We start from the raw sequence: 51,312 nt of genomic DNA on the forward strand, positions 1-51,312 counted from the left end.
CTGAAAGATGATCAGGTTGATAGGTCAGAGGTGGAAGCGTGGTAACATGTGGAGCTGACTGATACTAATCGTTCGAGGACTTAACCAATTTTTAAGGCATACTCGTTTTTACAACTTCTTCTGCATTATCTAGTTTTGAGGGAATGATACCTCAAAAGAAAATAGTCTGGCAGCAATGGCGAGAAGGTCACACCCGTTCCCATACCGAACACGGAAGTTAAGCTTCTCAGCGCCGATGGTAGTTGGGACACGCGTCCCTGTGAGAGTAGGACGTTGCCAGGCACATCTAAGACAACCAGAAATGGTTGTTTTTTTGTTTGTCATCTGTAAGGACAATGACAATAGTAAAAAAGTACGAAGTGTTTTCAAAGAAATTACAAATAGACATACACCCAAATGCTAATTGTTACATAATATATTAATTAAGATGACGGGGAAAAGATTATTCAAAAAATTGTATACAAATAGGCACATGAGGGCAGAATGGATGTATGGAGGTGGAGGGATTGAGTTCATTTTTAGCACAGAAGTATCATGAGGAAACGTGCGTTATTTGTGAAAACCAAAAACCAAAAGGCATACATCTATACACTTCATTTATTTGTACAGAATGCGAAAATGATTTAATACAAACAGATACAAACGATCCAAAATATAAATACTTTCTCAAACAACTGAAAAAAATAACCACACCAGAAATTTTTTCATAAAAGTCCATTATGGGCTTATTTTTTTGCATTCATATGAGATTGGGCACTGATTTTTTGTTAGAATGAAGTGAAACTTCCAGCAGTGGGGGTTTCTTGCCGGCCAATAAGGCTGAATAAACGAAGCTCTTAGAAGGAAGTAAACAAATGAATAATCAATTAAAAACACCTTTGTATGATGTGTTAATCGACCATGTCAAAAAGAACCCTATCTCCTTTCATGTCCCTGGACATAAATATGGTACTATAAATCAACCAGAAGCAAATCGTTATTTTAAGCAAATTTTACAAATTGATGCGACGGAGTTATCGGGATTAGATGATCTACATTCGCCAGAAGGGGCGATACTTGAAGCAGAGTCACTACTAGCTAGCCTATTTCAAACCCAAAAGAGTTATTTCCTTGTGAATGGTTCCACCGTAGGCAATCTAGCAATGATTATGGCAGCTTGCTCAGATGGAACAAAGGTTCTTGTTCAAAGAAATTGCCATAAATCCATTTTAAATGGACTAAGCTTGGCAAAAGCTGACCCCGTGTTTCTCGAGCCTGAATTTGACCAGGAGTGGAAAGTCCCTTCTGGTATACGTATAGAAACGGTTAAAGAAGCTATTAACTTATATCCGGATGCAAAAGCACTCATTTTGACTTATCCGAACTACTATGGAATGGGATATGATTTACAAGAAATAATCAAAGAAGCACATCTGCATGATATCCCTGTGTTAGTGGATGAGGCACATGGACCACATTTTATCCTGGGAGCTCCTTTCCCGCCCTCAGCCCTTCAATTGGGTGCAGATGTTGTGGTTCAATCAGCACATAAGACGCTTCCCGCGATGACGATGGGATCCTTTTTACATGTGAATAGCCAGTTGATTAATGGCAATAAGGTAAAGGAATACTTAGCCATGTTCCAATCAAGCAGCCCGTCCTATCCGATTATGGCATCCTTGGACCTGGCCAGAAATTATTTAGCTACATATAAACCAAACGATTTAACCTTTCTTTTGAATGAGATCCAACGCTTTAAAGAGATGTTGGCGGAAATTCCAGCAATCCGGGTGTTAGAATACCCAAATGATAACGGCGATCCTTTAAAATTAACCATCCAGTCCCGCTCAGGGTTAAATGGCTTTAAGCTCCAAAGAAGATTAGAAGAGGGATCCATTTATACAGAATTAGCCGATCCACATAATGTGCTCTTTATTCTTCCTTTATTAAAAGAAAGACAAAGCTTTCCTTTGGAAGAAGCGGTCCTGAAAATTAAGAAGGCGCTAGCTGGTTTACCTTTAAATGATGCTCAAGAGGTGTTTGAGGTGGCTAGTCAAAAAATCTCAACGTTAGCGATCCCTTTTAAAGAAATGGGTAATTTAATGGTAAAAGAAGTAGATATAACTGCAGTGATAGGTGAGGTATGCGCTGAAACGATTATTCCATACCCTCCGGGTATTCCCTTGCTGATAAAGGGTGAAAGGATAACCAAAGATAAACTCAGTCAACTCGCCAGCCTGTTAAAATCCGGCGCAAGATTTCAAGGCGGCTCCCGATTAAAAGATGGTCTTATAAAGACCTTTTACACAGCTTAAGAGATAGATACAGTTTTGGAGGTTTTATTTAAATGGATAAAGGAATATTTATAACATTTGAGGGCCCGGATGGTGCGGGAAAGTCAACAATTATTAACATGGTAGCCCAGCAGCTTGGAAACGTACTGCTAACGCGAGAACCAGGCGGGATTGATATCGCGGAACAGATTCGTGCCGTGATTTTAGATAAAGAAAATACTGCGATGGACCCGCGGACAGAAGCCTTACTCTATGCTGCTGCAAGAAGGCAGCATTTGATAGAAAAGGTGAAACCAGCCTTAGCAGAGGGGAAAATCGTGTTGTGTGACCGGTTTGTTGATAGTTCTTTGGCTTACCAAGGCTACGCACGCGGGTTAGGAATTGATGAAGTTTTTGCAATCAACCAATTTGCGATTGAAAATTTGATGCCTGAGTTAACAATCTACTTTGATATTGAACCAGAGTTAGGCTTAAAGCGAATCAACAAAAATAAAGGCAGAGAGATTAATCGACTGGATTTAGAAAACCTGGAATTCCACCAAAAGGTTAGCACAGGATATCATCTATTAATCGAACGCTTTCCAGATAGAATTCAGTCTATTGATGCTTCCGGCACAGTGGAAGAGGTTTTTCAAGAAACCCTAAAAATAATAGTAGAAAAATTAGCAAAAAGGAAGCCTTCCCTGTAAGGCTTTTTTTTATCCTAAAATAAATATGTAGCCGTCCCTGCCATTACGAATGTAAGGAACTCTGTTACCTGTTATAATATAGGAAACAACAAAACTAGAATGGGATAAAAAAGAGAGGGTGGTTCGGATGAAACTGATCATAGCTGTTGTACAGGACCAGGATAGCAATCGGTTATCAAAGGCACTAGTAGATAACAATTTTAGGGCAACAAAACTAGCGAGTACAGGTGGATTTCTGAAGTCAGGTAACACGACCTTTATGATTGGTACTGAGGATATTCGCGTTGACCGAGCCCTCCAAATTATTAAGGACAACTGCAGATCCAGAGAACAGTTAGTTGCCCCTGTTTCACCGATGGGTGGAAATGCAGACTCGTATGTCCCTTATCCCGTTGAAGTTGAGGTTGGCGGGGCAACCGTATTTGTCCTTCCAATTGAGCAATACATGCATTTTTAAGCATAGTGAATGTCGGATAATTTTTAATGTAAGTGAGTGATGAGCTTGGTAAAATCATGGGAACAGCTAGAAGAGCTTCAGCCAACTGTGTTAAATATGCTAAAAAACAGTTTAGTGAAAAATCGAGTGGCCCATGCGTACCTTCTTGAGGGCATTAGAGGGACAGGTAAGCGGGAAATTGCGTTGTTATTAACGAAGTCCCTATTTTGCGAGTCCATCATTGATCGTTATAAACCTTGTGAACAATGCAAAAATTGTCGTCGAATCAATCATAGCAATCATCCTGATGTTCATATTGTTGAGCCGGATGGATTATCCATTAAGGTTGACCAAATTAGAAGCCTGCAGGTTGAGTTTTCCAAAAAAGGATTAGAATCTTTGAAAAAAGTTTATTTGCTTGTTCATGCAGATAAAATGAGTGTCAGTGCATCCAATAGTTTACTGAAGTTTTTAGAGGAACCCAATCCTGGGACAGTTGCCTTTCTATTAACAGAACAGCCGCAGAAAATTCTACCAACGATTCTTTCGAGGTGCCAAATACTAACATTTCATCCATTATCGCCTCTAGTTATGATTAAACAATTGGTGGAAAACGGCGTAGAACCGCTAAAGGCTCCGTTACTTGCTCAATTGACCAATAGCTTGGATGAGGCACATAAATTAAATGTCGATGAATGGTTTGCACAAGCTCAAAAAATAGTGGTAAAATTATATGAGGTGTTGAAAAAAAATCCGTTGGAGGCTATGGTAACGCTTCAGACTGACTGGTTTCCACACTTTAAAGATAAAGAACAAATTCACCGTGGTTTAGACCTTTTACTTCTTATTTTTAAGGATTTACTATATATACAATTAGATAGGCAGGAGCAAATTGTTTTTCGAGAGGAAAATAAACGGCTGCAACAATTTGCACTGCAAACATCTGGACGGCGCATATCGGATCAAATGTCAGCTATTCTTGATGCAAAAAGAAAGCTTGAGAGGAATATGAATCCTCAGCTGATGATGGAACAGCTTGTGTTAAAATTGCAGGAGGGATCTTCATTTGTATGATGTTGTAGGAGTACGCTTTAAAAAGGCGGGGAAAATCTATTATTTTGATCCAGGGGACCTCTCTATAGAAAAAGATGACTTTGTGATTGTTGAAACAGTTCGTGGAGTTGAGTATGGTAAAGCAGTCATCGCTCGCAAACAGGTGGAGGAGCATGATGTTGTCCTGCCACTAAAAAAAGTGGTGAGAATTGCCGACCCGAAGGATCGAATGATTGTTGAAGAGAATAAGCAAGCCGCAAAGGAAGCTTATGAAGTTTGTAATGAAAAAGTGAATGAGCATCAACTGGATATGAAACTGGTCGATGTAGAATATACATTTGATCGAAATAAAGTCATCTTCTACTTTACGGCTGATGGAAGAGTTGATTTCCGGGAGCTTGTGAAGGATTTAGCAGCTATTTTTAGGACGAGAATTGAATTACGCCAGATTGGTGTCCGCGATGAAGCGAAGATGCTTGGTGGTATCGGGCCCTGTGGGAGAATGTTATGCTGTTCGACCTTTTTAGGGGATTTCGATCCAGTTTCGATAAAAATGGCGAAGGATCAGAACCTTTCATTGAATCCTACAAAAATATCTGGATTATGCGGAAGGCTGATGTGTTGTTTAAAATATGAAAATGATGAATATGAATCTGCTAAAGCATTGCTGCCGGATTTAGGGGAATTCATTGAAACACCACAGGGTAGAGGAAAAGTAGTAGGATTAAATATATTAGAGCGGGTACTGCAGGTTGAACTAAAGGAACAGGATCGAGTTCTGGAGTATACCTTGGAGGAAATCAATAAAGAAGGTGCCTTTTCTATACAATCCACAGATTAACGAGGTGGAAGACGTGGATAAAAAAGAAATATTTGAATCAGTAAGTAATATGGAAACACAAATTGGCCATCTTTACCAGCAGCTGGGAGAATTAAAGCAGCATTTAGCCGAAATACTAGAAGAGAATCATTATTTAAAGCTTGAAAATGAACATTTGAGACGCCGTTTAGATGTAACGACTGAAGCGGAAAAAAAGGTAACAGAGAATAAAAAGGGGGCAGCCCTGCCCGAGTCACCGGGGGTAAAGCCATTTGATGTTGGGGAAGGATATGATAACCTCGCCCGTCTCTATCAAGAAGGGTTTCATATCTGTAACCTTCATTTTGGAAGTTTACGCAAGGAAGGCGATTGTTTATTCTGTCTTTCCTTTCTTAATAAGAAATAACCTTAAGAGGCTGACAAAAATCAGCCTCTATTTTCATACATTTAGGGGATGGATAATTTGGTCAACTTGAAGGAAGATGAACGGTTAGATTATTTATTAGCGGAAAACTTAAGGATTATCCAAAGTCCGTCTGTTTTTGCCTTTTCCCTTGATGCCGTTTTACTTGCAAGATTTGTATATGTTCCGATTCAAAAAGGGAACTTAATTGACCTCTGCAGCGGGAATGGTGTCATCCCTTTATTTTTAAGTGCACGAACAAAGGGCCAGATTACTGGTGTTGAAATACAGGAACGGCTTTACGATATGGCGGTAAGAAGCATTGAATATAATGGACTAGAACCCCGACTGCAAATGATTCATGGTGATATCAAGGATATGCCTAAACAGCTGGGCCATGGGCAATTTGATGTCGTCACTTGCAATCCTCCGTATTTTACAACGGCGTCAAAGGAAGAGATGAATCCCAATGAACATCTAGCGATTGCCCGTCATGAAATTCTTTGTACACTAGAGGATGCGGTCAAGGCTTCAAGTCAATTGGCTAAACAAGGCGGCAAGGTGGCTTTTGTTCACCGACCGGGGCGACTGCTGGATATCATTACATTGATGAGACAATACCGGCTTGAACCCAAACGAATTCAACTTGTCTATCCGAAGAAGGGGAAAGAGGCTAATACGCTTTTAATTGAGGCAATTAAGGATGGCAGTCCGGATCTAAAAATTTCTCCACCGTTATTTGTTTATAATGATAACAATGAATATACACCAGAAATTAGAGAGATTTTATATGGAGAATAACGATCACTATTTTTATGTACTTACTTGTAAGGACGGTAGTTTATATGGTGGATATACGAATAATCTTGAACGCCGGATTAAGCTTCATAATGAAGGAAAAGGGGCAAGATATACGCGGGGCAGGGGTCCGGTCGAACTTACATACTATAGAAGCTATGAAAATAAAGGGGACGCGCTGAGGGCAGAATACTCCTTTAAGCAATTAAGCAGGAAGAAAAAAGATGAATTTTTAATGAAAGAAACAGGTGATGTGTATGTGGCAGCAAAAAAGCTTTGAGAATGAAGCTACGAAAGGGATCTTATATCTTATTCCCACACCAATTGGTAATTTAGAAGATATGAGCTTCCGTGCGATTCGACTATTAAAAGAGGCAGACTTAATTGCTGCAGAAGATACAAGAAATACAAAGAAGCTTTGTAATTACTTTGAAATTGGAACACCTGTTGTAAGTTATCACGAACACAATAAAGAAACGAGCGGCGATAAATTGATTCAAAAAGTAAAGGAAGGGTTAAAGATTGCGCTGGTAAGTGATGCGGGTATGCCTGCCATTTCAGACCCAGGTTATGAGCTGGTCGCAGCGGCCATTGAAGAAAAGGTAACAGTCGTTCCGTTACCAGGTGCAAATGCTGCCCTAACATCATTAATTGCCTCCGGTTTAGTGTGCCAGCCCTTTTATTTTTTTGGTTTTTTGAATCGAAACAAGAAAGAAAAGCGGGCGGAGTTAGAACACTTAAAGTGGCAGTCAGCTACGTTAATCTTTTATGAATCACCACATCGCCTAAAAGAAACGCTTTCGATTATGTCAGATGTCCTCGGTAACCGGAAGATCGCAATTTGCAGGGAGTTAACAAAAAAGTATGAGGAATTTATTCGCGGATCGATCGAAGAAGTAATCGCTTGGACCACGCAGGATGAAATCCGCGGAGAGTTTTGCTTGATTGTTGAGGGGACGGATCAGCAACAAGAGGAAGAACCAAGCTGGTGGCACAATTTAACGCTTGAAGAACATGTAAATCATTATATTTCTGAAAAAAATATCCCTTCGAAGGAAGCGATCAAACTAACAGCGAAAGATCGTGACATAAATAAAAGAGAAGTGTATCAGGCCTATCATGTCGAATAGATAGAGCTTAAGTGGGATACACCGCTGAACGATGGTATCCGCTTTTCAAAGAAAAAAAGCTCCAACACTAATTGAAGTGCCGGAGCTTTCTATTATTTTACTAATTCAAAGTTGTTTTGGATTTCTTGTAATAACTGTTCTGCACCTTCACGGCTAAGAATCAATTTACCGCCAGCAAGAGTTAAATTATCATCAGATACTTCTCCTGTAACTTGGCAAGTCATATTTGGCTTGTATTTCTTTAAGATAATACGCTCATCATCAACGTAAATTTCAAGAGCATCTTTTTCAGCGATACCAAGAGTACGTCTTAATTCGATTGGAATAACCACACGGCCTAACTCATCAACTTTACGAACAATACCAGTAGATTTCATTTTTATGATCTCCTCTCACATTTGCACTTATTTTTCTCTATCTATTTATTCGTCATTATTCGACAAAATTTTCATAACTTAATAATACAAGAAATTCCCATATCCGTCAATTATTTTATTTGGAAAAATAATAGTAAATTTATTCAATTAAGATGATGATCGTTGATTTAACAACGTTTTTTCTGAAAATTACCTATATTTAGCAGTGAATAATACTATTGGATTGTTGATAAAACAACTGTTCAATTCGGTATTTCTTCGACAAACTTCAACATAAATTGATGCGATTGAACTATATATCCTTCGCAGGAATTGAAGCCTTTATGGGTGTAATAGGAAAATATGAAAAAATAAAGGAATCAGGTAAAAGAGCGCCTCCTTGCACAAAAGTTGGTTTTTCGGTATATTTTGAGGATAGAAGCGGGAAAAAAGAGGCAATAATGGTTAAATAGAGCTTTGGACTCGCAAACTAGCGGAGGGATTAAGATGGAGAATAAATTAAAGACTTTTTACCTAACGACACCGATTTACTATCCAAGCGGTAATTTACATATTGGGCATGCTTATACAACTGTTGCAGGTGATGCAATGGCCCGTTATAAGAGGATGCGCGGCTATGATGTTATGTACTTAACTGGAACGGATGAGCATGGGCAGAAAATTCAAAGGAAAGCTGAAGAAGCGGGGATTACTCCGCAGCAGTATGTCGATGAAATTGTCGATGGAATTAAAGAATTATGGAAAAGACTCGATATTTCTTATGATGATTTTATCCGAACAACGGATGAAAGACATAAACAAGTCGTTGAAAAGATGTTTGCGAGACTGCTTGAACAAGGTGATATTTATCTAGATCAGTATGAAGGCTGGTACTGTACACCATGTGAATCCTTTTATACCGACCGTCAGCTAACGGATGGAAATTGTCCGGATTGTGGCCGTCCGGTGGAAAAGGTTAAAGAAGAATCATACTTTTTTAGAATGAGTAAATATGTAGATCGTCTTTTGCAGTACTACGAGGAAAATCCCGATTTCATCCAACCTGAATCTCGAAAAAATGAAATGATTAATAACTTTATCAAACCTGGCCTGGAGGATCTTGCTGTTTCAAGGACAACGTTTGATTGGGGGATCAAGGTGCCGGGGAATCCAAGGCATGTTATTTATGTTTGGATTGATGCCCTTTCCAACTATATTACGGCACTTGGTTATGGAACAGAAAATGATGCAAAATATTTAAATTACTGGCCAGCCGATGTTCACTTAATGAGTAAGGAAATTGTACGTTTCCACACCATCTATTGGCCAATTATGCTAATGGCATTAGATATTCCACTGCCCAAAAAGGTATTTGCCCATGGCTGGCTGTTGATGAAGGATGGAAAAATGTCCAAATCGAAAGGGAATGTGGTTGACCCTGTCACCTTAATTGATCGCTATGGTCTGGATGTGCTCCGCTATTATTTATTAAGAGAAGTTCCGTTTGGGGCGGATGGCGTCTTTACACCGGAAGGATTTGTCGAAAGAATCAATTTCGACCTAGCCAATGATTTAGGTAATCTTTTAAATCGTACGGTCGCAATGATTGAAAAATATTTCAACGGTGTTATACCTGATTATTCCGGTTCAGTTGGGGAATTTGATGCATCACTGCTGCAAGTTAACCAGGATACAGTTAATGTATACGAAGATGTAATGGAGAAGATGGAGTTTTCAGTAGCGTTATCTACAATTTGGCTGCTAGTCAGCCGTACCAATAAATATATTGATGAAACAAAACCATGGGCTTTAGCGAAGGATGAGGCGAATCGCGAGGTACTTGCTAGTGTAATGGCTCATCTGGCCGAATCCTTACGAAGAATTGCGATTTTACTGCAGCCATTCCTAACACGTACACCGAATTCCATCTTTACGCAGTTGGGTATTCAGGATGAGAGCCTTAAAACATGGGAAAGCCTCACTGATTTTGGTGTCATACCAAGCGGAACAAAGGTAGAAAAGGATGCACCGATATTCCCAAGACTTGAAATTGCTGAGGAAGTAGAATTTATTAAGACGAAAATGCAGGGTTCTGCTCCAGCAGTTGAAGAAGAGAAAGATGTAAAGCCAGAAGAAAAACCTGAAGAAATCGACGAAATTGCTATTGACGATTTTATGAAAATTGATTTGAGGGTAGCCGAAGTTGTTCAAGCAGAGCCTATTAAAAAGGCGGATAAATTGCTTAAGCTTCAGCTTGATTTAGGGTATGAAAAGCGTCAGGTCGTTTCTGGAATTGCCCAATATTATAAGCCGGAAGAATTAGTTGGTCGAAAGGTCATTTGTATTACCAACCTAAAACCAGTTAAACTTCGTGGTGAACTTTCACAGGGAATGATCCTAGCAGGTTCAAAAGATGGTCAACTTTCGCTTGCAACCGTCGATCAAACATTACCGAATGGTTCCAAGGTGAAATAATTATGATACTAAAGGCGCCCTTTTAAGGCGCTTTTGCTTTGTGAAATGTCCAGCTCCAACGCCCAGCGGCTAGTGTACTTCGCCCTTTTCCCTACGATAAGTCAAAGTGCTCCAGTCCATACGCCGCTAAACTGGCGTTTCCGTTTCCGCTTTTCGATGTTCCACGTGGAACATTTTTCGAGACATTTCTTTTTATTACTTGGTTATTGTTGAATATTGGCATTTCTAACGCGAATAAGAAAATGTTAGCGAAAAATAAAATTCTTTTTGAAAAAAATGGTGAAGGAGCAAAACTATGCTATTTGATACCCATGTACATTTAAATGATGACCAATATAACGAAGATTTAGAAGAAGTAATCACTAGGGCTCAAAGTGAGGGAGTCACTACTATGGTCGTGGTCGGGTTTGACCGCAAGACCATTCAAAGGGCAATGGAATTAGCTGATAGCTATGATTTTATCTTTGCCTGCATTGGGTGGCATCCCGTTGATGCGATCGACATGACCGAGGAGGATTTACGATGGATAGAGGAATTAACTGCCCATCCAAAGGTAGTTGCCATCGGTGAAATGGGCTTGGATTATCATTGGGACAAATCTCCAAAGGATATTCAGAAGGAAGTTTTTCGAAAACAAATCAGACTTGCTAAAAAGGTTAATCTTCCAATCGTGATTCATAATCGCGAAGCAACAGCTGATATTGTGGAAATTTTAAAGGAAGAAGGAGCGGAAGAAGTAGGCGGGATTATGCATTGCTTTAGCGGCAGCCCTGAAGTAGCGAAGGAATGCGTGAAAATGAACTTTTATATTTCTCTTGGAGGCCCTGTAACCTTCAAAAATGCCAAAAAGCCGAAAGAAGTAGCTGCTGAAATTCCACTAGATAAACTATTAATAGAAACAGATTGCCCATATTTGGCTCCCCATCCCTACCGAGGGAAAAGAAATGAGCCTAGTTATGTAAAATTAGTAGCTGAACAAATTGCCGAAATAAAAGGATTGACAATCGAAGAAGTGGCGGAAGCAACGACACGAAATGCTAAAAAATTATTCGCCATAAAATGATAGGGGAATTTGTCGAAGCTGGTGGAAGCTTGTCTTATATTTTAGCGATAACAAAAAGTTCTACATGTCTCCTTTTCTACATAGGATAACCGTGTCGATAAGTTTATCTTTGCAATATTCCCAACTTTGTGCATAATTAGAAATACCTTCGCACAGTATGCAAAGATTAACAGCCGACAGCATGGTTCATTAATCTCTCTAAGAAAAGGAGGCGTTTTTCATCGTATTCAAAAACATGAAAAACCTGTTTTCCAAGTCTTTGAGCCGGAAGACATTGACCATTGCTTTTGCTAGTTTCGTAGTTTTGCTAACAACTCTTGGTATTCTTTTTTACGAAGGATCAAAGAAAACTGTTGCCATCACTCTTAACGATCAGCAAAAGGTCGTGAAAACACATGCAGATACCATCAAAGAATTATTAGATGAATTGGATGTATCCACCCGCTCACAAGACTATTTGCAACCTAAGGCGAATGCAAAGGTGAAGGACCACCTGAAAGTCGTATGGAAGCAAGCTAACCAGGTTCACATTGTCAAGGACAACGAGAAAAAAACGATCTGGACGACAGCTGATACAGTGGCTGAACTCCTAAAAGAGCAGAAATTTGTTTTGAGCAAACATGACCAAATCTCACCTAGACCGCAAGCGGCAATACAAGATAAGATGAAGATTGGAATAAAAGAAGCATTTCATCTTACATATGTTGACGGCGGTAAAAAGCAACAAGTTTGGGCCACTTCGGCTACGGTCGCTGACTTTTTATCACAAAAGGGCATTCAGTTAAACACACTAGACCGAGTTGAACCGTCATTAACAGAAACCATCTCAGAGAATGGTGTTGTTAACGTCATTCGAGTAGAAAAAGTCACCGATGTAGTGGAAGAACCTGTTCAATTTGCTGTAGTAACCAAAAAGGATGAAAGTTTAGAAAAAGGCAAAGAAAAGACCATTACCGAAGGCAAGCACGGTCGCGTTTCTAAACAATATGAAGTCCTAATTGAAAATGGCAAAGAAGTAACTAGAAAATTAATTAGTGAGCAGAAGATTGCAGAAAAGCAAGATAAAGTTGTGGCTGTCGGAACGAAGGATTTATCGTTACAAGTTTCACGTGGTGCGGATGAGTCGGGACAGGAGTTTTACGTTACTGCAACTGCTTATACAGCGTATTGTAATGGCTGTTCAGGTAGAACAGCAACGGGACTTAATCTCCGTGCTAACCCGAACATGAAGGTAATTGCCGTTGACCCAAGGGTTATTCCGCTGGGGACAAAGGTGTATGTTGAAGGCTACGGCTATGCTGTAGCAGCTGACACAGGAGGGGCAATTAAAGGATATATCATTGATTTATTCATGCCATCCAATCAGGATTGCTACCGCTGGGGACGCAAAAAAGTAAAGATTAAAATTTTAAATTAGTTTACAATTTGCAGAGGGTCCTATCCTCTGCATTTTGCTTTTTTCATAAATTTCTTTATACTAACATCGAATACATATTGATAAAATGCTTCATCTTTATTTTACTTTATTGTATGAATGGATTCAATAATATAGACGATGTACATTACAAAAATGTTTCAAGTTTTTTTCATTTTTTATTTTTTTTATTACGGAGGCTCACACTTTTAAAATGAAGATTAAAGAAATTATAGTTGTGGAAGGTAAAGACGATACTACAGCGATTAAACGGGCAATCAATGCAGATACAATTGAAACAAATGGTTCAGCTGTAAATGAAACCACCATTGAAAAGGTAAGGCGTGCTCAACAGTCCCGAGGCGTAATTATTTTTACGGATCCTGATTTTCCTGGTGAAAAAATTAGAAAGACGATCGCTGAGGCTGTTCCTGGTTGTAAACACGCATTTTTAACGAAGGAAGCGGCTATGGGAAAAGCAGGGGAAAGCCTCGGTGTGGAACATGCAAGTCCTGAAGCCATCCAAGAGGCGCTTAAGGATGCCCAGACCATGCGTGAAACGTTTACAGAGGAAATAACGCAAGAGGACCTACTTACAGCTGGCCTTATCGGTGGTGAAGGGGCTAAAGAAAGAAGAATTATGTTGGGGAAAATTTTAAAAATTGGTTATACCAATGGAAAACAGCTTCATAAGCGCTTAAATGTATTCCAAATCAGTAAGCAGGAATTCGCTGAAGCACTAAGGGTTGTAAGTCAGGAGGAACTATATGAATAAAGATATAGCTACACCGGTAAGGACAAAAGATATTCTTAAAAAATACGGATTTTCATTTAAAAAGAGCCTTGGCCAAAACTTTTTAATTGATACAAATATCTTGAAAAAGATTGTTAGCTTTGCGAATTTAACAGAAGATTCTGGTGCGATTGAAATCGGACCAGGAATTGGTGCGCTTACTGAGCAGTTGGCCCGCACAAGTAAAAAGGTCGTCGCTTTCGAGATCGATCAACGTTTATTACCAATCTTAAATGATACCCTATCACCCTATCCCAATGTAAAAATTATACATAACGATGTATTAGAGGCAGATGTGGCAGAAGTTATTAGAGAAGAATTTAATGATATGGACGATATCATGGTGGTTGCTAATTTACCTTATTATGTTACAACGCCGATTATCATGAAGCTTCTTGAAGAACATTTGCCTATTCGCGGGATCGTTTGTATGCTCCAAAAAGAGGTGGCAGACCGGATTTCTGCACGGCCAGGGACGAAGGACTATGGCTCTCTTTCTATCGCTGTTCAGTATTATACAGAGGCAGAAACAGTGATGATCGTTCCAAAAACGGTTTTTGTGCCGCAGCCGAATGTGGATTCTGCCGTCATCAGGTTAACCAGGAGGGAACATCCCGCTGTTACGGTCACAGATGAAACATTCTTTTTTCAAGTGACCAGGGCCAGCTTTGCACAACGAAGAAAAACCCTGCTTAATAACTTAACAAGCCAGCTGCCCGAGGGAAAGCAAAAGAAAGAAGACATCCTCCAGGCCTTAAGTGCAAGCGGAATCGATCCTGCTAGAAGAGGAGAGACCCTTTCCTTAGAGGAATTTGGCCGCTTAAGCGAAGAATTATATCCGTTTTTCCACTAGACCCTTTTTATAGGGTCTATTTTTTTTCACAATAAAGCAAAGGTTTGCATAGCCTATGAGAGAAACTTTATTTAAAGGCCTTTTTGCTGGTCTTATTGGAGTGACGGCAGTGGATATAAAATTAATGGATATTGTCGGCAGGCGTTCGTATAATTGTGACATTCTATTTCGCGTGATAGATGTTCGAAAAATAAACGACCAGAAATTTGCAGTCCTATATGGAGAAGACTTTCGCCTTGTGGCAGACGCACCATACGAAGATTTGGTCGTCATCGACGATAATCAAAGAGTCAGATTGAAGAATGAATACCGGACGCTAGAGGAACAGTCTTTTAAGCTGTTTAAACAGGATGTTGAATTAATCAAGAACCGTCAGGAATATGAAGCGACCGGAGGATATGTAAAACCAAGTAATTATTTTCAAATGCCAGGGAAGGTTCTCCATCTGGATGGTGATCCATCCTATTTGAAGAAATGTATGACACTGTATGAAAAAGTGGGAATCCCTGTTTTAGGTATACACTGTAATGAAAAAGAGATGCCAGAAAAAATAGGGGAATTGATTGATTTATATCGCCCAGATATTCTTGTTATTACAGGACATGACGCGTATTCAAAGGCAAAAGGAAAAATGACGGATATTAATGCATATCGTCATTCCAAACATTTCGTCCAAACGGTCAAGGAAGCACGAAAAAAGATTCCCCACTTAGATCAGTTGGTTATTTTTGCAGGAGCATGTCAATCGCACTTTGAATCATTGATTCATGCTGGGGCAAATTATGCCAGTTCGCCCTCAAGAATTAACATCCACGCCCTCGACCCAGTCTATATTGTCGCCAAAATCAGTTTTACACCTTTTATGGAAAGAATTAATGTCTGGGACGTGTTAAAGAACACATTAACAGGTGAAAAGGGACTTGGAGGAATTGAAACAAGAGGAGTGTTACGAACGGGAATGCCTTATCGGCCAATCCAAGAAGAGGATGAATAAGCCTTTGCTGTCCGATAAGGCTTATTTTTTTTATTTCTGAGCCGATACATATTCCCATGCAAATAAGGTAACGATAAAAATGTTGAAATTTAGAAGAAAAAGTAGAATAAAAAATATTGACAATCTTTTTGTTTGACTGATATAATTTATGTTTTTGTTTGACATGACTATGTCAGTGTGTTATACTTTACACAGTGAGGTGGACCGAATGCCAAAAACCTTAGCCGATATTAAAAAGGCTCTTGACACAAATTTAGGGAAAAGATTACTGCTTAAAGCCAACGGAGGACGCAGAAAGACGATTGAACGTTCCGGTGTTTTAGCTGAAACTTATCCATCTGTTTTTGTTATTGAATTAGATCAGGATGAAAACTCATTTGAACGTGTTTCTTACAGCTATGCTGATGTATTAACAGAAACAGTTCAAATTACTTTCTACGAAGATGCATCAGGACATTTAGCCTTAAATTAGAATATAAGCAATACACAGCGGTAAACATTTGTTTACCGCTTTTTGCTATTTTAAAACAGTTTCATGAAAACTCTATATCTATCCCATACTAACAATGCTGTAGTATGAAAGGGGTTGTTTTAATGGGCAGAAGAAGAGGGATTATGTCCAGTCGCTTTAAAGAGGAGCTTGCGAAAGAGCTTGGCTTTTATGATGTCGTTCAAAAAGAAGGATGGGGCGGCATCAAGGCAAAGGATGCAGGGAATATGGTCAAGCGTGCCGTTGAACTTGCACAAGAACATTTGGCTAATCAGGGTCCTAGAGTTTAACTTATAAATAAGTCACTTCCGCTTTTGATATTAATCAATCACATACTTCAGCGAGACCAGAGGAAACTATCCTCTGGTCTTTAAATTATTTTTATACTCCATTTCATCTCAAATAGTTTCTTTTTTCTATAAAAAACTATGATAAAATATGAAATTTGATAGGATTTATCATATCTCACGTCTTAGTTTTATCATTTTGTGGTAAAATAGGACAAAATGTGGATTTTCGGACAATTAGAAAAGTAGAAGCGCCTTGCCCAGGGGCGACAGGCGTAAGACGAGCCGGCGAGAAGGTTGTTCTTTGACCTTCTTGACGGATTGGCTTATGACCCCGAGCCCCTAGGCGCTGGAACTGGACAATAAAGAAGTAGGTGGACGTAGTGAAGCTTTTAGTAAAAGCCCCGGCCAAAATAAATTTAGCATTAGATGTTTTACACAAACGCTCAGACGGTTTTCATGAGGTGGAGATGATTATGACCACTATTGATTTGGCTGACCGGGTTGAATTATCGTTATTAAACGATAATAAAATACATATTCATTCTCATAATCGCTATGTCCCAGATGACCAGCGTAATTTAGCCTTTCAAGCTGCACAGCTTTTGAAAGATCGATTTAATGTAAAAAAAGGTGTGCTGATTTCGATTGAAAAAACGATTCCCGTTGCGGCTGGACTTGCGGGGGGAAGCAGTGATGCTGCTGCTACATTAAGAGGTTTAAGTAAACTCTGGAATCTCGGTTTAACAATGGATGAATTGGCCGAACTAGGAAGCGAAATTGGATCAGATGTTTCATTTTGTGTCTATGGAGGTACTGCCTTGGCAAAGGGCAGAGGGGAAATGATTACCGAATTACCTGCCCCGCCGACATGTTGGGTGATCCTTGCGAAGCCCTTTATTGGGGTTTCAACAGCTGAAGTATACCGAAGACTAGATACCAATAAAATGTCCCATCCAAACATTCGGGGAATGATTGAAGCGATAAATGAACATGATTATCAAAAGGTATGTAAAAACGTGGGGAATGTTTTAGAAGATGTTACCTTAAACCTTCACCCTGAAGTTGCATTAATAAAAGAACAAATGAAACGTTTTGGTGCAGATGCCGTATTAATGAGTGGCAGCGGTCCAACTGTTTTTGGAATTGTTCAGCATGATTCAAGAATGCATCGAATTTATAATGGATTAAGAGGATTCTGTGACCAAGTATTTGCGGTCCGCATGTTAGGGGAACGGCACTCACTTGATTAAAAACGTACGAAAATGGTATTCTATAACTAGAATATTCGTGTTTTTGGGGGCATGTTATGAAATTTCGCCGCAGTGAACGTTTGATTGATATGACAAATTATTTACTAGATCATCCTCGGCAACTAGTTCCGCTTACTTTTTTTGCAGATCGTTATTCATCTGCCAAATCATCGATTAGTGAAGATTTGGGTATCATCAAAGAGACGTTTGAAAAAAGAGGAATTGGGACCATACAAACAGTGCCTGGGGCTTCAGGCGGGGTAAAGTTCTTTGTAAAAGTAAGTCAAGAAGCAGCAGCACCTTTTATTAATGAATTGTGTGAATTAATTGCTAAACCTGACAGGCTTTTACCTGGTGGATATTTATATTTAACTGATATATTAGGGGATCCTCAAGTAGTGCAAAACGCGGGGCGCATTATTGCCTCTGCCTATACAGATGCAAAAATTGACGTGGTCATGACCGTTGCTACAAAAGGAATTCCTCTTGCCTATGCTGTGGCAAGTCAGTTAAATGTTCCAGTTGTCATCGTTCGAAGAGATAGTAAAGTAACGGAGGGGCCGACAGTAAGTATTAATTATGTGTCCGGTTCAGCCAAAAGAATCCAAACCATGGTCCTTTCAAAACGAAGCATGAAACAGGATTCACGCGTCCTTATTGTCGATGATTTTATGAAGGCTGGCGGAACTGTCATGGGAATGATCAGCATGCTTGAGGAATTTAATGGGCATCTGGCTGGAATTGCAGTTCTAGTAGAGGCAGAAAAAATTCAAGAGCGTCTAGTCGATGAATATATTTCCCTCGTTCAGTTATCTGATGTGGATGTGAAGGAAAAAAAGATTAATGTTCAAGCTGGAAATTATTTTACTAAATAATTGGAGGGAATTTGGATGAAAACAGTTCAAACAAATCAAGCACCGGCGGCTATTGGCCCATACTCGCAAGGAATTACCGTAAATAATATGTTCTATAGCTCAGGGCAAATTCCATTAACAGCTGATGGAGCCTTGGTAACAGGCGATATTAAAGAACAAGCTCACCAAGTTTTTCAAAATTTACAGGCAGTTTTAACAGCTGCTGGTGCGTCTTTTGAAACAGTCGTTAAGACAACTGTATTTATTAAAAATATGGATGATTTCGCTTCATTAAACGAGGTATATGGTGAATATTTCTCGATCCATAAACCCGCTCGTTCGTGTGTCGAGGTTGCCCGCTTACCAAAAGATGTTTTAGTTGAAATTGAAGTTGTCGCACTCGTTAAGTAATTTAGTTAATTTCTGTTAATTTACTCCTGTGTTTACAATTGTTCACTATTTTGCCCTAAATTTTCTAAAATATTTTGAATATAAAGAAGGATTTCTGAAAAAGTTGTTGAATTTAATTACTTAGCTTTTTATATCAGAAAAGGGTGTGAGCACATGGAAGTAACTGACGTAAGATTACGCCGAGTTAATACTGACGGACGCATGCGAGCGATTGCATCAATCACTTTGGACAATGAATTTGTTGTTCATGACATTCGTGTTATTGACGGGAACAACGGTTTATTTGTAGCTATGCCAAGCAAACGTACTCCAGATGGAGAATTTCGTGACATTGCGCATCCAATTAATTCAGGAACGCGCGGTAAAATCCAAGAAGCTGTTTTGGCTGAGTACCACCGTTTAGGTGAATTAGAAGTAGAATTTGAAGAAGCCGGAGCTTCCTAAGGATTTTTACAACTAGGGCCTTTCTTCTATGAAGGCTCTTTTTATTGTTTTTAGTTAATCCCCTCCCCTTTATTCCCTCGTAAATTAACTCATTATTACAAAATTAGACTCTTCCCTCACATACCTTGAAAAGAGCGCCCATTTACGTTAATATTTTTAATGGATAAAAAGGTTAATTGGAGGACTTGAACATGCATAATCGTTATGCTGTGATTTTGGCTGCAGGGCAAGGAACGCGGATGAAGTCAAAGCTATATAAAGTATTACACCCGGTATGCGGAAAACCAATGGTACAACACGTGGTTGACCAAGTAATGAAGCTTAATATACAAGAAGTTGTCACAATTATTGGTCATGGGGCAGAAATGGTGCAAGCACAGCTGGGCGATAGCAGTCGGTATGCTCTACAAGATCAGCAGTTAGGTACTGCCCATGCTGTTAGTCAGGCACAGAGCCTGCTCGAAGGGAAAGCAGGAGTGACGATTGTTGTTTGTGGGGATACTCCTCTAATCAAAGCTGAAACGATGGAGTCTCTGTTTAAACATCATGAAGAGTTAGCTGCAAAAGCTACCATCCTCACAGCGAGAATTGAAGACCCAACAGGATACGGCCGAATCATTCGTAATAAAAAAGGCTTAGTTGAAAAAATTGTTGAGCATAAAGACGCCTCTGAAGAGGAAAGAAAGATTAATGAAATCAATACTGGTACTTATTGCTTCGATAATTTTGCATTATTTGAAGCCTTAAAGAACGTTTCAAATGAAAATGTTCAAGGGGAATATTATTTACCAGATGTGATAGAAATTCTAAAAAAACAGGGGGAAGTTGTCACAGCTTTCCAAACAGATGAATTTGAAGAAACATTAGGTGTGAATGACCGCGTGGCTTTAGCAGAAGCAGAACGAATTATGCGTGGCCGTACGAATGCAGCACATATGCGGAATGGGGTAACGATTATTGATCCTGCGAACACCTATATAGAAACAGAGGTTGAAATAGGGCAGGATACAGTTATCTATCCAGGAACGATGATCAAAGGCAAAACAGTGATTGGAGCAGAATGTCAGATTGGACCAAACTCTGAAATCGTTTCGTGTGAAATTGGTGCTGAAACGGTAATCCGTCAATCAGTTGCCCATAATAGCTCGATCGGTGCTCAAGTCAACATTGGGCCATTTGCCCATATTCGTCCAGAATCAGCGATTCAGGATGAAGTGAAGATTGGCAATTTTGTCGAAATTAAAAAGGCTGTCTTTGGAAAAGGAAGCAAAGCCTCCCATCTCAGCTATATTGGTGATGCTGAGGTAGGTTCCGATGTAAACATTGGCTGTGGCTCGATTACAGTGAATTATGACGGTAAAAATAAATTCTTAACAAAAATAGAAGATGGAGTCTTTATTGGCTGCAATTCAAATCTAGTTGCTCCTGTTACGATTAAGAAGGGTGCATATGTGGCCGCTGGTTCAACGATTACAAAAGATGTACCAAGTGAGGCCTTATCGATTGCCCGGGCACAGCAAGTGAATAAGGAAAATTACGTTCAAAAGCTTAATCTAAAGAAATAGGCTAAGAAATTTAGGAGGCTATTATGTCGAATCAATATTTAGACCCAAATCTTAAGGTATTTAGTTTAAATTCCAATCGTCCCCTTGCAAGAGAAATTGCTAAAGTAATCGGTGTTGAATTAGGTAAATGTTCTGTCACAAGATTTAGTGATGGAGAAATTCAAATCAATATTGAAGAAAGTATTCGTGGCGGTGACGTTTATGTCATCCAGTCGACTAGCCAGCCTGTTAATGAAAATATTATGGAATTATTAATTATGATTGATGCGTTAAAAAGGGCCTCTGCTAAAACGATTAATATTGTGATGCCATACTATGGCTATGCACGTCAGGATCGTAAGGCACGTGCTCGTGAGCCGATTACAGCTAAATTAGTGGCAACCCTGCTTGAAACGGCTGGAGCAACCCGTGTTATCTGTCTTGATCTGCACGCACCACAAATTCAAGGATTCTTTGATATTCCTACGGATCATTTAATGGGTGTACCTATTTTAGCTGACTATTTTAAAACTAGAGAATTCAATGGCGATATTGTCATCGTTTCTCCAGACCATGGCGGCGTAACAAGAGCTCGGAAATTAGCGGAACGGATGAAAGCTCCAATTGCGATTATCGATAAACGTCGCCCAAGACCAAATGTCGCTGAAGTAATGAATATCGTAGGTAACATTGAAGGGAAAACGGCGATTTTAATTGATGATATTATCGATACAGCTGGAACCATCACACTCGCGGCGAACGCTTTAATTGAAAACGGCGCATCAGAAGTTTATGCTTGCTGTACCCATCCGGTTCTTTCGGGTCCTGCAATCGAAAGAATTCAAAATTCAAAAATTAAAGAATTAGTGATCACTAATTCCATTGCACTTCCAGAAGAGAAAAAGATTGATAAGATTATTAACTTATCTGTAGCACCACTGCTTGGTGAAGCGATTATTCGTGTTCATGAGGAGCAATCTGTAAGTACTTTGTTTGATTGATGATAAGAATGAAGGGTCTGGCCTCTTTGGTCAGATCCTACTTTTGCTTATGTATAGTTACCTATTTTGGAACAAACAGTCCAAAAAAATGTTTAGACCGCCCTCTTTTGGGGCATTTTTATATAGACAGTTTTTGATAAAATAGGAGGGTAACTAAATATGAGTACTGTACTACAAGCAAAAGAACGGAAGGAATTCCGTCATTCCGCATTAAAGGCCATTAGAAAAAACGGGAACATCCCCGCGATTATTTATGGTGCGAAGGTTGATAGTAAGCCTGTGTCGATTAGTTCAGCAGACTTAACAAAAACGATCCGTCAAGTGGGCAGGAATGGTGTTATTTCTCTTGATGTAGATGGCAGTAAACAAGATGTTGTCTTAACCGATTACCAAGAGGACTCTATTAAAAAAGAGATCATACACGTTGATTTCTTAGCTGTAGATAAATCCTCAAAAATTAATGTGGATGTAAGACTTGTTCTCGTTGGGGATGCAGCAGGAGTAAAAGACGGCGGCGTGATGCAGCAACCGCTTCATCAATTAGCAGTTACATCGACACCGGATAATATTCCACCGCAAATTGAAGTGGATGTAACAAACCTACAAGTAGGTGAAACATTAACCATTGCCGACATTCTATATCAAGGTTCTTCTTTTACGATTAACCATGAGAATGATGAGGTAATCGCTTCGATTCTTCCACCAAAGCAAGAAGAGGAAATTAATGCAGGTGAACAACAAGCACCGGGACATCCTGATAATGAAGAAGGAAGAGAGACCACTCCGGAATAGAAAAGCAATCGCGCTCGGGCTAGACAATGTTCCAAGCACAATGTAAATTAAGAGTTGGAAGGCGTAATCTTCTTCAGGTTACGTCTTTTATCGCATTAAATATTTATGGGAGAAAAATCTATGTTTCGTAAAATATTTAAAAGGTTGGCTAAGCCAGAAGAGGTGGGACCCCAGATGAAGTTAATCGTTGGTTTAGGTAACCCAGGAAAACAATATGACCAGACGAGGCACAATATTGGTTTTGAAGTCATTGATGCTCTATCGAGTAAATTTGCGATCCCACTTAACCAGTCCAAATTTAAAGGACTGTATGGGATTGGTTTTTATAGTGGTGAAAAAGTAATTTTATTAAAACCGCTTACTTATATGAATTTATCTGGAGAATCAATCAGAGCTGTCATGGATTATTATGATATTGACATAGAAGATCTGCTTGTAATTTATGATGATCTTGATTTGCCGGTCGGAAAGATTAGACTTCGACAAAAAGGGAGCCCTGGCGGACATAATGGGATTAAGTCCACAGTAGCCCATCTTGGAACACAACAGTTCAACAGAATAAGGATTGGAATTGACCGCCCTCAGCCTGGAATGAGTGTGCCTGATTATGTTCTAGGACGTTTTCATCCGGACGAAAAGGCTCCAACTGAGGATGCAGTGAAGAAAAGTGCAGAAGCCTGCTCGTCATGGCTGGAAAAGCCCTTCTTACAGGTCATGAATGAATATAATCAGTAAATTGTTCATGACACAAGCCATTGTTTCATACAATAAAGCATTAAAACGAAATGGAAGGATCATCATACGAGCGGTTAATCTAATGAATAAGTTCCTCCTAGTAGGTTAATACTAATAAGGAATCCTAGATTAGGGAGGGACAGGCGTGGCTATCCATTACCATTGTCGTCATTGTGGTACCAAACTTGGTTCAATTGATAAAGCATCGATACACAGCGAAAGCCTCGGTCTTCATAAATTAACAGATCAAGAAAGACTGGAAATGGTTGCGTATGACTCGTCCGGCGATATTCACATCACAGCCATTTGTGAAGACTGTCAGGAAGCTTTAGAGCGGAATCCAGATTACCATCAATACGATTTCCTTATTCATTAACCAGCTTTGGAGTACCGTCCAAAGCGTTTTTCTATTTATAATTTACTAACATAAGAACGTTATTAATATGAATTTTGTTGAGGAGGGAGGAGAAACCTTGAAAGCTTTAAAATCGTTATTTCTAAAGCAGGAAGATGTCCATTCCGTGATCGCGGGAGTGGAAGAGGGATTAAAGGAACAGTTAATTGCAGGGTTATCGGGTTCGTCAAGAACAGTTTTAACCGCTTCTATCTACGAACAAACGCAAAGGCCGATCATGCTCGTCACCCACAATCTATTACAAGCACAAAAACTCTATGATGATATTGTCAATCTATTAAGTGAGAAAGATGTTTTTCTTTTTCCAGCCAATGAGTTAATTGCTGCTGAGATGAGCATTGCCAGTCCGGAATTAAAAGCCCAAAGAATTGAAGCTTTAAACTACTGGAGCAAGCATAATAAAGGAATATTAATTGTCCCAATTGCAGGGTTAAAGAAGATCGTACCTCCTAAGTCTTTATGGAAAGAATACCAGCTCTCGTTAAAATTAGGGGAAGATATAACGATCGAGAAAACCTTAAATACATTTGTAAAAATGGGTTATATCCGAGCGGAAATGGTCACAACTCCAGGGGAATTTAGTGTAAGAGGCGGGATCATCGATATTTATCCGCTTACCGAAGCAAATCCGCTGCGAATTGAATTATTCGATACTGAAATTGACTCGATTCGTTATTTCTCGCTTGATGATCAACGTTCAAAAGAGAAGGTTCCAGAGGTTCATATTGGACCAGCAACAGAAGTAGTGTTAGAGGCAGACAATTATAGCCGCATTATTGATCATCTTGAAGCCGGATTAGGTAAAAGTCTTCGGAAACTAAAAGATGATAAAGCAAAAATGCAGCTATCGCAAAATATAAGTTTTGAATTGGAGCAGTTAAAAAACGGTCAAAAGCCTGACCAAGTCTTTAAATACCTTTCACTAGCCTACGATAGGGCTGCTAGTTTACTAGACTATCTGCCAAGCAATGGCCTTGTGTTTATTGACGAAATAAGCCGGGTTCAAGAGATGAATGATTCCTTAGTAAAAGAAGAGGCAGAATGGTATACAAGCTTACTTGGCACAGGCCAGATTATCCATGATTTACATATTTCCCATGACCTTTCAGTTCTGCTGCAAAAAAGAGAATTACCGATTGTTTATATGTCCTTGTTTTTACGTCATGTCGCCAATACAAGTCCGCAAAATATTATTAATGTCTCCTGTAAGCAAATGCAAAACTTTCATGGGCAAATGCATTTATTAAAGGCAGAGATCGACAGGTGGAAGAAAAGCAATTATTCTATTTTATTTCTAGGACCGGATGAAGAGCGGGTAAAAAAATTAGAGCGTGTACTAGAGGACTATGAAATTACTGCAAGTTTGACGAAGGGTGAACAGCAGCTGTTACCTGGCCGAGTTCAGATTATGAAAGGAAACCTGCAAACGGGCTTTGAACTGTCGATCCAGAAAATAGCTGTGATTACCGAAGAAGAATTATTTAATAAACGGGTCAAAAAATCTACTAACCGTCAAAAACTATCAAATGCTGAAAGAATTAAGAGTTACTCAGAGCTTAAAATCGGTGATTATGTTGTTCACGTGAACCATGGAATCGGTAAGTATTTAGGAATTGAAACGCTGGTCATTAATGGAATTCATAAGGATTATCTCCATATCCGCTATCAGGGGACAGATAAACTTTATGTTCCAGTTGAACAAATTGACCTGGTCATGAAGTATGTCGGTTCAGAAGGAAAAGAGCCAAAAATTTATAAACTGGGCGGAACGGATTGGAAAAAGGTAAAGAAAAAGGTTCAATCCTCTGTTCAAGATATTGCCGACGATTTAATCAAATTATATGCGGAGCGGGAAGCTGCTGTGGGTTATGCCTATTCGCCTGATGGCGATATGCAAAGAGATTTTGAAACATCGTTTGCTTACCAAGAAACAGACGATCAGTTACGATCGATTCATGAGATTAAGAAGGACATGGAAAGACCACGTCCGATGGACCGCCTCCTTTGCGGCGATGTAGGTTATGGAAAAACAGAAGTAGCGATTCGCGCGGCCTTCAAGGCCATCGCAGATGGGAAGCAAGTCGCTTTACTTGTGCCAACAACCATTTTGGCTCAGCAGCATCATGAAACGTTAAGGGAGAGATTTCAGGATTATCCGATTAATATTGGCCTATTAAGCCGTTTCCGCTCGAAAAAACAACAAACGGATACCATTAAAGGTTTAAAAGCGGGTACGATTGATATTGTCGTAGGAACACATCGCCTGCTTTCAAAAGATATTGTTTATCGTGATTTAGGGTTGTTGATCATTGATGAAGAGCAGCGGTTTGGGGTTACCCATAAGGAAAAAATTAAGAAATTAAAAACGAATGTCGATGTATTAACATTGACGGCAACACCGATCCCTAGAACTCTTCACATGTCGATGCTCGGGGTCCGAGATTTATCGGTTATCGAAACACCGCCTGAAAATCGTTTTCCTGTGCAAACCTATGTGATGGAATATAATGGATCATTGGTGCGGGAAGCGATTGAAAGGGAACTAGCCCGCGACGGACAAGTCTACTTTTTATATAACCGAGTGGAAGACATTGAACGCAAAGCCGAGGAAATATCGATGCTTGTCCCCGATGCGCGCGTGGCTTTTGCCCATGGTCAGATGACAGAAAATGAATTAGAAGCGGTGATGATTGGCTTTTTAGCTGGCGAATTTGATGTTCTTGTTAGTACGACCATTATTGAAACAGGTGTGGATATTCCGAATGTTAATACATTAATAGTCTTTGATGCGGATCGCATGGGGCTCTCTCAGCTGTATCAGCTCCGTGGTCGTGTGGGAAGGTCTAATCGTGTTGCCTACGCCTATTTCACCTATCGAAAAGATAAAGTATTAACAGAAGTCGCTGAAAAACGCCTTCAAGCGATCAAGGAATTTACTGAATTAGGTTCAGGATTTAAAATTGCGATGCGCGATTTATCGATAAGAGGGGCAGGAAATTTACTAGGGGCCCAGCAGCATGGATTTATTGACTCCGTCGGTTTTGATCTTTATTCGCAAATGTTGAAAGAAGCCATTGAAGAGCGTAAGGTTAACATCGGCGTTGCTGGAGCAGCTGTAAAAAAATCGGTAGAAATTGACCTTGAAATTGATGCCTACATTCCGGATACATATATTAAGGATGGGCATCAAAAAATAGAAATGTACAAACGTTTTAGAGGGGCCGAGACTCTTGCAGATATTGAAGAGCTTGAAGCGGAAATGTTGGACCGGTTTGGTGAATATCCGGATGAGGTTTCCTGCCTATTCCAAATCGCTGAAATGAAGGTTTATGCCCTTTTAAATGGGGTGGAACAAATTAAGCAGCTAAAACAGGAAATAACCATTTTAGTGAATGAACAGGTTACCAACACGATTGATGGAAGTAAGATTTTTCATATTGGAAGCCAATTTGGCCGAAATGTTACCCCTGGAATGGAAGGTCCTAGGCTGAAAATTGTGATCAAGGTCAAGGAGTATAAAACCTCACAATGGCTGAATATTGCCTTTGAAATGGTTAAGGCACTGTCCCAAGCAAAAAAGGGTCATGAAAATCCAGTAAATTAACTGGATTCCTCTAAACATTGGTAGAAAGTGGACCGCTTGTGGGTTTGCCCCCAAGCAATTAACTGGAATCCTGCTTTATCCAATTTGGGATAATTGTTATATATTTGAAAAATTATAACGTTTATGTATAGAACTTTCCAGATGAAAGATACTAAGTTCAAAGTTGGTGATGATTACAATAAAAGGAAAAACCGTCATCGCCAAGTTGAATAATCATCAGATGAAAGTGAGGCAACATTGGATGAAAGCAACTGGAATAGTTCGTCGAATCGATGATTTGGGTCGTGTTGTCATTCCTAAAGAAATACGCAGAACTTTGCGTATCCGCGAAGGGGATCCGTTAGAGATTTTCGTTGATCGAGACGGAGAAGTCATCTTAAAAAAGTATTCACCTATAAGTGAATTGGGTGATTTTGCCAAAGAATATGCTGAAGCACTTTTCGATAGCCTCGGGAACCCTGTATTAATTTGTGATAGAGATACCGTTATTGCAATGGCAGGCGGTTCTAAGAAAGAGTACTTAAATAAAAATATTAGTGATGTAGTTGAAAAAACAATGGAAGAACGAAATTCATTGCTGTTCACTCAAAAGGGTGATATCGCCTTAGTGGATGGAAATGAAGAAGCAATAACTTCATATACGATCGGCCCTATTATTGCAAATGGTGATCCAATCGGGGCAGTTATCATTTTTTCTAAAGAAGGAACTCTTGGCGAAGTGGAGCAGAAGGCTGTTGAAACAGCAGCTGGTTTCTTAGCTCGACAAATGGAGTCATAAAAGAACTAATCCTATTTAACAAATTTGAAAAAGACAGCCATTGCTGTCTTTTTTATTTAGTTTAAAAGGGAACTCCCCATGATATAATTACCTTCGAGTTTGTATTTTTTAGTAGGTGAATGAATGAAGTCTGTGAATCAATCAAAGGCTCTGTTTAGAGGAGCCTTTATTCTAATGCTTGCGGCCCTTATTACAAAAATTTTAAGTGCCTTTTATCGAATTCCTTTTCAAAACATTGTCGGAGATATTGGCTTTTACATATATCAGCAAGTATATCCGTTTTATGGGATGGCCATTGTCCTTTCGACGACAGGCTTTCCAGTCGTCATTTCAAAGCTCTATGCGGAGCAGAAGCAAAAAGGTGATGACGAAAAATCACGCCTGCTTCTTTTTGTATCATTTATTTATTTGCAATTATTTGGTTTTATCTGTTTCCTAATTCTTTACTTTGGTGCAAAAGCAATCGCTGTTTGGATGAATGACCCCCATCTCTCGATTCTATTAAGGGTAGTCTCGATTGTGTTTCTGTTGTTTCCAATGATGTCGATTCTGAGAGGCTATTACCAAGGGATTGGGGACATGGTCCCAACGGCACTATCACAGGTAGGGGAACAAACCACACGAGTATTGACGATTCTCTTTTTGGCCTCTCTTTTTATGGAAAAGGGTTATTCCTTCTATCTTGTCGGCGGTGGGGCCATGTTTGGTTCGATTACCGGCAGTATGATCTCAGGAATTATCTTGTTTATGTTTTTATGGATACGTAAAGAATGGAAGGTAGTAGCACCAAGGCAAGGAATGTTTCAGAGATATGCAAACGATGCAAAAAAGATCTTTAAGGCCCTTGTCTATCAGGGTCTCACGATTTGTATTAGCGGGATGCTCATGATATTTATCCAATTAGCCGATGCTTTGAATCTCTACTCCCTGCTTGTCGGAAGCGGGATTGATAGAGAAGTGGCTAAAAGCCTTAAGGGGATATTTGACCGTGGACAGCCATTAATCCAGTTAGGAACGATTGCTGCCACCTCCATGTCTTTAACCCTTGTTCCCTTAATCACAAGAGAGCGGTTGGCTGCCAAACCTGAATTTTTACAACACAAAATTCAAGTAGCTCTTAAAGTGAGTATCATTTTCGGTTTAGGTGCCTCTTCAGGTCTATGGGCGATCATTAAACCGACTAACACGATGCTGTTTGAAAATGAAGCTGGTTCAGCGGTGTTAGGGGTATTGAGTTTTGTAATCTTGTTTACGTCGCTTACCGCAACGATTATCGCCATTATGCAGGGCATGGGTGTGCTGCTATTTCCAGCCATCGCAGTTGCATGTATATTTCCGTTAAAATATATCCTAAATGTTTATTTGGTACCCTTATATGGAACAATGGGTGCTGCCATTTCATCACTTATTTCGCTGGGAATGGTCACAGCACTGCTATTCATTCAATTTAAAAAAGTCGTTCGGATTTCGCTATTCTCCCTTCACTTTTGGAGAACGATCATAATGGCCACCGCATCGATGGTCCTCTTTTTAAAGGTTTATTTATATATGTTCGGCTCGGATGATTATGGTCGAATCGAAGCTGTCTTTCAATCGTTAAGCGCGGTAATCGTTGGTGGTTTCCTCTTTTTATTGATTATTATTAGAGGCAAAGTCTTTCGTGAGGAAGAATTGGCGCTATTTCCATTTGGAAGTACATTAATAAAATTATTGGCCAGAAAGGATAGGAATTAACAATGGTAAGAAGGATTGAAATTCTTGGTTTAGGTGCAGGAGATTTGGAACAAATTCCTGTTGGTGTATATAAGAAGTTACTTAAAGCAAACTCGTTATTTTTGCGGACGAAGGAACATCCGGTGGTCTCTGAGTTGGAGAAAGAAGGATTAAGGTATACTTCATTTGATTCCATCTATGAAAAACACGATCAATTCGAGGAAGTATATGAAGAAATTGTCGAGACGCTGTTGCAAAAGGCAGAAAGCGAGACGATTGTTTATGCTGTTCCAGGACATCCACTAGTAGCAGAGCGGGCAGTGCAGCTTCTTTTAGCGTATGGTCCAACAAGGGATATTGAAATAAGCATTGGCGGTGGACAAAGTTTTATTGATGCCTTATTTACCTCGTTAAAGATTGACCCGATTGAGGGGTTTCAGTTACTTGATGGGACATCACTCAACACATCACAACTGCAAATTGACCAACATATGATTGTGAGCCAAGTATATGACCAATTTGTTGCCTCCAACGTTAAATTAACCTTAATGGAAAAATTACCAGATGATTATCAGGTTTATATCGTTACAGCGGCAGGGAGCAGTCAAGAAATAATCGAAAAAGTTCCATTGTTTGAATTGGACCGAAATGTATCGATTAACAATCTGACGTCCGTTTATATTCCGCCAGTCAAAGAGGAACAAATCCTATTGAAGAATTTTTCAAAGTTAAGGGAAATTATTGCTGAACTTAGGAGTCCAACTGGCTGCCCATGGGATAGAGAGCAAACCCATGAATCCTTAAAAAAATATTTAATAGAAGAAACCTACGAAGTAATTGACGCAATTAACCATGAAGATATTGACCATTTAATCGAAGAACTGGGCGATGTACTGCTTCAGGTCATGCTCCATGCCCAAATCGGTGAAGATGATGGTTATTTTTCGATTGATGACATTATTGAAGGATTATCAGCGAAAATGATTCGCCGCCATCCCCATGTGTTTGGAAATGGTCAGGCGGAAAATGCCGAAGAAGTGGTAAGAAACTGGCAGGAAATTAAGAAACAGGAAAAAGGTGAAGTGCCTTCTTCTTTACTTGAAGGAGTGTCAATGGCCCTGCCGAATTTGTTAAGAGCGTATGAATTGCAAAAGAAAGCAGCAAAGGTCGGCTTTGATTGGCAGGAAATCACACCTGCGCTGGAGAAAGTGAAAGAAGAACTCGAAGAATTTGTGAATGAATTAGACGGAACAGACGAGGGCATGGCACGGGCTAAAGGGGAATTTGGCGATTTACTATTTGCGTTTGTCAATGTTGCCAGGTTCCTAAAGATCCATCCAGAAGAAGCATTGTTCGAAACGAATGAAAAGTTTACACGCCGTTTTCAATTTGTTGAGGAAAAAGTAAAGGACAGTGGCAGGACTTTTGAAGAACATACACTGGAACAACTCGACCTATACTGGGACGAAGCAAAGTTATTAGGACTTTAGAAAAAGGGGAGTTTACGCATGCGTCTAGATAAATTTTTGAAAGTATCGCGATTAATCAAAAGAAGGACTTTAGCAAAAGAGGTGTCTGATCAAGGGAGAATCGAAATTAATGGGAAAGAGGCCAAAGCTTCTTCAACGGTTAAAGTCGGGGATGAATTAACAATCCGACTGGGGCAAAGAAAAGTTACCGCAAGGATTGACCGGATCCAGGATACCACCCGCAAAGAGGAAGCAGCAGAGATGTATACGATTATCAATGAAGAAAGAATTGGCTCCACAGAATTTCCAATGTAGTAACCGAGTTCTAATTTTCAAATCCTTCACATAAATTGTATCAAAAAGGTTGTACAAATGATTGTGAGGGATGTTAATGAGCCAGTATTATGATAATAATCCAACAAAGAGCAGTGTTCCAGACCATGACGTCATCATGAGAGGCAGAAAACTTCTTGAGATTACCGGTGTCAAGCAAGTGGAAAGTTTTGATAATGAAGAATTTTTATTAGAAACATCAATGGGATTTTTAGCGATCAAAGGACAAAATTTGCAAATGAAAAATCTCGATGTAGAAAAGGGGATTGTTTCGATTAAGGGGAAAATTTTTGATTTAGTTTACCTTGACGAACAGCACGGGGAGAAAGCTAAAGGATTCTTTAGTAAGTTATTCCGATGACCCTCTCGACTCAATTTATTACGTTGCTTTCAATGATAGGAATGGGGTCATTATTCGGCGCCATGTTCGATACCTATCAGCGGTTTTTAAATCGGCCGAAAAGAAAGCAGTGGATTGTATTCTTTAATGATTTATTATTTTGGATGATCCAAGCTGTGATCATATTTTACACGTTATTTTTAGTGAATAATGGGGAATTAAGATTTTATATCTTCCTCGCGCTTATTTGTGGATTTGCCGCCTACCAGAGTTTATTTAAAGGGATTTACCTTCACTTGCTGGAGGTATCGATTAAAACAACGATAGCTGTCAGCCGCTTTATAAAAAAAGCTTTCCATCTCCTGATTTATAAACCAATCTTGGGTCTTATTCAGCTAATTATTATCATTATCATTTCAACTGGCAGGGGGCTTTTAACCCTTGTTAGATTTATGGGTAAGGTTTTACTATTTATCCTAAAGATTATTTTTGTACCGTTACAAAAAATTATGTTAATTTTTTGGAAACTTTTGCCGAAAGGTCTTAAAAAATCCGTCGAGAAGTTATATAATAATACGGCAGGAAATTTTCACAAAATCAGGAATTATATAAGTAAGATGATAAATAGATGGAAAAAACCAAAAGAGTAAGGCGGTGAGGGAAATGGGAGCAGAACAAAAGAAAAGTGTGTCAAAGATCCAGACAACATATGTTAAACAGCAGGAGTATGCAGAAATTGCCTCAGCTAGGAAAAAGAAATTATTAGCAAGGCGGCTGTCGATGTTTTTGGTTTTGGCCAGTATTCTCTCTTATTTAATGATTTCCAGCACCATTTCCCAAACTGCTAAACTCAAGGCAAAGATTGCTCAAAAAAAGGAACTTAATCACCAATTAACAGACTTAAAGAATCAGCAGGATATTCTCAATGAAAATATTATTAAATTAAATGATGATGATTATATTGGAAAGTTAGCTAGAAAAGAATATTTCTTCTCTGAGAAAAATGAAATTATTTTTACGATCCCTGATGAAAAAAAGGGGAAATGAACCAATTTGTAGCCATATTGACACTGATTTTTTTCTTTTTGTATAATATAGAGTAAGATTGATTTTTTATACTTTTAAGGAGGAACATTCTTTTTATGTCAATTGAAGTAGGCAGCAAGTTACAGGGGAAGGTAACAGGAATTACTAATTTTGGAGCGTTTGTGGAGCTGCCGGGTGGCTCAACAGGACTCGTACACATCAGCGAGGTTGCGGACAACTATGTGAAAGATATTAATGATCATTTAAAGGTTGGCGACCAAGTTGAGGTAAAAGTCCTCAATGTTGAGAAGGATGGGAAAATTGGACTGTCGATTAAAAAAGCGAAGGATCGACCAGAGACGCAGCAAAGGTCCCATTCAAACTCACAATCACAACGTCCTCGTCAGGGTAGAAACAACGATCGCAATAATGCTAAGCCGGAAAATTTTGAAACCAAAATGGCAAAATTTTTAAAAGATAGTGAGGATCGTTTATCTTCCTTAAAACGGCACACAGAGTCCAAGCGTGGAGGAAGAGGAGCTAAGCGGGGGTAAACTTGCTGCTAACTTTTATCAGAATAAGAGTGGCCTTACTCAATATCTATAAATCTAAGACAGGTCTAAATGGCCTGTCTTTTTTTGTTTTTCAATAAAAAAGTGTCAGGCACCATGTGAATTCTTCACATGGTGCCTGACACCCAATGATGACACCCAACGACACTAATTACTATTATTTGAATGATAATAGTGAAAACCGTCGAACGATTCTTTTTGCTTGTTCACTAATTTGACAAACTTTTCTGACTATTAATTTTATAATTATCTGAACGATGAAAGAATAGGGAGTGTGATTTATGGAAAAGACAAATGCTAGTTTCATAGAACCAGTCAGAGAAGTTAATCTGCATTCATCGAAATGGGCTTTGCAGAGTGGAATGAAAAAAGTTCAACTAATGCTAGAGTCCTTTTTCATAAAAAAGGGGTACCTGTTATTATTGGTGGGTTTTTTGCTGGGACGGGCCTTGATTTTGGCAAAGTTGACTCCATTTTGCCTTCCCTTTTTTGCCTCTGTTTATTTAATTAAACGAGATCGGGCACCGCTTGCCTTGATCGGATTGATTATCGGTGCAGTGACCATTTCGCTAACAAATGCGGCATTTACCTTCGTAGTTACGCTTAGCTACATGGTAGTTTTCCGAATATGCAAGAAATGGTTAAGGAATGAAATGAAATCGACACCTTTTATTGTCGGTATTGTGCTTGGGCTGGGGAAATTGGCTGAAGCGTTTATACTTTCAAAGCAATTGACTCTATATGATTTAATGATGGTCGGAGTTCAAACAAGTCTTGCTTTTATTTTGACGTTAATTTTTTTACAAAGTATCCCATTACTAACCTTTAATAAACGGAGACAATTGTTAAAAACGGAAGAAATCGTTTGTTTAATCATTATGCTCGCTTCGATTATGACGGGGACGATTGGCTGGAAGGTTTATGACCTCTCGATTGAGCATATTATGTCGAGATACCTAGTATTAGTGTTTTCTTTTATAGCTGGTGCAACAGTCGGTTCGACAGTTGGGGTTGTCACTGGGTTAATTTTTAGTCTTGCTAGCGTGTCTAGTTTTTACCATATGAGTTTACTTGCTTTTTCAGGAGTCTTGGGCGGCTTGATGAAGGAAGGTAAAAAAATAGGTGTTTCAATTGGATTATTTATCGCAACGCTCCTAATTGGCATGTATGGGGAAGGCGGAGGGTCCATCCTGCTTACTGTATTGGAGTCAGCTGCGGCCATCTTCTTATTCCTCTTAACACCTCAGGTATTAACTTCTCGATTAGCAAAGTATATCCCTGGTACACCGGAGTACACAGCAGAGCAGCAAAAATATATGCGTAAGATGCGCGATGTTACGGCACAGCGGGTTTCACAATTCTCTAATGTCTTCCATGCCTTGTCCAAAAGCTTTTCACAAATGGAGATCCAACCAAAAGAAGAGCAAAATGAACGTGAAATGGATTATTTTATGAGTAACGTAACCGAAAAAACCTGCCAAACATGCTTTAAGAAGGATCAATGCTGGGCGAACAATTTTAATACAACCTATGCCTATATGGAAGAAATTATTCATGAAATGGATCAAAACGACGGGAATGTTTCTTCTAAACTATCGCGAGAATGGGAAAAGATTTGTACGCGATCAAAAAGAGTGTACGAATCGATTGGGCAAGAATTAATGTTTTTTCAAGCCAATCAAAAGTTGAAAAAGCAGGTTCAGGAAAGCCGCAGACTAGTTGCGGATCAATTGTTAGGTGTGTCTGAAGTGATGGATAATTTCGCGAAAGAGATCCAACGGGAAAGAGAAAACCACCACAAGCAGGAAGAACAAATTATGGAGGCCATGCAATCGTTCGGAATCCATATAGAACAGGTGGAAATCTATAGCCTCGAGCAAGGAAATGTCGATATTGAGATGTCTTTGCCATTTTGCGATGGCCATGGTGAATGTGACAAATTAATCGCACCGATGTTATCCGATATTCTCGGTGAAACCATTGTCGTTAATAAGGAAGAATGTGCAACCATACCGAATGACTTTTGCCGTGTGACATTCAGATCATCAAAGGCGTTTACGGTAGAAACAGGAGTGGCCCATGCTGCCAAGGATGGGGGGCTTGTATCTGGAGACAGCTATTCGACGATTGAACTTGGATTAGGTAAATATGCGATAGCTATTAGTGATGGAATGGGAAATGGGGAGAGAGCCCATTACGAGAGTAAAGAAACACTGCTTCTATTACAAAAAATCCTCCAATCAGGAATCGAGGAAAAAGTAGCAATTAAATCTGTTAATTCCATACTTTCGCTCCGGACGCAGGATGAAATTTTTTCTACATTAGATTTAGCGATGATTGATCTGCAAAATGCTTCAGCCAAGTTCCTTAAGATTGGATCCACACCAAGCTTTATTAAAAGAGGGAGTAAGATTATTAAAATTCAGGCAAGCAATCTGCCAATAGGAATGATTCAAGAATTTGAAGTGGATGTGGTCAGTGAACAACTAAAAGCTGGAGATTTACTAATTATGATGAGCGATGGGGTGTTTGAAGGTCCCTTGCATGTAGAAAATTATGATTTATGGATGAAAAGAAAATTACAAGGATTAGAGACAGATAATCCGCAGGAGGTAGCTGATTTAATTCTCGAGGAAGTCATTCGATCGAGATCTGAAATCATCCATGATGATATGACCGTGACCGTAGCGAAAATAAAACACAATACGCCAAAATGGGCATCCATTCCTGTTCCCAAACTGAAACGGCAGGCCTAATAGAGTATTTTATACCGTCTCTCATTAAAATATGTATAAATCATTTAGATCCCGTCGAAAATGGTACCAATACATGTTGTGAAGGGAGAAGGTTATGTATACAGGGAAAATTCGCCAAATTTTACTAATCACCGATGGATGTTCCAATCAAGGGGACGATCCAATTGCCATGGCTGCACTAGCGAAAGAACAAGGAATCACTGTTAATGTCATTGGTGTGATGGAGCAGGATACCATTGATGAAAAAGGAATGACCGAAATTGATGGGATCGCGATGTCAGGCGGGGGAGTCAGTCAGATTGTCTATGCCCAGCAGCTCTCTCAAACCGTGCAAATGGTGACTCGTAAGGCGATGAACCAAACTATTCAGGGTGTGGTTAACCGTGAATTGCAACAAATTTTGGGACGATCGCAAACAATGGAAGACCTCCCGCCTGAAAAACGGGGCGAAGTGATGGAGGTTGTCGATGAATTAGGAGAAACTGTCGAATTAGAAGTGTTGATTCTTGTCGATACAAGCGCAAGTATGAAACACAAACTTCCGACAGTTAAAGAAGCCCTGCTTGACCTCTCTCTAAGCTTGAACGCTCGAACAGGAGATAATCAATTTTCGGTATATGTATTTCCCGGGAAAAAGAAAGATGTCGAAAAATTGCTGGATTGGACACCTAAATTGCAAACTCTGACAAGTGTATTCTCCCAGTTGTCCACTGGAGGAATAACACCGACAGGGCCCGCGTTACGGACAGCGTTATCCTCTTTCGAAGAAAAACAATCCCTAAGGAGCCTGCTTTCACGTGATGATGAATCATACTTTGAAGAGTCAATGTAAGGTAAGCCAAGGGACAATCATTTCAGGGAAATGGCATTTAAAAAAGTATAAAATTATAAAGGAACTTGGATTTGGAGCAAACGGGGTGGTCTACCTTGCTGAGCATAATAGCACTCAAGTCGCTTTAAAAATGAGTGATAATGGTATGTCAATCACTTCTGAGGTAAATGTTTTAAAATCCTTAGCAAAGGTCCAGGGACCCCCAACCCTTGGACCTTCTTTGCTTGATGTCGATGATTGGCAGAGTAATAACGGACGCATTTCCTTTTATGTGATGGAATATATCCAAGGACCAGACTTTTTATCTTTTTTACAACAAAAGGGGAAATCCTGGACAAGTGTGTTATTTTTGCAGCTTTTAAATGATTTAGACAAGCTTCATGAAAATAGCTGGGTATTCGGTGACCTAAAGCCAGAAAACTTAATCGTCACAGGTCCTCCTCCAAAAATAAGATGTATTGATGTTGGCGGCACGACCATTCAAGGAAGAGCGATTAAGGAATTCACGGAGTTCTATGACCGCGGTTATTGGGGACTGGGGTCTAGGAAAGCTGAGCCTTCCTATGACCTGTTTGCAGTGGCAATGATTATGATTAATACCGCCTATCCAAAAAGATTAACGAAAACCAGTGGAGGAATATCGCAATTAAGAGATGCGATCCGACAGAAGCCGGAACTGCTAGCGTGGGAAAAGGTCATCCTAAAAGCACTTCAAGGCCATTATAGCAGCGCTAAACAAATGAGAGCAGACTTATTAGATCTTATGGTCGATAAAAAAATGCCCGATCCGCTATTAAAGCCCATTGGTCCGACCAAACCTTCCCAAAAACAGCCGCCCCGGCCAGATTCAAAAGGGAACCAGCCTGTAACAAGGCAGCACTATCGGAAAAAGAAAAAAAAGAGTGGCTGGATGGAATTTTGGTTAATAGCGATCGTGTTAGGTCTTTTATATGGCTGGTACACATTTAATAAATTGCTGTAATTGTTGAAACTATTCCCAAGGTCATTCGTATAAGAAGAAAGGTTATTTAATACGTAGTTCTGTAAGCGGATAAATAGGAAAAATTTCTAAGCATTTTGTAATGCCAATGCTTTGATAGTTTATTCGTAAAAGTGGTAGACTATTGTTATTCTAAACGTTTTAATGCTTTAAACTTTGTTTTAAGAAAGAGTGCAATCATATGTTGGAATCTAAGGTCAAGGCCTTTCTTAGTCACCAGGGATTCAGATTAGAATCCAAAAAGATTGTCATTGGTGTTTCGGGAGGCCCGGATTCGCTAGCACTGCTTCACTTTTTGCTCGCGGAAAAAGAGAAACAAAACCTTTCCCTAGTTGTAGCCCATGTAGACCATATGTTTCGTGGTCAGGAGTCCTATGAGGATGCGCTGTTCGTCAAAGTATTTTGTGAACAGAATAATCTTCCGTTTGAGATGACTCGCGTCAATGTGCCAGAAATTATCGAAAGCACAGGAAAAAGTTCGCAAATCGCCGCAAGAGATGTAAGGTATGAGTTTTTTTCGAAGATTATGGAAAAGTATCAGTATCGATTTTTAGCCCTTGCACATCATGGTGATGATCAAATCGAAACCATGCTAATGAGATTAACGAGAGGCAGTGCGGGACTGGCTCGAGCGGGTATTCCTTTTTCGAGGCCATTTGAACAGGGAATCATTTTTCGTCCATTTTTAGGATTGGAAAGGGCTGATATTCAGGAATATTGCCTAAATCATAACCTAAGCCCGCGAATAGATCCGAGTAACGAGAAAGGGATCTATAGTAGAAATCGCTTTCGAAAAGAAGTTGTCCCTTTTTTAAAAAAGGAAAATCCACATGTGCATGAACATTTTCAACGGTTTAGCGAGGAATTAAAAAGTGATGAAACCTTTCTTCTGGAGTTAACTGTCCAACGAATGAATACAGTTATGACAAAAAAGGAAGAAAGGGAAATTAGCATTGACATTAAACGCTTTCTTGAAGTGCCTAAACCTTTACAAAGGCGAGGGATTCAACTAATATTAAACTATCTTTACAAAGAAATACCAGCTTCATTATCTGCCGTACATATCGATCAAGTATTTTTCATAATTAATCATCCTCACCCATCAGGTCAACTTGATTTGCCTAATGGTTTAAAAGTTTCCCGTTCCTATCATTCCCTTTCCTTCCAATTTCAACCGATCGAGGTTGAGTCATATTATTTTGAAATGACAGAGCCTGGAACGCTTTTTTTGCCAAATGGCGGGGAAATTAGCAGCAAATATATGGAGGGGGACATTCCAACGGCAAATCCATACACTGCCGTGTTTCATGCAAGCAGTATTAAGTGGCCGATTATCATTCGTTCAAGGAAAATGGGTGATCGGATGACAATTAAGGGAATGCAAGGATCGAAAAAGTTAAAAGCCATATTTATTGATCAGAAAGTACCAGTTTATGATCGAAATATGTGGCCTGTACTCACCGACAAAGAAGGTTCTATTATCTGGCTTCCAGGTTTAAAAAAATCTTTTCTTGAAGGCATAGATTACTCAGCTAAACAATATATACTATTCAAATATCAAAAGTAACGATCTTCTAGGGGGCACATTTAGAATGAAACAGGATATTGAAAAGGTCTTAGTAACAGAAGAAGAGATTCAAATTAAAATCCGGGAGTTAGCTGGACAGTTAACGGAAGAGTATCAGGATCGATTCCCGCTTGCCATAGGTGTTCTAAAAGGTGCAATGCCGTTTATGGCTGATTTATTAAAACGGATGGATTGCTACCTTGAAATGGACTTTATGGATGTTTCCAGCTACGGAACTGGGCTTGTTTCTTCCGGAGAAGTAAAAATCCTCAAGGACCTAGATACATCTGTAGAAGGCAGAGACATTCTAATCATCGAGGATATTATCGATAGCGGTCTAACACTTAGTTATTTGGTTGACCTATTTAAATATCGGAAAGCAAAATCGATCAAGATTGTAACATTGCTCGATAAACCAACAGGTAGAAAAAGTGCAATTAAAGCTGATTATGTTTGTTTTATTGTGCCAGATGAATTTGTTGTTGGATATGGCTTGGATTATATTGAAAAATATCGAAACCTTCCATATATCGGTGTCTTAAAACCTGAAGTATACAGCAATAATCTTTAAGATACTTATTAGCTCATTATTAAAGCAACATATAAAGCTTTAAGCATGAGAGTAATTCCTTGAATTAGTAAGATTTTCTATGATACCATTTAGTATAGTTTGCCTATCGTGGGAGGAGGTAAGAGATGAATCGGATTTTCCGTAATACCATCTTTTATTTATTGATATTTTTAGTCATTATTGGCGTGGTGAGTTTCTTTAATGGAAGCAATGAACAAACAGATCATATTTCATATGATAAGTTTGTAAAGCAATTAGAAAATGGCGAAGTGAAATCATTTTCAATGCAGCCTGAACGAGGCGTTTATGAGGTTCGTGGTGAGTTAGAAGCGAAAAGTAAAAAATTCATAACCTATATTCCAAACAGCGAAAAGATTCTTGACCGAATTGATAAAGCTGATTCTAAAGTGGAAGTAATGCCTGCCAAGGAAACAAGCGGATGGGTGACTTTCTTTACATCGATTATTCCGTTTGTGATTATCTTTATTTTATTTTTCTTCTTACTAAACCAAGCCCAAGGCGGCGGCAGCCGTGTGATGAACTTTGGTAAATCTAAGGCGAAGCTTTATAATGATGATAAGAAAAAGGTTCGTTTTAGAGATGTAGCTGGTGCGGATGAAGAAAAAGCAGAATTAGTTGAAGTGGTGGAATTCTTAAAGGATCCGCGGAAATATGCCGAACTGGGTGCCCGTATTCCAAAAGGAGTGCTTCTAGTAGGCCCTCCAGGTACTGGTAAAACATTGCTTGCTAGAGCAACTGCAGGAGAAGCAGGCGTTCCGTTTTTCTCGATAAGCGGTTCAGATTTCGTTGAAATGTTTGTCGGGGTCGGAGCTTCCCGTGTTCGTGATCTATTTGAAAATGCCAAGAAAAATGCACCTTGTATTATTTTTATTGATGAAATTGATGCAGTTGGACGTCAACGTGGCGCTGGACTAGGCGGCGGACATGATGAACGTGAGCAAACCTTGAACCAATTGCTTGTTGAAATGGATGGTTTTGGGGCAAATGAAGGAATTATCATCATTGCTGCTACAAACCGTGCCGATATTTTGGATCCAGCCCTTTTACGTCCTGGTCGTTTCGACCGACAAATTACCGTGGACCGTCCGGATGTGATCGGACGTGAAGCAGTACTTAAAGTACATGCACGTAATAAACCGTTAGATGAATCTGTAAACTTAAAGAATATTGCCATGCGTACACCAGGCTTTTCAGGTGCTGACTTAGAGAACTTATTGAATGAGGCGGCATTAGTTGCAGCCCGAAGCAGTAAGAAGAAAATCGATATGGAAGATATTGATGAAGCGACCGACCGGGTAATTGCTGGGCCAGCTAAAAAGAGCAGGGTTATTTCCCAAAAGGAACGTAATATCGTTGCATTCCATGAGGGCGGCCATACGGTGATTGGTTTGGTGCTAGATGAAGCCGACATGGTCCACAAAGTTACCATCGTTCCTCGTGGGCAGGCAGGCGGATATGCTGTCATGCTGCCTAGAGAAGATCGTTACTTTATGACGAAGCCTGAGTTGCTTGATAAAATTGTTGGTTTACTCGGTGGTCGTGTAGCGGAAGAGATTGTCTTTGGTGAAGTAAGTACTGGAGCCCACAACGATTTCCAACGCGCTACAGGAATTGCTCGTAAGATGGTAACCGAATACGGTATGAGTGAAAAGCTTGGACCGCTTCAGTTTGGTCAAGGTTCAGGCGGCCAGGTTTTCTTAGGCCGTGACATTCATAATGAGCAAAATTATTCCGATGCAATTGCATATGAAATCGATTTAGAAGTTCAAAGAATCATTAAAGAATGTTATGAACGAGCAAGAGTAATTCTGACAGAAAATCGCGACAAGCTTGACCTAATTGCGAAGACATTACTTGAAGTTGAAACCCTTGTTGCTGAACAAATTAAATATTTAGTTGACCATGGTCATATGCCAGCGCCTAATGTCGCTTTAGAAGCCGTTAAAATCGGTCCGAAAAAAGTAGAAGACGTGAAGGTTAATATCAATACGAAAAAGGATGAGGTTGAGCCGCTTAACCCTCCTAATGAAACAGATAATAAATAAAAGTCGAAAGAGTGCTTCATTGAAGCGCTCTTTTTTTTTATCAAAAAACATATTTATGTTATTATGTTTTCAGTATAGAAGAGAATAATCTGAAAAGTGAGTGATAGATGTGATTTTCGTATTTGATGTAGGGAATACCAATATTGTACTGGGTGTTTATGATCGTGAGGAACTTAAATATCATTGGCGTGTAGAAACAAATAGAAATCGTACGGAAGATGAGTTTGGAATGAACATTAAAGCATTGTTTGATCATGCTGGCCTCTCTTTTTCAGATATTGATGGCATTATTATTTCCTCTGTCGTTCCACCAATTATGTTTGCGCTGGAAAGAATGTGTCAAAAGTATTTTCATGTGAAACCGTTTGTTGTTGGGCCAGGGATTAAAACGGGTTTAAATATTAAATATGAAAATCCAAGAGAAGTTGGGGCGGACCGAATCGTAAATGCTGTTGCCGCTATCCACGAATATGGCAGTCCTTTGATTATTGTCGATTTTGGAACCGCAACAACTTATTGTTATGTGAATGAGGAACGCCAATATATGGGTGGTGCGATTGCCCCGGGAGTGGGTATTTCAACAGAGGCCCTTTATTCGAGAGCTTCAAAATTGCCGAGAATTGAAATAGCCCGCCCTGAAGCGGTAATCGGCAAAAATACCGTGGCGGCGATGCAGGCTGGTATTGTCTACGGGTATGTGGGACAGGTAGAGGGCATCGTAAAGAGGATGATGGAGCAAAGCGAAAAGAAGCCAACGGTCATTGCGACAGGCGGACTAGCTAATTTAATTGCCCAAGAATCAACCATTATTGATATTGTTGATCCATTTTTAACTTTAAAAGGTTTACAGCTTATCTATAAGAGAAACGTGGATATCCTAAGGAATAACAGCTAGAAAGGGGTTAACAAATGAAGGATTATCTTGTAAAAGCACTTGCCTATGATGGCAATATTCGAGCCTATGCCGTTCGTACAACAGAAACAGTAAGTGAGGCACAAAGGCGTCATCAAACCTGGCGGACAGCGTCAGCTGCACTCGGCCGTACGATTACCGCAGGGGTAATGATGGGGGCTATGCTTAAGGGTGAGGATAAATTAACAATTAAAATCAACGGCGGCGGCCCGCTAGGCCCAATTGTTGTGGATAGCAATGCCAAAGGGGAAGTGCGGGGGTATGTAACCAACCCGGAAGTTGATTTTGAATCAACTGAAAATGGCAAGCTTGATGTCCGCCGCGCGGTGGGGACCGAGGGGACGCTTGCGGTTGTCAAGGATGTAGGGCTTCGTGACTTTTTCTCTGGACAGGTTCCATTGGTATCAGGTGAACTAGGAGAAGACTTTACGTATTATTTTGCGACATCGGAGCAAACTCCTTCTTCGGTTGGTGTCGGTGTTTTAGTAAATCCCGATGATAGCATTTTGGCAGCAGGCGGGTTTATTTTTCAATTAATGCCTAGGACACCGGAACCCATCATTTCAAATCTGGAAGAAAGATTAAAAACCATTGAGCCCATTTCCAAATTAATTGAACGAGGTTTAACACCAGAACAAATCCTCGAAGAGCTTTTTGGAAAAGAGCAAGTAAAGGTCTTAGAAACGATGCCAGTGGGCTTTGAATGTAATTGCTCTAAAGAACGCTTTGCTAATGCGATTGTTGGCTTAGGGGCAGCCGAGATCCATGCCATGATTGAAGAAGATGGACAGGCTGAGGCTCATTGTCACTTTTGCAATGAAAAGTACCTCTTTTCGAGCGATGAATTAGAAGAACTGAAAAAGGATGCAAAGTAAGGTGCTTACGCTTTTCTGATTGGGGGAGAGACGTTGGGGAGGAAGCAACTTTGGATGGTTATTGCGGCCCTGATCATGGTTAATTGCCTAACAATCGCCTTTTTTTTATCAAAGGCAAATCTGGCAGGCGGAGGAGTAATGAATGAAGAGGCAGTTGCAACAGTCGGAAAAAAAACAATCCTAAGACAAGAATGGCTGAATGAACTAGAAGCTAGATATGGAAAAGATGTTTTAAAAGAAATGGTCGATCAAAAGGTCATAGAGGAAATGGCAGCGAAATATAAAATTAAAATAAGCAATCAAGATGTTGAACGTGAATATAGAATGCTGCAAGCCACCTATAATTCTTTGAGTAAACAGAGCGTAAAGAATGAAGAGAAGTGGAAGGAACAAATCCGAAGTAACCTCCTTTTAGAGGAACTTTTAACAAAAGATGTCGAGGTTTCAAACGATGAATTAAGTAACTATTATAAAAAAAATGAAGAGCTTTTTCATGTGCCGCCTGCCTTTCATTTATCACATATTGTTGTGAGTACAGAGGAAGAAGCAGACCAGGCTTTACAGGAATTAGCACAAGGTTCGGATTTTTCGACATTAGCGATGGAACGGTCGATCGAGGAATTTTCTGCTAATGAAGGCGGAGATATAGGATACCTTAGTGAGGAAGATGAAAGGTATCCGGTCCAATATATTCAAATAGCTAAGGAATTAAAGAAAGGCGCCCACAGTATGCCGATTAAGGTAGACCAGGGTTATGCAATCATTAAGCTAGAAGGAAAAATAAATGGAAAGAAATATTCCTTTGAAGATGTAAAAGAGCAAATTCGTCGCCAAATTGCTCTAGAACAAATGAAATCCCCAGCTACTGCTTCTACTTTTTGGGATGATGCTAAGGTGGATTGGTTTTACGGTAAAGAGGGAAACTAAAAACACAGATGTTACTTCTGTGTTTTTTCATTCCCAAATTTGAAATATTGTAAAAATGGCGAACAAAACGATTGACAAACTAAGTATAAAACTGGTAAGTTTAATTATATAAATCCAATCAAATTACTCGGAATAGGGGTGCTCTAAATGGTTCGTGTTGCAAATTCAGTTGCCGATTTAGTCGGTCAAACGCCTATTGTTAAATTAAACAGATTAGTAGATGAAAATAGTGCAGAGGTTTATTTGAAACTTGAATATTTTAATCCTGGAAGCAGTGTAAAGGATCGTATCGCTTTAGCTATGATTGAAGCAGCAGAAGAACAAGGTTTAATTAAACCTGGTGTCGATACCATTATTGAGCCTACAAGTGGAAATACTGGAATTGGACTAGCTATGATTGCTGCAGCAAAAGGTTACAAGGCCGTTTTTGTTATGCCTGAAACGATGAGTTTGGAAAGACGGAACCTCCTTCGTGCTTACGGTGCGGAACTTGTGTTAACACCTGGTCCAGCTGGTATGAAGGGTGCTATTGCTAAGGCAGAAGAATTAGTGCAGGAACATGGTTATTTCTTACCGCAGCAATTTAAGAACCAAGCAAATCCTGAAGTTCATAGAAGAACAACAGGTAAAGAAATCGTTGAACAAATGGATCAATTAGATGCATTTGTTTCAGGAATCGGAACTGGAGGAACGATCTCTGGAGCAGGAAGTGTTCTTCGTGAAAAATTCCCTGAAATAAAAATCGTTGCTATTGAACCAACAGATTCACCTGTTCTTTCTGGCGGATCACCTGGCCCGCATAAGCTCCAAGGGCTTGGTGCAGGATTTATTCCAGAAACCCTAAATACTGATATTTATGATGAAGTGATTCAAGTTGGAACGGAAGAAGCATTTGCTGCATCAAGACGTGCAGCTAGAGAAGAAGGAATTCTTGGTGGTATTTCTTCAGGAGCAGCAATCCACGCTGCATTAGAAGTTGCGAAGAAACTTGGAAAAGGTAAAAAGGTTCTAGCAATTATTCCAGATAACGGTGAACGTTATTTAAGTACTGCGCTTTACCAATATGATGCTGAATAATTAGAAACGCGGAAACGTACGTTTAGCGGCGTTTGAATTAGACAATTAAAGAGAGGCGTCGGCTTGCCGATGCTTCTTTTTTTTGTAAACTAATTAAGATTTCATGTATGATAAAAAGAGTGAAAAAAGCCTGTATAGGAGGATTAGGTATGAGAGCAACTCAAGAACAAATCAAATGTGGACCATATACCTTGGATAGTAGTAAAAAAACCATTATTATGGGCATTTTAAATGCAACTCCAGATTCCTTTTCAGATGGCGGCAAATTTAATCATGTTGAAATGGCTGTGGAACGAGCAAAAGAAATGGTCGCAAATGGGGCTGATATCATTGATATCGGCGGTGAATCGACACGGCCTGGCTTTGCAGCGGTTCCCCTCGAGGAAGAACTCAAACGGGTAATGCCGGTAATTGAGGCAATCGCTAAGCATGTCGATGTACCAATCTCGATTGATACGTATAAGGCAGAAGTGGCAAAGCAGGCGATTGAAGCAGGAGCCCATATAATCAATGATGTATGGGGGGCAAAAGCCGATGAAAAAATGGGTCAAATTGCTGCAGACTACGGTGTTCCAATCGTGCTTATGCATAATCGTCATGACCGAAACTATAAGGTCTTCATGAGAGATGTCATTAATGATCTTTATGAAAGTATAACGATTGTTAAAAATGCAGGTGTAACGGATGAAAATATTATCCTCGACCCTGGTATCGGTTTTGCGAGAGATTACCAAGAAAATCTGCTAACTATGCAGAATTTAGATACATTTGTTAAACTAGGCTATCCAGTATTATTAGGGACATCCAGAAAAACAGTGATTGGACAGGCATTAGATCTTCCTGTTCACGAAAGAATGGAAGGTACAGGAGCAACGATTTGTTATGGAATCCAAAAGGGCTGCCACATAATACGTGTTCACGATGTCAAGGAAATGAGCAGGATGGCAAAAATGATGGATGCCCTAATGGGAAAGGGTGAACTGATTGGATAAAATTTATGTCAATCGAATGGAGTTTTACGGCTACCATGGTGTTTTCCCGGAAGAGACTCGGCTGGGACAGCGATTTGAGGTTGATTTATCCGTTTCCCTTGATTTAAAAAAAGCAGGCGAAACAGATGAACTGGAGCACTCAGTAAATTATGCTGAGTTATACCAAGTATGTAAGGAAATAATCGAGGGGCAGCCGTATAAGTTAGTCGAAGCTGTTGCAGAAAGCATTGCTTCAAACGTCCTGATGGGGTTTCCACTTGTATCCGAGGTTACAGTAACCGTGATTAAGCCAAATCCGCCGATTTCAGGCCATTACAGGTCTGTTGCAGTAGAAATTACAAGGAGAAGATAAAAGTGGAAAACACAGCATTTATTGCCCTTGGCTCGAATCTAGGAAACCGATATGATAATTTAACGAGTGCAATCAAAAAATTAACAAGCTATTCTGATCTTCATTTGGTAAATTACTCCTCTATTTACGAAACAGATCCGGTTGGCTATGAAGACCAAGACTTATTTTTGAATATGATAATTGAGATTCAGACGGCATTAAGTCCAATGGAATTGCTGGATTTATGCTTAAAAATCGAATTGGAACTTGGGAGAAAAAGGGAAATAAAGTGGGGTCCGCGAACAATAGACCTTGACATTCTTACATTTAACCAAGAAAATATTGAAAGCGAGAAGCTCATAGTTCCACATCCGAGGATGTTAGAACGGGCTTTTGTAATTATTCCACTTTTAGAGATAATTCACGACAGTCCATTTTTAAAGATAAATAAATTGCTTGAATCATCGTTAGAAGAATTACCTGATAAAGAAGGAGTCCGAATATGGAAGCGGAAAAATGGGGAAGACGGATTCGTGCCTATCGGAAGCTAAAGGGCTTTACACAAGAAGGCTTTTCGAAGGAACTAGGTGTATCTGTATCGATTTTAGGAGAGATTGAAAGAGGAAATCGCCTGCCTGCAGTTGACCTGCTTGAGAGAATTGCGGATTCATTAAAAATAAGTATAGATGATTTAACGCCTAAGGAATAAGTTCATCAAAGAATAGGAGGTAGTTTCCTGTTGAAAATTGGCGATATTGAAATGAAGAATCCAGTGGTTTTAGCTCCAATGGCTGGGGTATGTAACTCTGCATTCCGTCTAACGGTGAAAGAGTTCGGTGCTGGTTTAGTTTGTGCAGAGATGGTAAGCGATAAAGGTATCGTTTATAAAAACGAAAAAACAATGAATATGCTCTACATCGATGAGCGTGAAAAACCGCTTAGTTTGCAAATTTTTGGCGGCAAAAGGGAAACACTTGTCGAAGCAGCCAAATTTGTTGATAAGAATACGAATGCTGATATTATCGATATTAATATGGGCTGCCCTGTTCCAAAAATCACTAAATGTGATGCGGGGGCAAAATGGCTTCTTGATCCAAATAAAATCTACGAGATGGTTTCTGCGGTAGTTGCGGAAGTGGAAAAGCCTGTTACCGTGAAAATGCGGATGGGTTGGGATGAACAGCATATTTTTGCTGTTAAAAATGCCCAAGCAGTCGAACGCGCAGGAGGTAAAGCTGTGTCGCTTCATGGCCGAACGCGTGTTCAAATGTATGAAGGAAAAGCTAACTGGGATATCATCCGTGAAGTAAAGCAAAACCTTAACATTCCGTTGATTGGGAATGGGGACGTCCAGACACCACAGGATGCCAAACGAATGATCGAGGAAACTGGTGTGGACGGAGTCATGATTGGAAGAGCTGCATTAGGAGATCCATGGATGATTTATCGTACCGTACAATATTTAGAATCTGGGATATTAATGCCTCAACCAACTGTTAGAGAAAAGATTGATGTATGTATTCTTCATCTTGACCGTTTAATTGCTCTGAAAAATGAAAATATTGCGGTTCGCGAAATGCGCAAGCATGCTGCTTGGTATTTAAAAGGGGTCCGCGGCAACGCTAAAGTTCGTAATGCCATTAATGAGTGTGAAACAAGAGATCACTTAGTGACATTATTAAACGACTTAGTGTTAGAAGTTGAGAAAAAAGAACAAAGTCAGTTGATTGTAGGGTAAATTTGTCACTTAAAGTGTCTTTTTCTATACTAATTGGATGCTGCCAGTGAAATAACTGGCAGTTTTTATTTTATTAAGATCTTTTTTGATGTCTGAAACTATAAGTTTGTGTAAAATAATAAAGTATGTAGAAAAATGGATGGATTAATAAAAGCATTTTACATAATAAATGATTATTGGAGTGGATTTTATGAGTCAGGAAGATTTAAATGACCAATTAAGGGTCAGACGTGAAAAAATGAACACCATGCGCGAAAATGGTCTTGATCCATTTGGTAAGCGTTTTGACCGTTCACACAATACAAATGAATTGATTGAGCAATATGGAGAATTAGAAAAAGAAGACATCGAAGCAAAAAACCTTTCCGTTTCTTTAGCAGGCCGAATTATGACGAAGCGTGGAAAAGGTAAAGCAGGTTTTGCGCATGTTCAAGATTTAACGGGTCAAATTCAAGTATATGTTCGTCAGGATGCTATTGGTGAAGAGAGTTACAAACTATTTGATACCGCTGACCTAGGGGATATTATTGGGGTAACTGGAACATTATTTAAAACAAAGGTGGGCGAGCTATCCGTAAAGGTAGAAAACTTTGTGTTCTTAACAAAGGCATTGCGTCCGCTGCCTGATAAGTTCCATGGACTTAAAGATGTAGAACAGCGCTACCGTCAGCGTTATTTGGATTTAATTATGAGCCAAGAAAGTAAGGCAACATTTATTGCGAGAAGCCGTATTATTCAATCGATGCGTCGTTATTTAGATGACCATGGTTATTTAGAAGTTGAAACACCTATGATGCATTCTATCGCTGGGGGTGCGTCCGCACGTCCGTTCATTACGCATCATAATGCTCTCGATATGCCGTTGTTTATGAGGATTGCCATTGAGCTTCACTTAAAGCGGTTAATTGTCGGGGGTCTGGAAAAGGTTTATGAAATTGGTCGTGTATTCCGGAATGAAGGGGTCTCTACCCGTCATAACCCAGAATTCACAATGATTGAACTTTACGAAGCCTACGCAGATTATCGCGATATCATGAGTCTTACTGAGAATTTAATCGCCCACATTGCTCAAGAAGTAGTTGGTTCCACTACAATTCAATATGGGGAATATGAAGTAGACCTTAAACCGGAATGGAAAAGACTTCACATGGTTGATGCCATCAAAGAATACACGGGTGCAGATTTCTGGAAAGAGATGAGTGTGGAAGAGGCTCGTGAACTTGCTAAAGAACATGGTGTCGAAATTAATAACAACATGCTTTATGGTCACATTGTTAATGAATTCTTTGAGCAAAAAGTAGAGGAAAAGTTAATCCAGCCTACGTTTATTTACGGCCATCCAGTAGAAATTTCGCCGCTTGCGAAGAAAAATGATGAGGATCCGCGATTTACAGATCGTTTTGAATTATTTATTGTAGCGCGTGAACATGCAAACGCGTTTACAGAGCTTAATGATCCGATTGATCAAAGAGAACGTTTCGAAGCGCAATTAAAGGAACGCGAACAAGGGAATGACGAAGCCCATATGATGGATGATGACTTCGTTGAAGCGCTGGAGTATGGTATGCCGCCTACTGGAGGATTAGGAATTGGAATAGACCGCATAGTTATGCTGCTGACTAATTCACCATCTATCCGCGACGTACTGTTATTCCCGTTAATGCGTCATAAGTAATATCTTTAAAAAGTGCCGGTGCCACTGGCACTTTTTTTATTGCCTCTAGCCGTGAAGAGTTAGAATATTTTTACTTTGTAATTTTATATAAAAAAAATAATAAATACTATTGCACTAGGTCTTTAATGGTGGTATATTAATATCTGTTGCTGCGAGGCAGTGATGGCAAGATAAAAGAAATAAAAAAAGTTATTGACTTCACATTGATAACTTGGTAAGATTATAAAGTCGCTTTTAGGCGATAGAGAAAATTGATCTTTGAAAACTAAACAAACAAAATCGTGCAAACAAACAAAAATTTTAGTTTCAATTAAGAAACTAAGCCAACGTAACAAAATGAGCTAATCAACTTTCTTGGAGAGTTTGATCCTGGCTCAGGAC

General features: G+C 39.6%; 53 protein-coding genes and 2 rRNA genes. 54 read left to right on the forward strand and 1 reads right to left on the reverse strand.

Annotated elements, in window-relative coordinates:
* From J7E67_RS03025 to rsmI, 12 genes are all read left to right on the forward strand, one after another.
* Window positions 1–88: ribosomal RNA gene (locus tag J7E67_RS03025) — 23S ribosomal RNA — on the forward strand; the annotation flags it as partial.
* Between the two features lie 77 nt (window positions 89–165).
* Window positions 166–282 (forward strand): 5S ribosomal RNA (gene rrf / locus J7E67_RS03030).
* Between the two features lie 209 nt (window positions 283–491).
* Window positions 492–710: a sigma factor G inhibitor Gin gene (locus tag J7E67_RS03035; protein ID WP_214717327.1), complete on the forward strand. Its 219-nt coding sequence runs from the start codon at window positions 492–494 to the stop codon at window positions 708–710.
* Window positions 711–854: 144 nt separating this feature from the next.
* Window positions 855–2,294: an aminotransferase class I/II-fold pyridoxal phosphate-dependent enzyme gene (locus J7E67_RS03040; protein WP_214717326.1), complete on the forward strand. Its 1,440-nt coding sequence runs from the start codon at window positions 855–857 to the stop codon at window positions 2,292–2,294.
* Between the two features lie 32 nt (window positions 2,295–2,326).
* Window positions 2,327–2,962, forward strand: coding sequence for a dTMP kinase (gene tmk, locus J7E67_RS03045; RefSeq protein WP_214717325.1), 636 nt, complete (start codon window positions 2,327–2,329; stop codon window positions 2,960–2,962).
* A 127-nt stretch (window positions 2,963–3,089) separates the two neighbouring features.
* Window positions 3,090–3,419: a cyclic-di-AMP receptor gene (locus tag J7E67_RS03050; RefSeq protein WP_088084908.1), complete on the forward strand. Its 330-nt coding sequence runs from the start codon at window positions 3,090–3,092 to the stop codon at window positions 3,417–3,419.
* A 45-nt stretch (window positions 3,420–3,464) separates the two neighbouring features.
* Window positions 3,465–4,472 (forward strand): DNA polymerase III subunit delta', encoded by a 1,008-nt coding sequence (gene holB, locus J7E67_RS03055; protein WP_214717323.1) that lies wholly within the window; start codon window positions 3,465–3,467, stop codon window positions 4,470–4,472.
* A complete protein-coding gene (locus J7E67_RS03060) occupies window positions 4,465–5,292 on the forward strand; it encodes a PSP1 domain-containing protein (RefSeq protein WP_088084910.1) in 828 nt (275 codons plus the stop codon). Before holB ends, J7E67_RS03060 begins: the two co-directional genes overlap by 8 nt.
* 49 nt (window positions 5,293–5,341) lie before the next feature.
* Window positions 5,342–5,677, forward strand: a complete 336-nt coding sequence (yabA, locus tag J7E67_RS03065; RefSeq protein WP_251026543.1) for a DNA replication initiation control protein YabA — start codon at window positions 5,342–5,344, stop codon at window positions 5,675–5,677.
* A 57-nt stretch (window positions 5,678–5,734) separates the two neighbouring features.
* Window positions 5,735–6,475, forward strand: coding sequence for a tRNA1(Val) (adenine(37)-N6)-methyltransferase (locus J7E67_RS03070; RefSeq protein ID WP_214717321.1), 741 nt, complete (start codon window positions 5,735–5,737; stop codon window positions 6,473–6,475).
* Window positions 6,465–6,752 carry a GIY-YIG nuclease family protein gene (locus J7E67_RS03075; RefSeq protein WP_214717320.1) on the forward strand — a complete coding sequence of 96 codons (288 nt, stop codon included), beginning with the start codon at window positions 6,465–6,467 and terminating at the stop codon, window positions 6,750–6,752. The genes J7E67_RS03070 and J7E67_RS03075 overlap by 11 nt, the downstream gene beginning before the upstream one ends.
* On the forward strand, window positions 6,730–7,602 hold the full coding sequence (rsmI, locus tag J7E67_RS03080) for a 16S rRNA (cytidine(1402)-2'-O)-methyltransferase (protein ID WP_214717319.1): 873 nt from the start codon (window positions 6,730–6,732) through the stop codon (window positions 7,600–7,602). Before J7E67_RS03075 ends, rsmI begins: the two co-directional genes overlap by 23 nt.
* A gap of 92 nt (window positions 7,603–7,694) precedes the next feature.
* On the opposite strand, the gene J7E67_RS03085 is transcribed toward rsmI, so the two are convergent.
* Window positions 7,695–7,985, reverse strand: a complete 291-nt coding sequence (locus J7E67_RS03085) for a transition state genes transcriptional regulator AbrB (protein ID WP_176525588.1) — start codon at window positions 7,983–7,985, stop codon at window positions 7,695–7,697.
* A 480-nt stretch (window positions 7,986–8,465) separates the two neighbouring features.
* On the opposite strand from J7E67_RS03085, the gene metG reads away from it, so the two are divergent.
* The 42 genes from metG to lysS all read left to right on the forward strand — a co-directional run bounded on the left by metG (window position 8,466) and on the right by lysS (window position 50,931).
* A complete protein-coding gene (metG, locus tag J7E67_RS03090; protein WP_214730994.1) occupies window positions 8,466–10,433 on the forward strand; it encodes a methionine--tRNA ligase in 1,968 nt (655 codons plus the stop codon).
* 295 nt (window positions 10,434–10,728) lie between these two features.
* The gene (locus J7E67_RS03095) at window positions 10,729–11,496 is read left to right on the forward strand and encodes a TatD family hydrolase (RefSeq protein ID WP_214717317.1); all 768 of its coding nucleotides are present in this window, start codon (window positions 10,729–10,731) and stop codon (window positions 11,494–11,496) included.
* Between the two features lie 235 nt (window positions 11,497–11,731).
* A complete protein-coding gene (locus J7E67_RS03100; RefSeq protein WP_214717316.1) occupies window positions 11,732–12,913 on the forward strand; it encodes a G5 and 3D domain-containing protein in 1,182 nt (393 codons plus the stop codon).
* Between the two features lie 211 nt (window positions 12,914–13,124).
* Window positions 13,125–13,685 (forward strand): ribonuclease M5, encoded by a 561-nt coding sequence (gene rnmV / locus J7E67_RS03105; RefSeq protein ID WP_214717315.1) that lies wholly within the window; start codon window positions 13,125–13,127, stop codon window positions 13,683–13,685.
* The gene (gene rsmA, locus J7E67_RS03110) at window positions 13,678–14,556 is read left to right on the forward strand and encodes a 16S rRNA (adenine(1518)-N(6)/adenine(1519)-N(6))-dimethyltransferase RsmA (RefSeq protein ID WP_214717314.1); all 879 of its coding nucleotides are present in this window, start codon (window positions 13,678–13,680) and stop codon (window positions 14,554–14,556) included. Before rnmV ends, rsmA begins: the two co-directional genes overlap by 8 nt.
* A gap of 109 nt (window positions 14,557–14,665) precedes the next feature.
* The gene (gene yabG / locus J7E67_RS03115; RefSeq protein WP_214717331.1) at window positions 14,666–15,550 is read left to right on the forward strand and encodes a sporulation peptidase YabG; all 885 of its coding nucleotides are present in this window, start codon (window positions 14,666–14,668) and stop codon (window positions 15,548–15,550) included.
* 208 nt (window positions 15,551–15,758) lie between these two features.
* Window positions 15,759–16,022, forward strand: a complete 264-nt coding sequence (gene veg, locus J7E67_RS03120) for a biofilm formation stimulator Veg (RefSeq protein WP_066249244.1) — start codon at window positions 15,759–15,761, stop codon at window positions 16,020–16,022.
* Between the two features lie 122 nt (window positions 16,023–16,144).
* Entirely contained in the window at window positions 16,145–16,330 is a 186-nt protein-coding gene (locus tag J7E67_RS03125) for a small, acid-soluble spore protein, alpha/beta type (protein ID WP_168241456.1), read from the forward strand.
* 380 nt (window positions 16,331–16,710) lie between these two features.
* On the forward strand, window positions 16,711–17,580 hold the full coding sequence (gene ispE / locus J7E67_RS03130; RefSeq protein WP_214717313.1) for a 4-(cytidine 5'-diphospho)-2-C-methyl-D-erythritol kinase: 870 nt from the start codon (window positions 16,711–16,713) through the stop codon (window positions 17,578–17,580).
* A gap of 56 nt (window positions 17,581–17,636) precedes the next feature.
* On the forward strand, window positions 17,637–18,455 hold the full coding sequence (gene purR / locus J7E67_RS03135; protein ID WP_214717312.1) for a pur operon repressor: 819 nt from the start codon (window positions 17,637–17,639) through the stop codon (window positions 18,453–18,455).
* Window positions 18,456–18,470: 15 nt separating this feature from the next.
* Entirely contained in the window at window positions 18,471–18,845 is a 375-nt protein-coding gene (locus J7E67_RS03140) for a RidA family protein (RefSeq protein ID WP_168241459.1), read from the forward strand.
* A 153-nt stretch (window positions 18,846–18,998) separates the two neighbouring features.
* The gene (spoVG, locus tag J7E67_RS03145) at window positions 18,999–19,289 is read left to right on the forward strand and encodes a septation regulator SpoVG (protein ID WP_003347151.1); all 291 of its coding nucleotides are present in this window, start codon (window positions 18,999–19,001) and stop codon (window positions 19,287–19,289) included.
* A gap of 191 nt (window positions 19,290–19,480) precedes the next feature.
* Complete coding sequence (gene glmU / locus J7E67_RS03150) at window positions 19,481–20,854, forward strand: bifunctional UDP-N-acetylglucosamine diphosphorylase/glucosamine-1-phosphate N-acetyltransferase GlmU (protein WP_214730996.1); 1,374 nt, start codon at window positions 19,481–19,483, stop codon at window positions 20,852–20,854.
* Window positions 20,855–20,877: 23 nt separating this feature from the next.
* Entirely contained in the window at window positions 20,878–21,834 is a 957-nt protein-coding gene (locus tag J7E67_RS03155; protein WP_214717310.1) for a ribose-phosphate diphosphokinase, read from the forward strand.
* Between the two features lie 159 nt (window positions 21,835–21,993).
* Entirely contained in the window at window positions 21,994–22,626 is a 633-nt protein-coding gene (locus J7E67_RS03160) for a 50S ribosomal protein L25/general stress protein Ctc (protein WP_168241462.1), read from the forward strand.
* A gap of 174 nt (window positions 22,627–22,800) precedes the next feature.
* On the forward strand, window positions 22,801–23,361 hold the full coding sequence (gene pth / locus J7E67_RS03165; protein ID WP_214717330.1) for an aminoacyl-tRNA hydrolase: 561 nt from the start codon (window positions 22,801–22,803) through the stop codon (window positions 23,359–23,361).
* Window positions 23,362–23,506: 145 nt separating this feature from the next.
* Window positions 23,507–23,737 carry an anti-sigma-F factor Fin gene (gene fin, locus J7E67_RS03170; RefSeq protein WP_168241463.1) on the forward strand — a complete coding sequence of 77 codons (231 nt, stop codon included), beginning with the start codon at window positions 23,507–23,509 and terminating at the stop codon, window positions 23,735–23,737.
* 97 nt (window positions 23,738–23,834) lie between these two features.
* A complete protein-coding gene (gene mfd, locus J7E67_RS03175) occupies window positions 23,835–27,380 on the forward strand; it encodes a transcription-repair coupling factor (RefSeq protein ID WP_214730998.1) in 3,546 nt (1,181 codons plus the stop codon).
* 241 nt (window positions 27,381–27,621) lie between these two features.
* A complete protein-coding gene (spoVT, locus tag J7E67_RS03180) occupies window positions 27,622–28,158 on the forward strand; it encodes a stage V sporulation protein T (protein ID WP_214717308.1) in 537 nt (178 codons plus the stop codon).
* Between the two features lie 123 nt (window positions 28,159–28,281).
* A complete protein-coding gene (locus J7E67_RS03185; RefSeq protein ID WP_214717307.1) occupies window positions 28,282–29,892 on the forward strand; it encodes a putative polysaccharide biosynthesis protein in 1,611 nt (536 codons plus the stop codon).
* Window positions 29,893–29,894: 2 nt separating this feature from the next.
* Window positions 29,895–31,361, forward strand: coding sequence for a bifunctional methyltransferase/pyrophosphohydrolase YabN (gene yabN / locus J7E67_RS03190; protein ID WP_214731000.1), 1,467 nt, complete (start codon window positions 29,895–29,897; stop codon window positions 31,359–31,361).
* An 18-nt stretch (window positions 31,362–31,379) separates the two neighbouring features.
* Window positions 31,380–31,655 (forward strand): RNA-binding S4 domain-containing protein, encoded by a 276-nt coding sequence (locus J7E67_RS03195; RefSeq protein WP_088084933.1) that lies wholly within the window; start codon window positions 31,380–31,382, stop codon window positions 31,653–31,655.
* A 76-nt stretch (window positions 31,656–31,731) separates the two neighbouring features.
* Window positions 31,732–32,034, forward strand: coding sequence for a sporulation protein YabP (gene yabP / locus J7E67_RS03200; protein ID WP_168241468.1), 303 nt, complete (start codon window positions 31,732–31,734; stop codon window positions 32,032–32,034).
* The gene (gene yabQ, locus J7E67_RS03205; RefSeq protein ID WP_214717305.1) at window positions 32,031–32,663 is read left to right on the forward strand and encodes a spore cortex biosynthesis protein YabQ; all 633 of its coding nucleotides are present in this window, start codon (window positions 32,031–32,033) and stop codon (window positions 32,661–32,663) included. The genes yabP and yabQ overlap by 4 nt, the downstream gene beginning before the upstream one ends.
* Before the next feature lie 13 nt (window positions 32,664–32,676).
* Window positions 32,677–33,060 (forward strand): FtsB family cell division protein, encoded by a 384-nt coding sequence (locus J7E67_RS03210; protein ID WP_214717304.1) that lies wholly within the window; start codon window positions 32,677–32,679, stop codon window positions 33,058–33,060.
* A 95-nt stretch (window positions 33,061–33,155) separates the two neighbouring features.
* Window positions 33,156–33,593, forward strand: coding sequence for a S1 domain-containing RNA-binding protein (locus J7E67_RS03215; RefSeq protein ID WP_088084937.1), 438 nt, complete (start codon window positions 33,156–33,158; stop codon window positions 33,591–33,593).
* 299 nt (window positions 33,594–33,892) lie between these two features.
* Window positions 33,893–36,367, forward strand: a complete 2,475-nt coding sequence (spoIIE, locus tag J7E67_RS03220) for a stage II sporulation protein E (protein ID WP_214717303.1) — start codon at window positions 33,893–33,895, stop codon at window positions 36,365–36,367.
* Window positions 36,368–36,461: 94 nt separating this feature from the next.
* A complete protein-coding gene (locus J7E67_RS03225; protein ID WP_168241471.1) occupies window positions 36,462–37,199 on the forward strand; it encodes a vWA domain-containing protein in 738 nt (245 codons plus the stop codon).
* Window positions 37,168–38,181: a serine/threonine protein kinase gene (locus J7E67_RS03230; RefSeq protein ID WP_214717329.1), complete on the forward strand. Its 1,014-nt coding sequence runs from the start codon at window positions 37,168–37,170 to the stop codon at window positions 38,179–38,181. Before J7E67_RS03225 ends, J7E67_RS03230 begins: the two co-directional genes overlap by 32 nt.
* A gap of 199 nt (window positions 38,182–38,380) precedes the next feature.
* Window positions 38,381–39,766 carry a tRNA lysidine(34) synthetase TilS gene (gene tilS, locus J7E67_RS03235; RefSeq protein ID WP_214717302.1) on the forward strand — a complete coding sequence of 462 codons (1,386 nt, stop codon included), beginning with the start codon at window positions 38,381–38,383 and terminating at the stop codon, window positions 39,764–39,766.
* Window positions 39,767–39,791: 25 nt separating this feature from the next.
* Window positions 39,792–40,337, forward strand: a complete 546-nt coding sequence (gene hpt / locus J7E67_RS03240; RefSeq protein WP_214717301.1) for a hypoxanthine phosphoribosyltransferase — start codon at window positions 39,792–39,794, stop codon at window positions 40,335–40,337.
* Between the two features lie 125 nt (window positions 40,338–40,462).
* Window positions 40,463–42,403 carry an ATP-dependent zinc metalloprotease FtsH gene (gene ftsH / locus J7E67_RS03245; RefSeq protein WP_214717300.1) on the forward strand — a complete coding sequence of 647 codons (1,941 nt, stop codon included), beginning with the start codon at window positions 40,463–40,465 and terminating at the stop codon, window positions 42,401–42,403.
* 109 nt (window positions 42,404–42,512) lie between these two features.
* Complete coding sequence (locus J7E67_RS03250; protein WP_214717299.1) at window positions 42,513–43,298, forward strand: type III pantothenate kinase; 786 nt, start codon at window positions 42,513–42,515, stop codon at window positions 43,296–43,298.
* Between the two features lie 14 nt (window positions 43,299–43,312).
* The gene (gene hslO / locus J7E67_RS03255; RefSeq protein ID WP_214731002.1) at window positions 43,313–44,191 is read left to right on the forward strand and encodes an Hsp33 family molecular chaperone HslO; all 879 of its coding nucleotides are present in this window, start codon (window positions 43,313–43,315) and stop codon (window positions 44,189–44,191) included.
* A 33-nt stretch (window positions 44,192–44,224) separates the two neighbouring features.
* Window positions 44,225–45,118 (forward strand): peptidyl-prolyl cis-trans isomerase, encoded by an 894-nt coding sequence (locus tag J7E67_RS03260; RefSeq protein WP_214731005.1) that lies wholly within the window; start codon window positions 44,225–44,227, stop codon window positions 45,116–45,118.
* A 147-nt stretch (window positions 45,119–45,265) separates the two neighbouring features.
* On the forward strand, window positions 45,266–46,195 hold the full coding sequence (gene cysK, locus J7E67_RS03265; protein WP_214717296.1) for a cysteine synthase A: 930 nt from the start codon (window positions 45,266–45,268) through the stop codon (window positions 46,193–46,195).
* Window positions 46,196–46,344: 149 nt separating this feature from the next.
* Window positions 46,345–47,187, forward strand: coding sequence for a dihydropteroate synthase (gene folP / locus J7E67_RS03270; protein WP_214717295.1), 843 nt, complete (start codon window positions 46,345–46,347; stop codon window positions 47,185–47,187).
* Window positions 47,180–47,539 (forward strand): dihydroneopterin aldolase, encoded by a 360-nt coding sequence (gene folB, locus J7E67_RS03275; RefSeq protein WP_214717294.1) that lies wholly within the window; start codon window positions 47,180–47,182, stop codon window positions 47,537–47,539. The genes folP and folB overlap by 8 nt, the downstream gene beginning before the upstream one ends.
* A 2-nt stretch (window positions 47,540–47,541) precedes the next feature.
* On the forward strand, window positions 47,542–48,069 hold the full coding sequence (gene folK, locus J7E67_RS03280; protein ID WP_214717293.1) for a 2-amino-4-hydroxy-6-hydroxymethyldihydropteridine diphosphokinase: 528 nt from the start codon (window positions 47,542–47,544) through the stop codon (window positions 48,067–48,069).
* Window positions 48,021–48,227, forward strand: coding sequence for a helix-turn-helix domain-containing protein (locus J7E67_RS03285; RefSeq protein WP_214717292.1), 207 nt, complete (start codon window positions 48,021–48,023; stop codon window positions 48,225–48,227). Before folK ends, J7E67_RS03285 begins: the two co-directional genes overlap by 49 nt.
* A 27-nt stretch (window positions 48,228–48,254) precedes the next feature.
* A complete protein-coding gene (gene dusB / locus J7E67_RS03290) occupies window positions 48,255–49,256 on the forward strand; it encodes a tRNA dihydrouridine synthase DusB (protein ID WP_214731006.1) in 1,002 nt (333 codons plus the stop codon).
* A 190-nt stretch (window positions 49,257–49,446) separates the two neighbouring features.
* Window positions 49,447–50,931: a lysine--tRNA ligase gene (gene lysS, locus J7E67_RS03295; protein ID WP_214717291.1), complete on the forward strand. Its 1,485-nt coding sequence runs from the start codon at window positions 49,447–49,449 to the stop codon at window positions 50,929–50,931.
* Window positions 50,932–51,312 lie beyond the last annotated feature (381 nt).

The organism is Bacillus sp. ISL-46 (genome assembly GCF_018613205.1).

Coding starts and splice junctions, on each gene's coding strand:
- J7E67_RS03285 (WP_214717292.1), top strand. CDS start 48,021: ATGGAAGCGGAAAAATGGGGAAGACGGATTCGTGCCTATCGGAAGCTA.
- pth (WP_214717330.1), top strand. CDS start 22,801: ATGAAGTTAATCGTTGGTTTAGGTAACCCAGGAAAACAATATGACCAG.
- lysS (WP_214717291.1), top strand. CDS start 49,447: ATGAGTCAGGAAGATTTAAATGACCAATTAAGGGTCAGACGTGAAAAA.
- rsmI (WP_214717319.1), top strand. CDS start 6,730: ATGTGGCAGCAAAAAAGCTTTGAGAATGAAGCTACGAAAGGGATCTTA.
- J7E67_RS03050 (WP_088084908.1), top strand. CDS start 3,090: ATGAAACTGATCATAGCTGTTGTACAGGACCAGGATAGCAATCGGTTA.
- spoVG (WP_003347151.1), top strand. CDS start 18,999: ATGGAAGTAACTGACGTAAGATTACGCCGAGTTAATACTGACGGACGC.
- hpt (WP_214717301.1), top strand. CDS start 39,792: ATGAAACAGGATATTGAAAAGGTCTTAGTAACAGAAGAAGAGATTCAA.
- J7E67_RS03210 (WP_214717304.1), top strand. CDS start 32,677: ATGGGAGCAGAACAAAAGAAAAGTGTGTCAAAGATCCAGACAACATAT.
- folP (WP_214717295.1), top strand. CDS start 46,345: ATGAGAGCAACTCAAGAACAAATCAAATGTGGACCATATACCTTGGAT.
- yabN (WP_214731000.1), top strand. CDS start 29,895: ATGGTAAGAAGGATTGAAATTCTTGGTTTAGGTGCAGGAGATTTGGAA.
- purR (WP_214717312.1), top strand. CDS start 17,637: ATGAAATTTCGCCGCAGTGAACGTTTGATTGATATGACAAATTATTTA.
- J7E67_RS03140 (WP_168241459.1), top strand. CDS start 18,471: ATGAAAACAGTTCAAACAAATCAAGCACCGGCGGCTATTGGCCCATAC.
- J7E67_RS03040 (WP_214717326.1), top strand. CDS start 855: ATGAATAATCAATTAAAAACACCTTTGTATGATGTGTTAATCGACCAT.
- J7E67_RS03075 (WP_214717320.1), top strand. CDS start 6,465: ATGGAGAATAACGATCACTATTTTTATGTACTTACTTGTAAGGACGGT.
- ftsH (WP_214717300.1), top strand. CDS start 40,463: ATGAATCGGATTTTCCGTAATACCATCTTTTATTTATTGATATTTTTA.
- J7E67_RS03230 (WP_214717329.1), top strand. CDS start 37,168: ATGATGAATCATACTTTGAAGAGTCAATGTAAGGTAAGCCAAGGGACA.
- metG (WP_214730994.1), top strand. CDS start 8,466: ATGGAGAATAAATTAAAGACTTTTTACCTAACGACACCGATTTACTAT.
- rsmA (WP_214717314.1), top strand. CDS start 13,678: ATGAATAAAGATATAGCTACACCGGTAAGGACAAAAGATATTCTTAAA.
- rnmV (WP_214717315.1), top strand. CDS start 13,125: ATGAAGATTAAAGAAATTATAGTTGTGGAAGGTAAAGACGATACTACA.
- hslO (WP_214731002.1), top strand. CDS start 43,313: ATGAAGGATTATCTTGTAAAAGCACTTGCCTATGATGGCAATATTCGA.
- J7E67_RS03155 (WP_214717310.1), top strand. CDS start 20,878: ATGTCGAATCAATATTTAGACCCAAATCTTAAGGTATTTAGTTTAAAT.
- J7E67_RS03100 (WP_214717316.1), top strand. CDS start 11,732: ATGAAAAACCTGTTTTCCAAGTCTTTGAGCCGGAAGACATTGACCATT.
- yabP (WP_168241468.1), top strand. CDS start 31,732: ATGAGCCAGTATTATGATAATAATCCAACAAAGAGCAGTGTTCCAGAC.
- glmU (WP_214730996.1), top strand. CDS start 19,481: ATGCATAATCGTTATGCTGTGATTTTGGCTGCAGGGCAAGGAACGCGG.
- J7E67_RS03095 (WP_214717317.1), top strand. CDS start 10,729: ATGCTATTTGATACCCATGTACATTTAAATGATGACCAATATAACGAA.
- yabA (WP_251026543.1), top strand. CDS start 5,342: ATGGAAACACAAATTGGCCATCTTTACCAGCAGCTGGGAGAATTAAAG.
- J7E67_RS03195 (WP_088084933.1), top strand. CDS start 31,380: ATGCGTCTAGATAAATTTTTGAAAGTATCGCGATTAATCAAAAGAAGG.
- spoIIE (WP_214717303.1), top strand. CDS start 33,893: ATGGAAAAGACAAATGCTAGTTTCATAGAACCAGTCAGAGAAGTTAAT.
- J7E67_RS03160 (WP_168241462.1), top strand. CDS start 21,994: ATGAGTACTGTACTACAAGCAAAAGAACGGAAGGAATTCCGTCATTCC.
- cysK (WP_214717296.1), top strand. CDS start 45,266: ATGGTTCGTGTTGCAAATTCAGTTGCCGATTTAGTCGGTCAAACGCCT.
- yabQ (WP_214717305.1), top strand. CDS start 32,031: ATGACCCTCTCGACTCAATTTATTACGTTGCTTTCAATGATAGGAATG.
- tmk (WP_214717325.1), top strand. CDS start 2,327: ATGGATAAAGGAATATTTATAACATTTGAGGGCCCGGATGGTGCGGGA.
- tilS (WP_214717302.1), top strand. CDS start 38,381: ATGTTGGAATCTAAGGTCAAGGCCTTTCTTAGTCACCAGGGATTCAGA.
- J7E67_RS03225 (WP_168241471.1), top strand. CDS start 36,462: ATGTATACAGGGAAAATTCGCCAAATTTTACTAATCACCGATGGATGT.
- J7E67_RS03215 (WP_088084937.1), top strand. CDS start 33,156: ATGTCAATTGAAGTAGGCAGCAAGTTACAGGGGAAGGTAACAGGAATT.
- J7E67_RS03185 (WP_214717307.1), top strand. CDS start 28,282: ATGAAGTCTGTGAATCAATCAAAGGCTCTGTTTAGAGGAGCCTTTATT.
- J7E67_RS03125 (WP_168241456.1), top strand. CDS start 16,145: ATGGGCAGAAGAAGAGGGATTATGTCCAGTCGCTTTAAAGAGGAGCTT.
- spoVT (WP_214717308.1), top strand. CDS start 27,622: ATGAAAGCAACTGGAATAGTTCGTCGAATCGATGATTTGGGTCGTGTT.
- J7E67_RS03035 (WP_214717327.1), top strand. CDS start 492: ATGGAGGTGGAGGGATTGAGTTCATTTTTAGCACAGAAGTATCATGAG.
- veg (WP_066249244.1), top strand. CDS start 15,759: ATGCCAAAAACCTTAGCCGATATTAAAAAGGCTCTTGACACAAATTTA.